At 62.0% G+C, this 55,532-nt stretch carries 55 protein-coding genes and 7 pseudogenes (2 of these 62 running past the window's edge); 48 read left to right on the top strand and 14 right to left on the bottom strand.

Going from position 1 to position 55,532, the window contains the following annotated elements; genetic code table 11:
- Positions 1–520: the 3' portion of a hypothetical protein gene (locus CN933_RS28995; RefSeq protein WP_102763176.1), read on the top strand. It extends 395 nt beyond the left edge of the window; 520 of the gene's 915 nt are visible here — the last part of the coding sequence; the start codon falls outside the window, past its left edge; its stop codon occupies positions 518–520.
- Positions 486–1,004, top strand: a complete 519-nt coding sequence (locus CN933_RS28990; protein WP_102763175.1) for a DUF4334 domain-containing protein — start codon at positions 486–488, stop codon at positions 1,002–1,004. The genes CN933_RS28995 and CN933_RS28990 overlap by 35 nt, the downstream gene beginning before the upstream one ends.
- A 135-nt stretch (positions 1,005–1,139) precedes the next feature.
- Here CN933_RS28990 and CN933_RS28985 read toward each other — a convergent pair whose 3' ends face one another.
- Positions 1,140–1,340 (bottom strand): hypothetical protein, encoded by a 201-nt coding sequence (locus CN933_RS28985; RefSeq protein ID WP_102763154.1) that lies wholly within the window; start codon positions 1,338–1,340, stop codon positions 1,140–1,142.
- Between the two features lie 393 nt (positions 1,341–1,733).
- Here CN933_RS28985 and CN933_RS28980 point away from each other — a divergent pair, with 393 nt between their 5' ends.
- Complete coding sequence (locus CN933_RS28980) at positions 1,734–2,411, top strand: YoaK family protein (RefSeq protein ID WP_102763153.1); 678 nt, start codon at positions 1,734–1,736, stop codon at positions 2,409–2,411.
- 240 nt (positions 2,412–2,651) lie between these two features.
- On the top strand, positions 2,652–3,674 hold the full coding sequence (gene adhP, locus CN933_RS28975; RefSeq protein ID WP_102763152.1) for an alcohol dehydrogenase AdhP: 1,023 nt from the start codon (positions 2,652–2,654) through the stop codon (positions 3,672–3,674).
- A gap of 497 nt (positions 3,675–4,171) precedes the next feature.
- Here adhP and CN933_RS28965 read toward each other — a convergent pair whose 3' ends face one another.
- From CN933_RS28965 to ubiT, 4 genes are read right to left on the bottom strand one after another with little or no spacing between them, the layout of a single operon-like run.
- Positions 4,172–4,618 (bottom strand): hypothetical protein, encoded by a 447-nt coding sequence (locus tag CN933_RS28965; RefSeq protein WP_102763151.1) that lies wholly within the window; start codon positions 4,616–4,618, stop codon positions 4,172–4,174.
- Positions 4,615–5,550, bottom strand: coding sequence for a ubiquinone anaerobic biosynthesis protein UbiV (gene ubiV, locus CN933_RS28960; RefSeq protein ID WP_102763150.1), 936 nt, complete (start codon positions 5,548–5,550; stop codon positions 4,615–4,617). Before ubiV ends, CN933_RS28965 begins: the two co-directional genes overlap by 4 nt.
- A gap of 6 nt (positions 5,551–5,556) precedes the next feature.
- On the bottom strand, positions 5,557–6,534 hold the full coding sequence (ubiU, locus tag CN933_RS28955; RefSeq protein ID WP_102763149.1) for a ubiquinone anaerobic biosynthesis protein UbiU: 978 nt from the start codon (positions 6,532–6,534) through the stop codon (positions 5,557–5,559).
- On the bottom strand, positions 6,525–7,031 hold the full coding sequence (gene ubiT, locus CN933_RS28950; protein WP_102763148.1) for a ubiquinone anaerobic biosynthesis accessory factor UbiT: 507 nt from the start codon (positions 7,029–7,031) through the stop codon (positions 6,525–6,527). Before ubiT ends, ubiU begins: the two co-directional genes overlap by 10 nt.
- A gap of 118 nt (positions 7,032–7,149) precedes the next feature.
- Between ubiT and CN933_RS28945 the strand changes: the two genes are divergently transcribed.
- Both CN933_RS28945 and CN933_RS28940 read left to right on the top strand, forming a co-directional pair.
- Positions 7,150–8,658, top strand: a complete 1,509-nt coding sequence (locus CN933_RS28945) for a UbiD family decarboxylase (protein WP_102763147.1) — start codon at positions 7,150–7,152, stop codon at positions 8,656–8,658.
- Complete coding sequence (locus CN933_RS28940) at positions 8,655–9,257, top strand: UbiX family flavin prenyltransferase (RefSeq protein ID WP_102763146.1); 603 nt, start codon at positions 8,655–8,657, stop codon at positions 9,255–9,257. Before CN933_RS28945 ends, CN933_RS28940 begins: the two co-directional genes overlap by 4 nt.
- 127 nt (positions 9,258–9,384) lie before the next feature.
- On the opposite strand, the gene CN933_RS28935 is transcribed toward CN933_RS28940, so the two are convergent.
- Both CN933_RS28935 and CN933_RS28925 read right to left on the bottom strand, forming a co-directional pair.
- Positions 9,385–10,071: an NnrU family protein gene (locus tag CN933_RS28935; protein WP_102763145.1), complete on the bottom strand. Its 687-nt coding sequence runs from the start codon at positions 10,069–10,071 to the stop codon at positions 9,385–9,387.
- Positions 10,072–10,500: 429 nt separating this feature from the next.
- The gene (locus CN933_RS28925; protein ID WP_011970971.1) at positions 10,501–10,656 is read right to left on the bottom strand and encodes a hypothetical protein; all 156 of its coding nucleotides are present in this window, start codon (positions 10,654–10,656) and stop codon (positions 10,501–10,503) included.
- 117 nt (positions 10,657–10,773) lie between these two features.
- Here CN933_RS28925 and CN933_RS28920 point away from each other — a divergent pair, with 117 nt between their 5' ends.
- The 6 genes from CN933_RS28920 (at position 10,774) to CN933_RS28895 (ending at position 16,388) form a co-directional block, all read left to right on the top strand.
- Complete coding sequence (locus CN933_RS28920) at positions 10,774–11,325, top strand: cytochrome c oxidase subunit 3 (protein WP_102763143.1); 552 nt, start codon at positions 10,774–10,776, stop codon at positions 11,323–11,325.
- Between the two features lie 5 nt (positions 11,326–11,330).
- Positions 11,331–11,621: a cytochrome C oxidase subunit IV family protein gene (locus CN933_RS28915; protein ID WP_102763142.1), complete on the top strand. Its 291-nt coding sequence runs from the start codon at positions 11,331–11,333 to the stop codon at positions 11,619–11,621.
- Between the two features lie 162 nt (positions 11,622–11,783).
- Positions 11,784–12,236: a c-type cytochrome gene (locus CN933_RS28910; protein ID WP_102763141.1), complete on the top strand. Its 453-nt coding sequence runs from the start codon at positions 11,784–11,786 to the stop codon at positions 12,234–12,236.
- A 24-nt stretch (positions 12,237–12,260) separates the two neighbouring features.
- The gene (locus CN933_RS28905) at positions 12,261–13,607 is read left to right on the top strand and encodes a nitric-oxide reductase large subunit (RefSeq protein ID WP_102763140.1); all 1,347 of its coding nucleotides are present in this window, start codon (positions 12,261–12,263) and stop codon (positions 13,605–13,607) included.
- 62 nt (positions 13,608–13,669) lie between these two features.
- Positions 13,670–14,488 (top strand): CbbQ/NirQ/NorQ/GpvN family protein, encoded by an 819-nt coding sequence (locus CN933_RS28900; protein ID WP_102763139.1) that lies wholly within the window; start codon positions 13,670–13,672, stop codon positions 14,486–14,488.
- Positions 14,489–14,492: 4 nt separating this feature from the next.
- Positions 14,493–16,388: a nitric oxide reductase activation protein NorD gene (locus CN933_RS28895; RefSeq protein WP_102763138.1), complete on the top strand. Its 1,896-nt coding sequence runs from the start codon at positions 14,493–14,495 to the stop codon at positions 16,386–16,388.
- 78 nt (positions 16,389–16,466) lie between these two features.
- On the opposite strand, the gene hemN is transcribed toward CN933_RS28895, so the two are convergent.
- Positions 16,467–17,819, bottom strand: coding sequence for an oxygen-independent coproporphyrinogen III oxidase (gene hemN / locus CN933_RS28890; protein ID WP_102763137.1), 1,353 nt, complete (start codon positions 17,817–17,819; stop codon positions 16,467–16,469).
- Positions 17,820–17,885: 66 nt separating this feature from the next.
- On the opposite strand from hemN, the gene CN933_RS28885 reads away from it, so the two are divergent.
- Both CN933_RS28885 and CN933_RS28880 read left to right on the top strand, forming a co-directional pair.
- The gene (locus CN933_RS28885) at positions 17,886–18,116 is read left to right on the top strand and encodes a hypothetical protein (protein ID WP_102763136.1); all 231 of its coding nucleotides are present in this window, start codon (positions 17,886–17,888) and stop codon (positions 18,114–18,116) included.
- 95 nt (positions 18,117–18,211) lie between these two features.
- A pseudogene (locus CN933_RS28880) lies at positions 18,212–18,677 on the top strand (NYN domain-containing protein).
- A gap of 383 nt (positions 18,678–19,060) precedes the next feature.
- Here CN933_RS28880 and CN933_RS28875 read toward each other — a convergent pair.
- A pseudogene (locus CN933_RS28875) lies at positions 19,061–19,824 on the bottom strand (pirin family protein).
- A gap of 322 nt (positions 19,825–20,146) precedes the next feature.
- On the opposite strand from CN933_RS28875, the gene CN933_RS28870 reads away from it, so the two are divergent.
- From CN933_RS28870 to CN933_RS28835, 8 genes and pseudogenes are all read left to right on the top strand, one after another.
- Positions 20,147–20,428, top strand: coding sequence for a DUF2249 domain-containing protein (locus CN933_RS28870; RefSeq protein WP_164867084.1), 282 nt, complete (start codon positions 20,147–20,149; stop codon positions 20,426–20,428).
- A 38-nt stretch (positions 20,429–20,466) separates the two neighbouring features.
- Positions 20,467–21,825: a hypothetical protein gene (locus CN933_RS28865; RefSeq protein ID WP_102763134.1), complete on the top strand. Its 1,359-nt coding sequence runs from the start codon at positions 20,467–20,469 to the stop codon at positions 21,823–21,825.
- Positions 21,826–21,828: 3 nt separating this feature from the next.
- A complete protein-coding gene (locus tag CN933_RS28860; RefSeq protein ID WP_102763133.1) occupies positions 21,829–22,368 on the top strand; it encodes a DUF2249 domain-containing protein in 540 nt (179 codons plus the stop codon).
- Entirely contained in the window at positions 22,365–22,658 is a 294-nt protein-coding gene (locus CN933_RS28855; RefSeq protein WP_102763132.1) for a metal-sulfur cluster assembly factor, read from the top strand. The genes CN933_RS28860 and CN933_RS28855 overlap by 4 nt, the downstream gene beginning before the upstream one ends.
- A gap of 496 nt (positions 22,659–23,154) precedes the next feature.
- Positions 23,155–23,427, top strand: a pseudogene (locus tag CN933_RS28850) (ArdC-like ssDNA-binding domain-containing protein); the annotation flags it as partial.
- Positions 23,418–23,873: pseudogene (locus tag CN933_RS28845) on the top strand (DUF2493 domain-containing protein); the annotation flags it as partial. The pseudogenes CN933_RS28850 and CN933_RS28845, both read left to right, overlap by 10 nt.
- A 165-nt stretch (positions 23,874–24,038) precedes the next feature.
- Complete coding sequence (locus CN933_RS28840; protein ID WP_102763131.1) at positions 24,039–24,938, top strand: alpha/beta fold hydrolase; 900 nt, start codon at positions 24,039–24,041, stop codon at positions 24,936–24,938.
- Between the two features lie 237 nt (positions 24,939–25,175).
- On the top strand, positions 25,176–25,481 hold the full coding sequence (locus tag CN933_RS28835; protein WP_102763130.1) for a hypothetical protein: 306 nt from the start codon (positions 25,176–25,178) through the stop codon (positions 25,479–25,481).
- 35 nt (positions 25,482–25,516) lie between these two features.
- Here CN933_RS28835 and CN933_RS28830 read toward each other — a convergent pair whose 3' ends face one another.
- Positions 25,517–26,728 (bottom strand): NnrS family protein, encoded by a 1,212-nt coding sequence (locus CN933_RS28830; RefSeq protein ID WP_102763129.1) that lies wholly within the window; start codon positions 26,726–26,728, stop codon positions 25,517–25,519.
- A gap of 245 nt (positions 26,729–26,973) precedes the next feature.
- On the opposite strand from CN933_RS28830, the gene nirK reads away from it, so the two are divergent.
- The 10 genes from nirK (at position 26,974) to CN933_RS28780 (ending at position 35,407) form a co-directional block, all read left to right on the top strand.
- The gene (gene nirK / locus CN933_RS28825; RefSeq protein WP_102763128.1) at positions 26,974–28,104 is read left to right on the top strand and encodes a copper-containing nitrite reductase; all 1,131 of its coding nucleotides are present in this window, start codon (positions 26,974–26,976) and stop codon (positions 28,102–28,104) included.
- Between the two features lie 103 nt (positions 28,105–28,207).
- Complete coding sequence (locus CN933_RS28820) at positions 28,208–29,122, top strand: SUMF1/EgtB/PvdO family nonheme iron enzyme (protein ID WP_102763127.1); 915 nt, start codon at positions 28,208–28,210, stop codon at positions 29,120–29,122.
- A 152-nt stretch (positions 29,123–29,274) separates the two neighbouring features.
- Positions 29,275–29,970, top strand: coding sequence for a Crp/Fnr family transcriptional regulator (locus tag CN933_RS28815; protein WP_102763126.1), 696 nt, complete (start codon positions 29,275–29,277; stop codon positions 29,968–29,970).
- Positions 29,971–30,078: 108 nt separating this feature from the next.
- Entirely contained in the window at positions 30,079–30,522 is a 444-nt protein-coding gene (locus CN933_RS28810; RefSeq protein WP_102763125.1) for a pseudoazurin, read from the top strand.
- Positions 30,523–30,776: 254 nt separating this feature from the next.
- A complete protein-coding gene (napE, locus tag CN933_RS28805; RefSeq protein ID WP_029962483.1) occupies positions 30,777–30,962 on the top strand; it encodes a periplasmic nitrate reductase, NapE protein in 186 nt (61 codons plus the stop codon).
- Between the two features lie 7 nt (positions 30,963–30,969).
- Entirely contained in the window at positions 30,970–31,470 is a 501-nt protein-coding gene (locus tag CN933_RS28800; protein WP_102763124.1) for a ferredoxin-type protein NapF, read from the top strand.
- Positions 31,463–31,750 carry a chaperone NapD gene (locus tag CN933_RS28795; RefSeq protein WP_102763123.1) on the top strand — a complete coding sequence of 96 codons (288 nt, stop codon included), beginning with the start codon at positions 31,463–31,465 and terminating at the stop codon, positions 31,748–31,750. The genes CN933_RS28800 and CN933_RS28795 overlap by 8 nt, the downstream gene beginning before the upstream one ends.
- The gene (napA, locus tag CN933_RS28790; protein ID WP_102763122.1) at positions 31,725–34,229 is read left to right on the top strand and encodes a periplasmic nitrate reductase subunit alpha; all 2,505 of its coding nucleotides are present in this window, start codon (positions 31,725–31,727) and stop codon (positions 34,227–34,229) included. Before CN933_RS28795 ends, napA begins: the two co-directional genes overlap by 26 nt.
- Positions 34,199–34,702 (top strand): nitrate reductase cytochrome c-type subunit, encoded by a 504-nt coding sequence (locus CN933_RS28785; protein WP_102763121.1) that lies wholly within the window; start codon positions 34,199–34,201, stop codon positions 34,700–34,702. The genes napA and CN933_RS28785 overlap by 31 nt, the downstream gene beginning before the upstream one ends.
- A gap of 3 nt (positions 34,703–34,705) precedes the next feature.
- A complete protein-coding gene (locus CN933_RS28780; protein ID WP_102763120.1) occupies positions 34,706–35,407 on the top strand; it encodes a cytochrome c3 family protein in 702 nt (233 codons plus the stop codon).
- Positions 35,408–35,471: 64 nt separating this feature from the next.
- On the opposite strand, the pseudogene CN933_RS28775 reads toward CN933_RS28780, so the two are convergent.
- A pseudogene (locus CN933_RS28775) lies at positions 35,472–35,829 on the bottom strand (universal stress protein); the annotation flags it as partial.
- A 127-nt stretch (positions 35,830–35,956) separates the two neighbouring features.
- On the opposite strand from CN933_RS28775, the gene fixL reads away from it, so the two are divergent.
- The 14 genes from fixL (at position 35,957) to CN933_RS28700 (ending at position 50,939) form a co-directional block, all read left to right on the top strand.
- Complete coding sequence (gene fixL, locus CN933_RS28770; protein WP_102763119.1) at positions 35,957–37,474, top strand: oxygen sensor histidine kinase FixL; 1,518 nt, start codon at positions 35,957–35,959, stop codon at positions 37,472–37,474.
- The gene (gene fixJ / locus CN933_RS28765) at positions 37,467–38,081 is read left to right on the top strand and encodes a response regulator FixJ (RefSeq protein ID WP_102763118.1); all 615 of its coding nucleotides are present in this window, start codon (positions 37,467–37,469) and stop codon (positions 38,079–38,081) included. The genes fixL and fixJ overlap by 8 nt, the downstream gene beginning before the upstream one ends.
- Before the next feature lie 22 nt (positions 38,082–38,103).
- Positions 38,104–38,526: a response regulator transcription factor gene (locus CN933_RS28760; protein ID WP_280951632.1), complete on the top strand. Its 423-nt coding sequence runs from the start codon at positions 38,104–38,106 to the stop codon at positions 38,524–38,526.
- A gap of 79 nt (positions 38,527–38,605) precedes the next feature.
- A complete protein-coding gene (locus CN933_RS28755) occupies positions 38,606–39,241 on the top strand; it encodes a helix-turn-helix domain-containing protein (RefSeq protein WP_102763116.1) in 636 nt (211 codons plus the stop codon).
- Between the two features lie 882 nt (positions 39,242–40,123).
- Positions 40,124–41,743, top strand: coding sequence for a cytochrome-c oxidase, cbb3-type subunit I (ccoN, locus tag CN933_RS28745; RefSeq protein ID WP_102763115.1), 1,620 nt, complete (start codon positions 40,124–40,126; stop codon positions 41,741–41,743).
- Positions 41,744–41,757: 14 nt separating this feature from the next.
- On the top strand, positions 41,758–42,489 hold the full coding sequence (gene ccoO / locus CN933_RS28740) for a cytochrome-c oxidase, cbb3-type subunit II (RefSeq protein WP_102763114.1): 732 nt from the start codon (positions 41,758–41,760) through the stop codon (positions 42,487–42,489).
- Positions 42,490–42,501: 12 nt separating this feature from the next.
- On the top strand, positions 42,502–42,654 hold the full coding sequence (locus CN933_RS28735; RefSeq protein ID WP_102763113.1) for a cbb3-type cytochrome c oxidase subunit 3: 153 nt from the start codon (positions 42,502–42,504) through the stop codon (positions 42,652–42,654).
- 3 nt (positions 42,655–42,657) lie between these two features.
- Positions 42,658–43,527, top strand: a complete 870-nt coding sequence (ccoP, locus tag CN933_RS28730; RefSeq protein WP_102763112.1) for a cytochrome-c oxidase, cbb3-type subunit III — start codon at positions 42,658–42,660, stop codon at positions 43,525–43,527.
- A gap of 236 nt (positions 43,528–43,763) precedes the next feature.
- Entirely contained in the window at positions 43,764–45,338 is a 1,575-nt protein-coding gene (ccoG, locus tag CN933_RS28725) for a cytochrome c oxidase accessory protein CcoG (protein WP_102763111.1), read from the top strand.
- Positions 45,335–45,826 carry a FixH family protein gene (locus tag CN933_RS28720; protein WP_102763110.1) on the top strand — a complete coding sequence of 164 codons (492 nt, stop codon included), beginning with the start codon at positions 45,335–45,337 and terminating at the stop codon, positions 45,824–45,826. Before ccoG ends, CN933_RS28720 begins: the two co-directional genes overlap by 4 nt.
- Positions 45,823–48,096 carry a cation-translocating P-type ATPase gene (locus CN933_RS28715; protein ID WP_102763109.1) on the top strand — a complete coding sequence of 758 codons (2,274 nt, stop codon included), beginning with the start codon at positions 45,823–45,825 and terminating at the stop codon, positions 48,094–48,096. Before CN933_RS28720 ends, CN933_RS28715 begins: the two co-directional genes overlap by 4 nt.
- Entirely contained in the window at positions 48,093–48,260 is a 168-nt protein-coding gene (gene ccoS, locus CN933_RS28710; RefSeq protein ID WP_102763108.1) for a cbb3-type cytochrome oxidase assembly protein CcoS, read from the top strand. Before CN933_RS28715 ends, ccoS begins: the two co-directional genes overlap by 4 nt.
- A gap of 73 nt (positions 48,261–48,333) precedes the next feature.
- Complete coding sequence (locus tag CN933_RS28705; RefSeq protein WP_102763107.1) at positions 48,334–49,014, top strand: Crp/Fnr family transcriptional regulator; 681 nt, start codon at positions 48,334–48,336, stop codon at positions 49,012–49,014.
- Positions 49,015–49,295: 281 nt separating this feature from the next.
- Entirely contained in the window at positions 49,296–50,939 is a 1,644-nt protein-coding gene (locus tag CN933_RS28700) for a putative bifunctional diguanylate cyclase/phosphodiesterase (RefSeq protein ID WP_102763106.1), read from the top strand.
- A 399-nt stretch (positions 50,940–51,338) separates the two neighbouring features.
- Here the strand turns inward: CN933_RS28700 and istA are convergent.
- From istA to CN933_RS28680, 3 genes and pseudogenes are all read right to left on the bottom strand, one after another.
- Positions 51,339–52,099: pseudogene (gene istA / locus CN933_RS28690) on the bottom strand (IS21 family transposase); the annotation flags it as partial.
- 154 nt (positions 52,100–52,253) lie between these two features.
- Complete coding sequence (locus tag CN933_RS28685; RefSeq protein WP_245425211.1) at positions 52,254–52,838, bottom strand: DNA cytosine methyltransferase; 585 nt, start codon at positions 52,836–52,838, stop codon at positions 52,254–52,256.
- Positions 52,839–52,960: 122 nt separating this feature from the next.
- Complete coding sequence (locus tag CN933_RS28680) at positions 52,961–53,305, bottom strand: hypothetical protein (RefSeq protein ID WP_102763103.1); 345 nt, start codon at positions 53,303–53,305, stop codon at positions 52,961–52,963.
- 542 nt (positions 53,306–53,847) lie between these two features.
- Between CN933_RS28680 and ric the strand changes: the two genes are divergently transcribed.
- Together ric and CN933_RS28670 are read left to right on the top strand one after the other, a co-directional pair.
- Positions 53,848–54,510, top strand: coding sequence for an iron-sulfur cluster repair di-iron protein (gene ric, locus CN933_RS28675; RefSeq protein ID WP_102763102.1), 663 nt, complete (start codon positions 53,848–53,850; stop codon positions 54,508–54,510).
- Positions 54,511–54,537: 27 nt separating this feature from the next.
- Positions 54,538–55,532, top strand: a pseudogene (locus tag CN933_RS28670) (NnrS family protein); it runs 219 nt beyond the window's last position.

The raw sequence follows: 55,532 nt of genomic DNA, 5'->3' as shown, positions 1-55,532 counted from the left end.
CTCGTTTGACGAACTCCGGCGGCGCTGGCCGGCGATCGAACGGGCCGCTATGCGCAGCGAGCCCGAAGCCCGCCGCAAAAGGCGCGAAGCGCTCAAGGGTACAGAGGCAGACGAGACGTCCAAAGCGAAGGCAAGGGAGCGCCGGCGCAAGCGCTATCCGGTTCCCGCCCATGACGCCCCGCCGCTCGAGCGCGCGATCGGCACGCATGTCGGCGTCGTCTTCTTCACCGGCACGGACGGTGAACTGGCCGGCCCGGCGGCGGTGAGTATGTTCTATTTTCCCGCGGCTGAGCGCGAAGAATATGTCTGGGCCTCCTGGCGAGCGGGCGCACTCGAGGAACTGGTGACGGCCTGGCCCGCACGAACACCGCCCACCCAGAGCCAGCTCGATCGAGGCTGGTGGACGCCGACGCTGGATGAGTTGCGGATCGCCCGACGGGACGCCAGATCGAAGCGTCGGGTCAGGGAGCGGAAGCAGAAGGATAATTCTTCCGGTGAGAGAACAGCAGACGGTCTGTGAGGAGTTTCAACGCCTACCTCAGATCGAGCCGCGGGAACTCGTCGGCCTCTGGAGGGGACGCGGCATACCGGCAGGACATCCGTTCGACGGCGTGCTGGAAAATCTCGGCTGGTTCGGCAAACGGTTCACGCCGGACATGCGCGCCGACGCATTGCTGTTTTGCTCGGGCGAACGCCGGCTGGTCGCCCTCGAACCGAGTTGGATACCGCTTGGCCTGGCGCTGCGCTTCCATCAGCTCGGGAGGACGCGTGTGGCGAGAAATCTGTTTTCCCATCTTCAGCGTCGACTGCGGGCGAGAGGGCCAGTGGCTTCCTTGAAGAGCTTGGTGTTTCGTGGCGTCGAGAGCGCAGCCATGGTCTATGACCACCAGCCCATCATCGATTTTTTCCGGCGCATCGATGAGGTGAGGATCATGGGGGCGATGACGATCAGAGGCGACGAGCGGATCTATTTCTTCGAACTCGAGCGTGTCGATGAGCCTTGAAAACCGGGGAGTGGGACATCATCTATCGCCTAGCACCCGTTTCGATGATCGCTTGGCCCGAGCAGTTTACCTGCCGCGCGCGGTCGTCCGGGTCCGACAGGGCGCTCCCCGCAAGGGTCGAGCGCCCTGTCTGTTTTAGCCGTCCGGCTTCCTGCTCATGTCGAACACCGCGGCGTTGGCCTGTACCTCGCGCAGTCCTTTGTAGGAAGCGTGTAGCGCAGACAGTTCCCAGCGGTGGAAAAGCGGTCTCTTGCGATACGACCGGTTTAAATCCAAAAAGCAGGTTGCTGTTGACCCCGCGCCGGCGCGCTCATTCCCGACATCAAATACCGCCATAGTGTCCACTTAGCACTTGGTGGACACTATTCCCACTCCGCGGCAGTGCCGGTAGGCGGTCATCACGCCACGCTTACGGCTAAGTTGCACCCTTCGCCAACGGAAACCGGCACCAAACCAAATCCCATCGCCCCAAGCATTCCGTAGATTGCCTTTTCACACGTGCCGAAGAGTTCTCAACTCGCTGATCGCAACGATGCTTGCGCGTTCGCCACCGGGTTATGTTAAAGCGGGCGCTGGTGAGGTGCGAGCCGATAGCCGGTTGCGCAATCCACGCCTTGAGAAGCACCCCTCCTCCGTATTCTCTGGGAAGTGGTCTCAGCGGAGTTGGAGTGCTTGCCACAGAGGGCGCAGTTTGCTTTCGTTCCTGCGTTTCAATTTGGGAAGAAACCAATGACGGTGCAGCGGCGGAGGCGGATCATAAAACGGCGGCGGAGTTCTGTTGGTCTGGCGCTTGTCGCTGCAATATCGTTCCTAGCGGGCATGACCGACGCCATAGGACTCATGTCCATCGGAGACTTCGTGTCCTTCATGAGCGGCAACACGACTCGTGCGTCCGTCGCACTCGTCCAAGGCGATGCCGCTCAAGGGTTGCTTCTCATAGGAGGGCTGGTCAGCTTCGTACTCGGCAACGCCGCGGGAGTGATCGTATCGATCCGGCTTAGACCGCAAGCCGCCTTGTTGTTTGTATCTGTTCTCCTCGCATGCGCCGCGTTGCAAGAAGGCCAACCAGAACTCCGTTTCGTTTTGCTCATTTTCGCCATGGGAGCGGTCAACGCCTCTGTCGAGCAGATCGAAGGTCTGCCGGTTGGTTTGACGTACGTCACGGGGGCACTCTCGCGCTTCGGCCGCGGACTCGGGCGGTGGGCGATGGGCGTCCGCAACACGCAGTGGATCATTCAAATCGTGCCGTGGCTTGGCATGTTTGCAGGAGCCATCATGGGCGCGGTCCTGGTGCGAGAAGCAGGGGATCTCGCTCTATGGGTGCCGTCGCTTGCCGCCCTGTTGCTTACTGCCGTAGCGTTCCAGATACCCCGCCGCTGGCAAAGTAGGTTCATCCAAAATCGTTAGGGCGAATGTGCCCGTGCTGTCCCTCTGCCACCGTATCCAAGTCAGGGTTGCCGGCCGCCCTGGTTTGTGCGGGCCACGGCCTCGCTTCTGAGACAACTTTCTCGTGGAAATGCCCTTCTTTGATGCCCGTCAAGGAACGCTGGTCCCCAGCCGCTAAGCTCTTGCTCGTTAGCGCTGCTCGAAGGGGGTGCGCACTGCCGGCTTCGCCGGCGCCGACATTGAGCTTTGGAGGATATCGACATGACGATGACAGCCGCTGTGGTCCGAGAGTTCGGCAAGCCGCTTGTGATTGAGGAAGTTCCGGTTCCGCAGCCAGGACCCGGACAGGTCCTGATCAAATACGAGGCCACGGGCGTGTGCCACACCGACCTGCATGCCGCCAAGGGCGACTGGCCGGTGAGACCCAATCCGCCTTTCATTCCCGGTCACGAGGGCGTTGGCTACGTTGCCAAGCTCGGCGCCGGCGTCACACACCTGAAGGAAGGGGACCGGGTCGGCGTGCCGTGGTTGCACACCGCCTGCGGCTGCTGCACGCCGTGCCGCACCGGCTGGGAGACGCTCTGCGGCAGCCAGCAGAATACCGGCTACTCGGTCGACGGCACTTTTGCCCAATATGGCCTAGCTGATCCCGATTACGTTGGGCGGCTGCCCAGGACGTTGGAATTCGGACCGGCGGCTCCGGTGCTCTGTGCCGGCGTGACAGTCTACAAAGGCTTAAAGGAGACCGAGGTCAGACCCGGAGAATGGGTTCTCGTCTCCGGCATCGGCGGCCTCGGCCACATGGCGGTCCAGTACGCCAAGGCCATGGGCATGCATGTCGCCGCAGCCGACATATTCTCCGACAAGCTCGCCCTTGCCGAGAACCTCGGCGCCGATCTTGTTGTCGACGCGCGGGCGCCCGACGTGGTCAAAGAGGTGCAGAGGCGAACAGGCGGCCTGCACGGCGCGCTGGTCACGGCAGTCTCGCCGAAGGCCATGGAACAGGCCTACAGCATGCTGCGTTCGAAAGGTACGATGGCGCTGGTCGGTCTGCCGCCCGGGCAGATCTGCCTGCCGGTGTTCGACACGGTGTTGAAGCGTATCACGGTACGCGGTTCGATCGTCGGCACCCGCCAGGATCTCGAGGAGGCATTAGAATTTGCCGGCGAGGGCAAGGTCGCGGCCCACTTCTCCTGGGACAAGATTGAGAACATCAACGCCATTTTCGAGCGAATGGAAGCAGGCAAGATAGACGGCCGTATCGTTCTCGATCTGAACGGTTGAGTTTTCGATTACAGACCGCGGTGTCGAAAAGACTACCCCCTGGCGACCTATCCGGTAGACAGGGGGTAGTCTCACTCTTGGTCTAAACGGCAGCGATATGACTCGCGCGGGAGTGCCTGGGAAGGCCTCGATGTCAATCTAATTCACTCTCACGCCATGTATGTAACTGGGGAGAGCGCAAAGCGTACTTATTGGATTCAACGAGTTCCCCAAAGAGCAGACCAATTATCAAAGCTTGCGCTCCCAACAGTCGGCTATCGCGGCTTCATTTTCTTACCGGCCGTCAGGGTCGGATACGGAGAGGACGGCACGTGTCACGAAGAACACGCCCATCTGTACCTCCCGCGTGCTTTTGCTCCTCGTGGAGCGCTTCGAATAGAGAACTCATCTCTCCAAGAGCGATGGTCTGAGACACGACGATGTCCAGTGCCGCTTCTCGCCACGGGGTTCGCTTCAAGGCGTTCATACAGTCCATCCCTTCATTATACTGAGTGGCTTTACTCATCGATGCCGGCAGACGCGCAACTGGCGCTTTCGGAAATCTCCTTCACCATGTCGCTTGCAAACCGAAGCTGGCGCGATTGTCTCAACAGACTTGAACCCAGCTCGGCGGTCGCGGCGATGTCGCCGAAGAGCAAGCCCGCTTCAACAATCATGCCGTCGTCCAACGCCGCGGGTTCGTTCGAGTCGAAATCAGCAAGCAACACGAGCAGCGCCTCGATCCTTCGCCGTTGCTCGTCGGCAGCGGCCAGCAGGCGCTGCGCGATTCGGTTCCGTTCAAGTTTTTCCAGGTCGCGCAGCGCCCCGTCCACTCGGTCGCGGCATTCACAGTCGACGGCGCTGCTCAGGACCGCGCCACGCATGCGCCCGACTGCGCGGCTGATCTCCTCGTTTGCTTGTGCGAAGGTCGATGCGATTTCCAATGCGGAATCGTTCGCTTTCATGCGTTTGCTCCGTGTGCAATGTTTCGTGCGCGGGCGACCCAGGCGGCGCCTTCCTGTCCGTGGTGAAACCCGTTGGAGAACGGGGCGGCGGGATAGATCTGCCGCAGCCGGACGAGACCGTCTTCAGCATCCACGTTGCCCTGCAGGACCTCGTCGTAGAGACGGGCGACCGCCACCATGTCGCAATCCTGTGGCGAAAGGCGAAAGCGCCTCACTCCGGAACCGATGAGGTCCGACAGATCGGCTAGGAGCGCCTGACAGGTGAAGGAAACCGTCTGCACGCCGTTGAGCGCCAGAAAGGACTGCCCGTCGAGCGTGTTCACGGCCAGTCCGTCAGGATCGTCCTTGCAGACGAACTGGCAGTTGTCCTTGATGTGCCCCTTGGCGCGGGCATGAGCGCAGCGGGCCGAAATTGCAAGTGGCATGCGGCCGAAGGCGAGCATTTCGAAGGCGACGCCGGGCGTTTGCGAAACGATCTCGTCGATTGAACTTGCCGGAAGTTCGGGGGGCAGGCATATGCTCCTTGCGCCCCGCCTCGCAAGCACACGGGCCGTCGCAGCGTTGTAGACGTTGACAAGCGGCCCGATCCAGTGCGGCTCGCCTTCAAGCAGGGCCAGAGCGGAGAGATCGTTCGCCTCGACGGGGTAGGGGCTGTCGGCAACCAGACTGCGCACATACTGGCTCTCGCGCTCGAGCGTCACGAGGGCGAGGGTGGAAAAGACGATGCGTTTTCCCGCCGCCAGGAGCCGCTCGATCACCGGCGGGAAATGGGGATCGGTAAAGTGCAGCCGCTTCGAGCAGACGGTCTCTCCGATGACGACGTGGGTCACCGGAGCCTCGTCTGCGATGCGAAAGTAGAAGTCCCGCCATTTTTCCCCCTCCCAGAGATAGAGGACCGGACCGAGCGTCAGCGTGGGTTTGCCGGCATTCATGCCTGTTTACCTCCAGCGTTTTTCGTAGGCGCCGGACGTCGTCCGCTGCCCCTCGCTCAACAGCCTGAGGCGGGCCAGAAGCGTACGGCGCTCTTCCGGGCGAGCATCGAGTGCCTTGCGTAGGGTTGCGACGACTTCGGCGACATAGGCCTTGCCCCGCTGCCGCCCTTCGATCTTCAGTGCACTGACGCCCGCCTCCCGGAGGGCGTCGATCTGTTCCATGACGTCGAGCGAGACCGGATCCTCGAAGGCGTAGCCGCGGGCATTCGCAATGTCGAACCTCCCCTTGCAGAGCGTCGGATAGCCGGCCGCCTCGTCACGGGGAAAGCGGTTGATGGTGTAGGCGCCAAGCTCGGAGACGAGATCACCCCGGTCCTGCCGATAGCGCACGTGACTTGCGGGGGAGCACACGCCGTTCATGTTGGGCGATTTGCCGGTGGCGTAGGATGACAGCGAGCAGCGACCTTCCGCCATAACGCAGAGCCCGCCGAAGACGAAGACCTCGATCTCGCAGCGGATCTGGCGGGCGAGCCGCGCGATGTCGGAGATCGTCAGCGTGCGCGGGAGCACGACCCGCTTTGCGCCGAAGGCCCCCACCAGGAAATTCACCGCATCCGGATTGGACGCGGATGTCTGCACCGACACGTGCAGCCGCTGCTCGGGATAGGTTTCCGCGACATGGGCCATTAGGCCGAAGTCCGCAAGGATGAGCGCGTCTGCGCCGAGCCGGACCGCGTCCGCCGCTGCCTGGTACCACAAGCCTTCATGTCCGGCGCGCATGAAGGTGTTGAGCGCGACGAAGGTCTTAGCGCCTCTCCGATGGGCATAAGCGATGGCTTCGCCGAGTTCCTCGCGCGAGAAGTTGAGGCCGGGGAAATTCCGCGCATTGGTCTCGTCGCGGAAGCCGCAATAGACGGCTTCAGCACCGGCATCGACGGCCTCGCGGAAAGCGGCGGGCGTCCCCGCCGGGCAGATCAGTTCCATGCGGCATTCTCCCCGGAAAGCGTGCGGCGGCGGATTGCTGCCGCGGTGCGGCTGACCAGCGGTCCGAGCGGCCCGGCGGAAGCGCCAAGGTCGCGCGGCAGGTCGATCTCGCAGCCGTCGAGTGCGTTGCGAAGGGCCAGCATCGCCTCCATGTCTCCGCCGACGGTGAGCGCCCGCGAGAAGAACAGGGCGTCTGCGTCGCAGCGGCCTTCCAGAAGCGCCAGTAGCAGGAATAGGGGGCCCTCCACGACAGCGTCTGCAGCGCAATCGGCCGGCTTGCGCGTTACCGACACCGCCGCGCGTGACGGCTCCACCACAAAGACGAGCGGCACGTCGAGCGGACAAAAGGCATAGCGCTTCCCCCTGTGCTCCCCGAGGCGGTCGAAGAGCGCGGGATGCCTTTCGAGCAAGCTTTTGAACATCAACTTCACCGCCCCGTCGATCAAAGCGATAGGCACGACGGCAAGAGGTGCTGTCAGCAGGCGTGGGAATTCCATATCTCTCGCTTTTGCTAATGACGACTCGGTTACTTCTGCGGAGAACCTAGCGGCAACCTCAGTGGGCAATTTGCGCTGGAGCAAAGACAGAAGGGTTTTCGCGGGCGAGACACCTCGCATGTATCGCAGCGATCAAGTCATCCGCCGCTTTTCCGACCTCCAGGACTTCGCCGCCATGCTCGAGCGGCGCGGCCGCTTGCGCCGTATAGCGCGGCCCGTTTCGCTCGTTCATGAGGTCACCGAGATCCACCGGCGCGTCCTCCTCGCGGGCGGGCCAGCCCTGCTGTTCGAGAAGCCGGTCGACGCTTCCGGCCGCATTTGCGACATTCCGCTGCTCGCCAATCTGTTCGGCACGATCGAGCGGATAGAGTGGGGTTTAGGGCTGCCCGCAGGGGGTCTTCCGGGCCTTGCGGAAATGCTGGCGGAACTGCGGGAACCGAGATCGCCGCGATCGCTGTCGGACGCCTGGGGAAAGCTGCCCCTGCTGAAGACCGCGTTTGCGATGCGGCCGCGAAGCGTCGCGCGACCGCCGGCGCAGGCAACGGTGTGGCGCGGCGCGGAGGCCGACCTTTCGCGGCTGCCGATCCAATGGTGCTGGCCGGGAGAGCCAGCGCCACTCGTCACCTGGCCACTGGTGATCACCCGTGCGCCGGACGATCCGAGCGACGTCAATGTCGGCATCTATCGCATGCAGGTGCTCGGACCGAACCGGCTCATCCTGCGCTGGCTCGCGCATCGCGGCGGCGCTCGACACCATCGCATGTGGCAACAGCGCGGCGAAGCCATGCCGGTGGCGGTCGCCATCGGCGCCGACCCGGCAACGATCCTCGCCGCGGTGATGCCGCTGCCGGAAGGCATGAGCGAGCTTGCCTTCGCCGGGCTGCTGAAGGCGGAGCGGCCAGCGGTCGCGGCGGCGGTCACGGTGCCGCTGTCTGTTCCGGCCAATGCCGAGATCGTCCTCGAGGGGGTCGTCGCGGCAGGCGACACCGCCGAGGAGGGTCCCTATGGCGATCACACGGGATACTACAACTCCGTCGAACGTTTTCCGGTGATGTCGTTGTCGGCGATCACAATGCGCCGCAGGCCATTCTATCTCTCGACCTTTACCGGCCGCCCGCCCGACGAGCCGTCGAAGCTCGGCGAGGCTATGATGGAGCTTTTCCTGCCGCTGGTGAAGCGGCAGTTCCCGGAGATCGTCGATCTTTACCTGCCTCCGGAGGCCTGCTCATATCGTGCGATGGTCGTCTCCATCGACAAGCGCTACCCCGGTCAGGCGAAGCGTATCATGATGGGGCTCTGGTCGATGCTGCCGCAGTTCAACTATACGAAGCTCATCGTCGCGGTCGACCCCGATATCCACGTCAGGAACTGGAGCGACGTCATCTGGGCGCTGTCGACCCGGTTCGACGCCAGCCGCGACGTGACCATCCTCCACGACACGCCGATCGACTATCTCGATTTCGCGTCTCCGAAGCCGGGGCTCGGTGGCAAGCTCGGTCTCGACGCGACGCGCAAGCTCGAGCCGGAGACAACCCGCGAATGGGGACGCGTGCTTGAGATGTCGGCGGAAGTTGTCGGGAAGGTCGATCAAGTTTGGACTGAACTGGGCCTGGGAATAACGCGATGAGTAAGAAACGGGTCGTGGTCGGCGTCTCGGGGGCATCCGGTGCCGCGCTGGCGCTCCGGGTCGTCCAGCGCCTTGCGGAAATCCCTTCCGTCGAGACGCATCTGATCGTCTCGGATTCCGCAAGGCGCACGCTGCTCCACGAGGTCGGCCCGCACGCGCTGCATCAATTGCTGACGACCGCCGATCGTAGCTATCAAATACGGGACATCGGAGCGGCAACGGCTAGCGGCTCGTTTAGGACTGCAGGTATGATTGTCGTCCCCTGTTCGATGCGGACTCTGGCGGCGATCGCTGCCGGTCTTGCGGACAATCTCATCGTGCGAGCGGCGGACGTGCACCTCAAGGAGCGGCGAAGGCTCGTGCTGATGACGCGCGAGACGCCGCTGCATCTCGGTCACCTGCGCAACATGACGGCAGTTACCGAAATGGGAGCGGTCGTGATGCCGCCGGTGCCGGCCTTCTATCAACGGCCGCAAAGCGTCGAAGAGATCATCGACCATCTTGCAGCGCGCGCGATCGATCTGGTCGGCCTGCCGTGGGAGCCACTTACAACCGAATGGGATCCGCAGTCCCACCGTCAGCACACTGCGGCGAGATAGGGTTCCGGGTGGACAAGCGCCGCATTACCGCTGGTGGCGAGCGGCATGAAGCCAAGCAAGACGGTTGAATCCGCTACGTCCGAAGTTCGGGTCGGGAGGCCACTGAGATGGACTGAGGCATGGCCAACTATTGTGCCGTCGCGAGGAGGAGAGGGTCGGCATAGAACAGGGCGGCATGGCCTCCGGCAAGCAGCCACAGGGTCAATAGTGCCGTTGCCGCGGTGGCGATGGCGATTGGCGTGTCGCCGGACAAAAGGGTGCGCCCTGAGAAGAGGGCGGCGAACGGAAGAATGGAGGTCTTCGCAGACTGGTGCTGCCATTGATCTCCAAGTCGGCGCCGGGCGCGCTTTTCGATCATAGGTATGGTGCCGAGAGCAAAAAGCGCAAAGCCGCCGAAGAGGATCAGCGAGCGCACGTCGCCGTTGGCGACGAGATGGCCGATCGCCCAGATGGCGAACCCCCAGAGAACCGGATGGCGAGTAACCGAGACGATTGAGCCCACTCTCTGTCCTTGGCGGATCGAGACCGATAGCGGATTGATACTGAAGAGACCGGCAAGCACGAGAAACACGCCGACTGGAGCGGCAATCAAGGTCACCCAGGCCTGCCAGGCGGCAGGCTGCCAGAGCGGGATATAGTCGACGTCAAGCGCTGCGTAGAGCACCCAAGCGAGTGCGAGTATGGAAGCGAGCGAATAGATCGAGAAATAGGCCGCCCTGCCGAGCAGGATCAACAGCCGCTCGCGGATGGCGGGGATCGCCGGAACCGAGTGAAGGATGAGAAAGACAAACAGTGCCAGAAGGAACTCGGCCATAGTCGTCTTCCTCAGTGCGCTGTATTCGACCGCTTTATCGCGGCGATGATTGCCTGTTCAGCTGCAACATGGTGGCGGAGCCCCTCGAGGAAAGCGTGTAGCATCAAAGCGACTGTCTCCCAAGAAACTGCGCATCGATCTGATGCGGCCGATCGGAGCGTGTCTGCGACGTGGCTACCGTCTAGGGCGACTGCTCGACCCGCACGGGTCGTACGTACATCAAGCGCCGAAGGCTGCGGCTCATTGGACGTTTGTCCAAGGCTCAATGATCGGATCTTTGCCGCGGTCGCTATGCAGAGGTCCCGGTCCATGGGGCCCCCAAGCGAATCGATGATGGACTCGACCGCATCGCAAAGCGCGAGCAACTCGCCATACTTCGCCTCAAGACGATGGAGCGGAGATGAGATAGCCACGTTGTTTCTCCCGCATTCAGCGTTCAATGAACAAGACGGCGGCGCAGGCGAGTGACGCCAGCACGGCGGCGGCCGTTCCAGTCCGTTGCAGGACACCCATGCGATAGAGCACGAGCGCGAAGATGATGATGATCGGGGTGGCTACCGAGAGGCCGATCTGCGCATCAGACATGGTGATCTCCTTTTCGTCGGAACATAGCGGGTCGGCTGGACCGGTCTTTGATCGAGAGCAAAGAACCGGACGCTCCTTTCTCCTATTCCGCTTCGGCAACCGATGCGGAGATGGGGCATGGAAAACGCGATGACGGCCGGCGCGGCCGACGAAGAGGAAGCCGATACGTTCATCCTCTGGGTCCTGATCTGGAGCGAGCTCGCCGCCTTCGGGATCCTTATCGCCGCCTTCCTGGTCGCCTCGCTGATTGCTGCCGACGATTTCGCCGTCGCACGGCTGCACCTCAAACCGGCTATAGCCGCCTTCAACACGCTCGTCCTGCTAACGAGCGGCTGGCAGGCGGCGGTTGCGGCAGGAAAGGGCGCGTCAGTCGCCAGGCGGCGCCGGGCACTTGTGCTGGCGGCGCTTCTCGGCTTCGCCTTCGTTGCCATAAAGATCTACGAGTACGGCACGGAGATCCGTTTTGCTGGCGAGGTCGCGTTTCACTCATTCTTTGAACTCTATTTCCTCCTGACCGGCTTTCATCTCGTCCATGTCGGCTTCGTCGCCATCGTGCTGCTCGTCGTCGCCTGGAAGCCGCGCCGCGCCAATGTCGACCTCGTTACCACCCTCTGGCATGTGATCGATCTCGTCTGGATCGTCATGTTCCCCATTCTCTATCTGGTTTGAGCACCATGACCGACCACGACCCCCGACAGTTGCAGAGGACCTGGATGGTCCTTGTCCTGATGGTTCTCGCCGGCATGCTGCTCTCCCTCAAGGCCCAGGATCCCGCAGCTCCGCTGGTGGTCACGCTCGCCTTGCTGACGCTCGCGTTGTTGAAAGCCCGTCTCGTCGTGCTGGACTTTCTAGGCTTGCGTTCGGGACCGCGGGTCTTGCAGGTCGGCCTTATCGCCTGGCCGTTCTTCTTTGCACTCGCGGCTGCGGCAAAAGCGCTCATCGCGACCGTCTCGCCCGGCGGTTGAAGGGCTCTTCGTCCGTTGTTTGCCGAAACGCAAAGAACGCCGGCGCGCAGACCTTAGAAGAGATCGCGTTTACCGGTGGGCGGGGGGATCCGCGGCCGACCGGCGGGAATTGCTCAGGCCGGCCCGCGCAATGCGGCCTGCGGGAATTGAAAGGACCACGGGATGGCAGAACGCCTTACCAAGACAGGGGCACGCAACGTCTTCTACGGCGGCTCCATCTTCTTCTTCGCGATCTTTGTCGGCCTGACGGCCCACAGCCACTACTACATGAGAACCGTATCCACCGACGAGTCGACGCTGACCGACTCCGTGGCGCGCGGCAAGCACGTCTGGGAGAAGAACTCCTGCATCAACTGCCACACTCTCCTCGGCGAAGGCGCCTATTTCGCGCCGGAGCTCGGCAATGTCTGGAAGAGGTGGGGCGGCGAGTCCGACCCGGAAGGCGCGCGCGAGACGCTCAAATCCTGGATGGCGGCGCAGCCCTCCGGCGCCGAGGGGCGGCGGCAGATGCCGCAGTTCGATCTCACCGAGCAGGAACTGAACGACCTTGCCGATTTCCTCGAATGGACGAGCCGCATCAAGACGCAGAAGTGGCCCCCGAACGAGGCCGGCTGAGACGACGGGACAAGGAGAAAAGACATGAAATATCAAACCCAGGAGGTCGCGATGCTGTATTTCTACGGTGCGCTCGGCCTGTTTCTCGCCCAGATCCTCTTCGGCGTGCTCGCCGGCACCATCTACGTGCTTCCCAACACGCTCTCCGAACTGCTGCCATTCAACATCGTCCGCATGGTGCACACCAACGCGCTGATCGTCTGGCTGCTGATGGGATTCATGGGTGCCACCTATTACCTGCTCCCGGAAGAGGCGGAGACGGAGCTCTATAGCCCGAAGATTGCGGTCGCACAGTTCTGGATCTTCCTGGTGGCCGCGGCCATTGCGGTCGTTGGGTATCTCCTCCACATCCACGAAGGCCGCGAATTTCTTGAGCAGCCCTTCGCGATCAAGGTCGGCATCGTCGTAGTAGCCCTGATGTTTCTCTTCAACATCACCCTGACCGTGCTGAAGGGCCGCAAGACCACGGTTACGAACATCCTGATCTTCGGCCTCTGGGGCGTGGCGATCTTCTTCCTCTTCGCCTTCTACAACCCGGTCAATCTCGCGCTCGACAAGATGTACTGGTGGTACGTCGTCCATCTGTGGGTCGAAGGCGTCTGGGAACTGATCATGGCCTCGGTTCTGGCCTTCCTGATGATCAAGCTCAACGGCATCGACCGCGAGGTCGTCGAAAAGTGGCTCTATGTCATCGTCGGCCTGGCGCTCTTCTCCGGCATCCTTGGTACCGGCCACCATTATTACTGGATCGGCGCACCGGGCTACTGGCAGTGGATCGGCTCGCTCTTCTCCACGCTCGAGGTCGCTCCTTTCTTCACCATGGTGGCCTTCACCTTCGTCATGACCTGGAAGGCCGGCCGCAAGCATCCGAACAAGGCCGCGCTCCTGTGGTCGATCGGCTGCTCGGTGATGGCCTTCTTCGGCGCCGGCGTCTGGGGCTTCCTGCACACGCTTTCGTCGGTCAACTATTACACCCATGGCACCCAGGTCACCGCTGCGCACGGGCATCTCGCCTTCTTCGGCGCATATGTGATGCTCAACCTCGCCGTGATGGCCTATGCCATCCCGGAAATCAAGGGACGGGCGCCCTATAACCAGTGGCTGTCGATCGCCAGCTTCTGGGCCATGTGCAGCGCCATGTCCGTCATGACCTTTGCGCTCACCTTCGCCGGTGTCGTCCAGGTCCACCTGCAGCGCGTCCTCGGCGAGAGCTTCATGGCCGTGCAGGAGCAACTGGCCCTCTTCTACTGGATCCGCCTCGGATCCGGCGTCGTCGTACTCATCTCGGCGTTGATGTTCTTCTGGGCAGTCCTTGTACCCGGCAGGAGCGCCAGCGCGGCCCTCAACCAAGCCGTCCAACCCGCCGAATGAAAGGAAATGGCCGGCCCACTTGGCCGGCCGCCTCGTTTGAAGTTCGAACTCGGAGATTGTTCATGAACATCGCCCTCAAGGCTCCGCCCATTCCGGACTCGGCTATCCCGGCCTATTCCCCTTCAGGACGGGAATGCGAGCTCTTCGAAAGCGCCTGGACGCGCCAGCTTCCGCTTCTGCTGAAGGGTCCGACCGGTTGTGGAAAGACGCGCTTCGTAGCCCATATGGCGGCGAAGCTCGGCCTGCCGCTTTCGACCGTGTCGTGTCACGACGATCTCGCCGCCGCAGACCTGACTGGCCGCTATCTCCTCAAAGGAGGCGACACCGTCTGGGTCGACGGCCCCCTGACCAGGGCCGTGCGCGAGGGCGGCATCTGCTACCTCGACGAGATCGTCGAGGCCCGCAAGGATGTCGCGGTGGTGCTGCATCCGCTCACCGACGACCGGCGCATCCTGCCCCTCGAACGCACCGGCGAGCTCCTGGAGGCGCCGCCCGGCTTCATGCTGGTGGTCTCCTACAATCCCGGCTACCAGAACCTGCTCAAGGCCCTCAAGCCGAGCACGCGGCAGCGCTTCGTTGCCATCGAGTTCGACTTCCTGCCGAGGGCGAGCGAGATTGCCGTCGTTTCCGAGGAGAGCGGGCTCGACGAGAGCCGGGTTGCCCAGCTTGTCGATCTCGCACATCGGCTACGGGGTCTTAAGGGGCATGATCTCGAGGAGGGCGTCTCGACGCGCCTGCTCGTCTATTGCTCCAGCCTTATCGACAACGGAGTGTCGGTGCGCGACGCCGTCCTGGCGACGATGATCGAACCGCTCACCGACGAGCCGGACGTCAAGGCCGCGCTCATCGAGATCGCGGACGCGGTCGTCCGCCAGGGATAAGAAAATGCTGGACTTCCTCGAACTTGAAGAAACGGTCGGCCGCGCCTGGCACCGCTTGATCGGCAATACGCGCACCTGGCCGCGCTTCCCGGACGAGGTGGTCCGGCTCGATGAGGTCCAGGCCGTGCTCGCGGTATACTTCCGCGGTCTTGGCGGCGAGCGGGCGGTGCAGATCGCACCCGCCCGCGGCCGGACCTCCGCGCATCGGCTGCGCTTGCGCCAGCGCATGGGCCTTGGCGAGGAGAAGCTCGTGCAGCCGGCGCGCGACCATGCGACGTTGATGATGCCAGCAGAGGTCGATCTCTTTCCCCTGCGGCGTCTCAATCGCGACCTGTATTTCTGGCTGGCGGCGATGATGGCGGTCATGCCGCTCAAGCCCGTCGGCGCCGCCGACCCGCTATCGCGCGATCTGGCACTCCTTTCGCGTGCCGGTGAGACGGTAAGGTCGGTGCTCGCCACCTATCCCGCCATGCGCCAACGCTATCGTCGTCTCTGCAGGGCGGTGCTCAAGGTCCGACAGCGGCGCTCGCTTCCTTCGGTCGAGCAGCATGTCGAAAACCGGATACTCTACATGCTGAGAGACGGCGCCGGCCTGAACGACGACGTGCCGCCGGTCATCTTTCCCCGGAATGCGCCACCCGGCTACCTGCCGATGCTTCCAGTGCCGCTCTGGCCCGACGCGCTCCTGCGTGAAGAGACGGAGCGGCGAAACGGCGAAGACGAGCCCGCTCGCGGTGGCGACAGAGTGGGAGGGCCGGAGACGACGCGCCATGTGGCGACACGCGAGGCACAGCGCCAGTCCGAGCGGAGCCCGTTCATCCTCAACCGCTTCGAAAAGATCCTCGCCATGGCCGAAATGGTCAATGTCGATCGTCCGGCGGACGACAGCGATGACCACGACGCCAGCGCCGCCGACGAGCTCGACGACATGACACTCGGCGAACGCAACGGGCGCCCGGCCGCTCGCTTTCGCTTCGACCTCGACCTTCCCCCGGAAGCGCTGGACCGCACGCCGCTCATGGCGGAAGTCACCTATCCCGAATGGGACTATCGCAGCGGCGGCTACCTTAAGGACCATTGCCGGGTGCTTGCGGCGCCCGCCTCGGCGGAAGGCCTGCCGGGAGAAGCGAATCCGACGACGAAGAGCCTGATCCGGCGTGTGCGTCGTCAGTTCGAGGTGTTGCGGCCGCGACACGAGATGCTGAGGGCGCAGATCGACGGCGCCGATCTCGATCTCGATGCGGTTGTCCGGGCTCGCACAGACCTGAGAGCCGGTGGGCAGGGCAGCGACCGCATCCACATGATGAGCCGCCCCCAGGCGTACGACCTTGCGGTGACGATCCTCGTGGACGTGTCGCTCTCGACCGACGCCTGGTTCGATGATCTTCGCGTCCTCGATGTCGAGAAGCAGGCGCTTCAGGTGCTGGCGCATGGGCTTTCGGCCTGTGGCGACGCCCATGAAATCCTCACCTTCACGTCCCGACGGCGGGATTGGGTGCGGATGGAGACCGTGAAGGCCTTCGACGAGGTGATGAGCGCGACGATCGAGGCGCGTATCGCGGCGCTGAAACCCGGCTACTACACCCGAATGGGCACGGCCATCCGCCACGCCGCAGCGGGGCTTATCGAACGGCCGAACCGCCGCAAGCTCCTAATCGTCCTGACCGACGGCAAGCCCAACGATGTCGACCACTACGAGGGGCGTTTCGCGCTAGAGGACAGCCGCCGCGCAGTCGGCGAAGCGCGCCGCTCGGGCATCAGCGTCTTCGGGGTGACAGTGGATGGCGAGGCGAGATCCTATCTACCGGCCATATTCGGTCAGAACGGCTACGCCGTCGTCAGTAACATCGGCAGGCTGCCTGCAGCCCTGCCGGCGATCTATCGCGGCCTTGTAAGATAGGCGGGGGCAGGCCGCGAGACGGAAGGCCCGGTATGCGCGTACATGCCGGGCCTCTCTGTTCTCAGCTTGAGGCGGCCTTCACGCCGCCTTGCTATGCGTCCGTCCCGACTGATCGATATAGGCGTCGAAGGCCGCAGCGGCGGCACGGACAAGGAAGCGTCTCCCTTCGCGCAGCCGTATGACGCCGTCGGCGATATCAAGGATGCCGTCACTTTGTAGCATTGCGAGCCTGGTATTGCCGCGGAGCAGCATCTCCGGATCGAAGCCGTGCGCGGTGGCGAGAGCGGGAACATCGACGCCGAAGTCGCACATCAGCCGCTCGATGATGCTTGCCCGCAACCTATCCTCTCGCGTCATCCGGTAGCCTTTCACCGTTGCAAGCCGACCTGAGGCAATGTGTTGCGCGTACAGGCCCGGCGGCACCTCGTTCTGCACATAGCCGTCGTCCATCCGCCCGATCGCCGACGCACCGAGGCCGATGAGAGTCTCGCAGGCATCGGTCGTGTAACCCTGGAAATTTCGGTGCAATCGACCGCTCGCCTGCGCGATCGCCAGGCTGTCGTCCGCGAGGGCGAAATGATCGAGTCCGATGCGGCGGTAGCCGGCGGCGGCAAGTGTCGCCGCTATGGCCTCGGCTTGGGCGACGCGGCCCGCCGCGTCAGCAAGCGCCTGCTCGTCGATCAGCTTCTGGTGCTTCTTGAACGAGGGGATGTGGGCGTATCCGAAGACTGCGAAGCGCTCGGGTCCCATCCGGATCGCCGCCTCGGCGGTCGCGATGCAGGATTCGACAGTCTGGTGCGGCAGGCCGTAGATGAGATCGAAATTGATGCTGTCGATACCGGACTGACGCAGGCGCGAAACGGCCTCCATCGTCTGCTCTTCGCTCTGGATCCGGTTGATCGCCTTCTGTACCACCGGATCGAAGCTCTGCACCCCGAGGCTTGCCCTACGGACACCGGCTTCGCCCAGGGCCGTCGCCATTTCCGGCTCGAGGGTTCGCGGGTCTATTTCCACGGCGATCTCAGCAGTGCTCGCGAACTGGAAATGCTTGCGCAGCAGTGCTATCAGCGCCCGGAACTCCTCCGGCTGCATGATTGTCGGCGTGCCCCCGCCGAAATGCACGTGGTCGATGCTGAGCGGCGCACACGTGTTTGCCGAGACTATACGGACCTCCTCACGAAGCATGTCGAGATAATCGAGGATTGGCTGGTCGCGCTGCGTAATTGTGGTATGGCAGCCGCAGTACCAGCACATCGATCGACAGAAAGGAATGTGCAGGTAGAGCGACGTCGGCTTTCCCGGCGCGATGGCTGCGAGCCAGTCGCCATAGGTGCTGGCGTCGACGGCGGGCGAAAAGCGGGGCGCCGTCGGATAGCTTGTGTAGCGGGGCAGGCGTGCCTCGCCGTATTTTGCGACAAGAGCCGGTTGCATGGAGAATCCTTCTGGTGGGTCGAACCTTGATTGGGGCCATTTTAGGGGCGAACCGGAGCCTCCTCTTTGAGCGATGTCAACGATGTCGACTGCATAGTGGGAACGGCCGCATTCAGCGTCGGAGCAGGTGTCGTGATCACCGAGGCGACGCCGATGTTTCCGGCATCCGTCAGCGCATCGCCGAAGCAAGGCGAGCCAGGCCGACACCGGTTCATCCAGCACCAAACCGGTCTCCGGGTGGTCGAGGCACTCGTCGGGTCGATGGGTGAGATATGCCGAAGGGTTTCGCGCAACTGAAGCACTTCCGGCGTATATTACACCATTCGAAGACTTATACCCCGCGCGCAGGCCGAGTGGACCTTGGAGCCCGGTCCGCGAGGGAGAGAGCGGCCATGTTCGATCAGCGGGAGAAGATCGCGCTCCTCATCGGCGGCAACGTTTACACAGCCTCGAAGGCGCTCGGCTTCGCACCACCGCAAGTTAACTGGCCGGACTACAACGGATACCAGGTGGTCACCAAGCCGGTCAGAGAATTCACCGACAGCTCGGGCGACGCAAAATTGAAAAAATATGGATGTCGAGTTGGCGGTTGACGCATCGGAACTGGCCAAGAGTGCGGATCATCTCCGGCGACAATAACTTCACAAGCCTTGTCGCAGCCTTGCAGCGAAAGGGCTGCAAGGTCTCGGTGGTGTCGACCATGGCGACGCGGCCGCCAACATTTTCTGCCAAACTACTGCGGAAAGCCGATCATTTCATCGACTTGGCAAACTCCGGGGCGAGATAATTCGGGAGCACGCAGAAGGCGGCCCAGTGTGGGAGAGAAATGCCATTAGGAACGTAGAAACTGAGGTGTGACTTGCCCTCAGCTCTCGCCGACCAGGAAACGTAAAGTACAAACTATCGATAGACTCTTACTTTATCGCTACAGAATTCGGATAACATCCTTTCGGCGACGGCACACCTTCCCCATATTTCTCTTAGAGCCTTCTGTTTGGCGAGGGGGGAGAAGTATTTCAGTGTCGATTCTTAGTATTTCGAAAAATGCAGTTTGAAGATGATTAAGCTCGGAACGCCAGGATCCGGGCTTCCTTCGATCCTGGATTGCCGGTGCCCTGCAGGAAATCAGTCGGTCGAGGCAAACCTGAGGTAAGGGCAGTGTTCGGCTTACCCCTTCTTTGCGCCTTCTCGTATGTATGCTGCGGGCTGTACCCGTTTCACGGGACTAAGAGGCTGGCCACTTAGGAAGACTGCCTCCAATTCCGCAGTTGTCTCCATTTCTTCAGCACTCGGATGAGGATGGCTGGTGGGATTCTTCGGTGGTCGCCCACCGTCCCCTTCCGCGCGATCGGTGCGTCAGGATCGATCAAGAATGCGATAGCAAGGCTCCGGGTCTTCGATTCTAGCAATAGCGCCCGATCGGAAAGCAGCAGACCTTGCTCGCCCTCGGCAAACGTCTGGTCCTCCGCAAGCAGCAACCCGCTGAAAACATAGAAGTAGAGGTTGCGACCTCGCATATGCGGGAATACTAACCTCGCACCTGGCTCGAGCCGGATGTCAAACAGGTCGATTGTATTACGAACGTGGAAAGGGGCGTCGCCTTCTTCAGAGCCGACCAGGTGTCGCCAGGTGTTTGGGCTCTGCGAGGGGATCGGCCCGTGCTGTATTCGGGGATCAAGATCGACTGCACGCGGCCGGACAAAGAATGCCAGAAACTGCGTCCGGCGTTCATCACCATTAAATGCCTGCTGTCCGTTACCAGGCGGCCGGTAGTCTTGTCGTCGTGGCGCATGACGCCGTCGGGCACCCACGAAATGATTTCGTCATTCCGGTGCTCGTGCATTGCGATGAGTCGTCCGGGATCAAGGCTCGATTCCACGATCATGGCAAGCGGACCGTGACCGTGATCCGTTGGCCTCGGTTTCAGCCATCCGGGCATGTTGACGCGAACGACAAAACCTCCCATGTCGCGCACAATAGACGTTCGATCGCCTTTGAGCAGCACGGAATCCTCCAGCGTGGACAACACCCCGATCATTAGCCGCCCGCCGGAAGGTCCCGTCAATCGAAAGCAGCAGCGTTTCGTCGATTGGGGCGTCCGTCGCGGCTGGTTACGGACTTCATAGCCGAATCGCTGAATGGTGCCGGACTTGCGTGTCGAGCCGAATTCGAGGCCCGGAACACAGTCTGAGACCGTTTCTCCAATTATTTGCTCCCCGTCAAAGTGTGACTGCCCTCGCAGGGATAAGGTCAGCAAGTTCCGATCCGGTTCCAGCCGCCGCCGCATCGGAATGCACGAGGGGCGGTCGACAGAGAACTCCACCACAATGACAGAAACACAGCCGAAACCATCCATCGACGTCCGCACCGTCCCGCCGCGCGAGCGTCATCCGCGCATCTTCGAAATGCTCGGAACGCTTCGGGCTGGCAGCTCTATGCTGATCACCAGCGACCATGATCCGCGCCCGCTCCACTACCAGTTGGAAACGAATTTCCGAGGCGAGTTCGGCTGGGATTATCTGGAAGAGGGGCCCGAAGTCTGGCGAGTCGAGATCGCCCGTCTGGAGAGCGGTTCCGGCTGCGAATGCTGCTGCGGGTCGGATCATTGATCCGGCCGCTGACCCGCTAGCGAACACGGTGATTTTAGATGCCAGGAACCACGCTTTCCCCATGGACGATGTCCTATTTCGCCGCCGCCTGTATTTTTCTGGTGGTCGGCCAGGGCGCGATGGTCGCGGGCTACGGCTACCCATTCGCCGCCGTCGAAGCCCCCGGCACCTTGGCGGTTGTGCACGTCGTCGCCATCGGTTGGCTCGGCCTGCTGATGGCGGGGGCGCTGTTGCAGTTCGTGCCGGTGCTGGTTGCAGCGCCACTTCGGGGCGGGCGGCTCGCACCCCCGGCTTTGGCGCTGCTCATTCCCGGACTTCTTTTGCTCGTCGGCGGCTTTGCCGCACTTGGCGGTGCTGAAGGAGTTTCGCCAGCCATGTTGCCGTCTGGCGCGCTACTTCTGGCGATGGGCTTTGGTCTCGTTATCATCATGCTCGCGACGACGCTCCTTATGGTGCGTCCGCTGCCGCTTCCCGCGCGCTTCGTGGCCGTGGGTCTCGGCGCGCTGATCGCCGCGGTCCTCGCCGGCGCCGCCTTCACGCTTGTCCTTTCGGGCACGGTCACGAATCACGCGGCGATCGCGCTTCTCCTCAATGGAGTGCCGCTGCACGCGGCGCTTGGCCTTGGAGGCTGGCTGACCTTCACCGCGATCGGCGTCAGCTATCGGCTGCTGCCGATGTTCATGCTTGCGCCGGATGACACGCGAGCCACAAGCAGGGCTGTCTGGTGGACGGGCGCCGCGGCACTGGCGATCGTCGTTGCCAGCATCGTCTCGATTGCAGTGGACAGCGACGGCATGGAAGGGGCGAGGAGCGTCGCAACATTTCTGGCCGTCTCCGCCGCCGTCCTCTATTCCGCCGACGTCTTGCGCCTGTTCCGTGAGCGCCGCCGCAAAATCGTGGAACTCAACATCCGCGCGAGCTATGCGGCCTTTGCTGCACTTTTCGCTTCCGTCGTCATGTTCGCCCTGCCAATCACACGGGCCGCGGCCGGCGAAGGCGCCGCGGCTCTCGTCTACCTTTTCGTCTTTGGTTGGTTGACCGGCCTCGGCCTCGCGCAGCTCTACAAGATCATTCCGTTCCTGACCTGGCTCGAATGCTATGGCCCCGTTCTCGGGCGGAGCGCAGTGCCGCGTGTTCAGGACTTGGTCGAGGAGAAACGTGCAAGTATTTGGTTTTTTGTCTACTATTTGGCGGTGATTGCGGCTACGCTTTCGCTCTTTGCCGAAAGTCCGGCGGCGTTCCGCGTCGCCACGCTAGCGCAACTCTGCGCGACGGTCGGCCTGATGGTGGAGCTCGTCCGCGCCCGCATGCTCTCCTACGTCGCAGCGCCCCTGCGCCTTCCCGCGGGCGCGCCAAGGCCGCATCTCTTTCTCCCCATCTCTAGACCACAGGAGTAATCAATGACTATCGAAACCCAGAACCCAGCACCAAGAGAATTCGACGTCCGACCTATACTGAGGAGCGGCGGCGAGCCGTTCCAGGCGATCATGGAGGCGGTGAACGGGTTGAGACCAGCCCAAGCGTTGCGGCTTCTTGCTCCCTTTCGTCCGCAGCCGCTATTCAAAGTCATGGAGGGCCGCGGCTTCAGCTACCAGGCACAGGAGATACAAGACGGCGACTGGGAAATCTTGTTCACGCCAAAGGCAGCAGGAGCCTCCGTCGAGGTCTCTGCAGATGCCGACAATCCGGCCTCCTGGCCCGATCCCGTCGAAAACCTCGACCTGACCGAGCTCGATCCCCCGGAGCCCATGGTCCGCATCCTCGCGGCTGCAGAGCGGCTGCAGCCGGGCGACGTGCTGTTCGCGCTTCTCTCCCGTGAGCCCATCTTCCTCTTCCCGGAGCTTTCGAATCGGGGGCACCAGTGGGCGGGCAATTTCGACGAAACACGAACCACTTTCCGTATCTTCGTCCGCATCGGTGATAAGGGGCCGAAGCTATGAACGAACGTGGGAACGCGACTACCTGCGATGCAATCCGCGATGCACTGCGCATGGTCATCGATCCTGAACTTGGCCGCAACATAGTCGATCTCGGTCTTATCTACGATGTATTCGTCGAGGAAGGCGGCATCGCCCATGTGACGATGACAACGACCACGAAGGGCTGTCCGGCCAGCGAATATCTGAAGGAGGCAGTGCGCAACTGCGTCTGGTATGTGCCGGGTGTTGAGTACGCAGAAGTCCGGCTAACCTACGAGCCGGCTTGGACGCCGGATATGATGGCCGGCTGACACGGTAGGCTTGCTGTTTGGAAAGCAGAGGCAAGTGCTAATGACGACGTCGATAACGGGCATCTACGGAAGGATGCAGAGGACGGTGAGATCGTACATCTCATCGCCCAGCGTCGTTTCGACTTCTACGCTGATCTCCGAAGCCTCGGCGATGGCGGACTTTCCGGTGCCGCATGGTCACGGCGACCAGGTCAGGCGTGGTGGCGCCCCGGATCCTCGGGACAAGGCCAACCTGCAGTGCAGGCGAGGGACATCCACCTCCCCGACCTCCCATCGCCACGCCGAAGGTACGAAGCCGGAACTCGGCCGGAAACCTGAAGTGCAATTCAAGCCTGCTCTGCGTCCAACCGCTGCGCGCAGGGAAAGAGGACATTGCTGTGCATGTCGTCAAAGGGTCACGGCAATGGCCGGACTATAGGCTCTCGGGACCGGCGGCGACTCCAAAGTGTTAGCCAGCATGGCCGCAACTCTCCGGCGCCCGTCGCGGAGAACCGCGATGTCCAGAATGAACCGCAAATCCGGCGCCAGGAGTGACCGGACCAATCTCTATTCCGAGGTCATCGACAAGATCATCACCGAGCTGGAGGCCGGGCGCGTGCCCTGGGTCCAACCATGGGGCACGGCGGCGGCGAAGGCACCGCTCGGCCTTACGAAGAACGCCTCGACCGGCCGGACCTATTCCGGGATCAACGTGCTGCTCTTGTGGGGCGCGGTAATCGAACGCGGCTTCTCCAGCCAGAGCTGGCTCACCTTCCGCCAGTCGCTGTCGTCGAGCTCGAGCGGCTGATCGAGGTCGGCAAGAGCCTCATTGAACGCCGCGACAGCCTGGAGGTCTTCCGCGAAAGTGCCGCCGAGCATTATCTACGCACCACCGGCACGCCCTGGTCACCGCGTACCGGATCACGGGTCAACCATCGCGCGCTGACGTCGGCAATGGTCGACAGCCGCGACTATATTGCTGCCCGGAAACGCGCCGACGCACAAGTGCTTCTGCCCGATGGACCGAAGGTCGCCCTCACCGGCGGGCTCGACTTCATCGACCACAGGCTGATCTGGGACAAGCTCGACCAGGTTCATACCAAACACCCCGACATGGTGCTGATGCACGGCAAGTCACCGAAAGGCGCCGAGAAGATCGCCGCCCGCTGGGCCGATCACCGCAACGTGCCCCAGATCGGCTTTGCGCCCGACTGGACGAAGCACGGCCGCGCAGCGGCGGCACGTGAGCGCCGCTTTCCCGTGCTAGATTGTCAAGACGTTGAGAAACGTCGCCGGACTTGCGAACGCTGCGCCATTCCGGATCGCTGGCGTACGTCGCGGATTGTTTGAGGAGTGTGCTATCATACTTCAGTGATTTCGGCCGAGTGATGAGGGTCCGCGATGGTGTTTACCGGATTTGAAGCAGAGACGGTACGTACTGCGGAATGCACGTACTTCGTTCGATTCGCTGGCTCGGGACCTCCGCTCTTGCTCCTTCGCGGCTTTCCGGAAACCCACCTCATGTGGAGAGACGTTGCGCCGATCCTCGCTGAGACTTGCACAGTCGTATGCGCAGACCTGCGTGGTTATGGACAGAGCGGATGCCCGGCATCTTCACCTGACCATCTCCCCTATTCGAAGCGCGTGATGGCGTCCGACCTCGTGCACGCGATGGAGCAGTTGGGGTATGAGCGATTCGCTGTCGCCGGACACGATCGCGGCGGTCGGGTTGGCTACCGAATGGCGCTCGATCATCCCGGCAGTGTCTCGCGGCTCGCTGTTCTCGATATCCTACCGACGGCCACCGTATGGGATCGTGCCGACGTTCGTCTGACGCTCGGGTTCTGGCCGTGGAGCCTACTGGCGCAACCCGAACCCTTGCCAGAACGTCTCGTCGACGGTGCGGCCGAGGCGATTATTGCGAACGCCATCGATCAGTGGGGGTCGCGAAACGAAGCCTTTCCATCCGAAGTCCGCGAGGCCTATGTCGACGCGCTGCGAGATCCTAGCCACGTCCATGCAATCTGCGAAGAGTATCGCGCCGCCGCGAGCATCGACCGCGATCATGACGCTGCGGACGAGAAGGTGGGAAACAAGATCTCATGCCCTGTACTCGCGCTTTGGAGCGCCGAGGGAGGGCTGCAGAATTGGTACGCTGACGAAGGCGGCCCCTTAAAGCTTTGGCAGACATGGGCCGATAACGTGAGCGGCGGTCCTGTCGCCGGGGGGCACTTCTTTCCGGAGGAGTTTCCCCGGGATACCGCAGTGGCTTTGCAGGAGTTTATGGAGCGCGGCCACTAGGTTGCCGTCGAAAACGCGCCGATGTCTTGCTTGCGACCTCCCACCTGTCGCGAAGTTATGCATCTCGGCATCCTGGTCTGGAAGTTCGGAAGCGGCGGCGCATGAGCGCCGCCGTCGCCTTATCGGTCGCGCCGAGACGGGGCGGATTTCCACTCGCGCTTTCCGGCGCTTCGGCCATATGTTCAATGCGGTGGTGGTAGGCGCGGCCTTTCGATCATTCGTCAGGGAGGCACCACCATGATGATCCTCAGCATTTTTCTCGGCATAGCCGCCATCGGCTTCTGCTGCTGGCTGCTATTTATCCTTGCCATATTCGCGCTACCGGCCTTTGCCGGCGTCACCATCGGCCTATGGGCGCATCATGCCGGCGCTGGCGTTGCCGGGGGCATTGCCGTCGACGCCTTCCTCAGCCATAACTGGCGCGCAAACATGAGGCCGACCTGCAGGACCACGAACGTGGCCCTTGCCCCGGCCTTGGTGGTCTTTGCTCATCGACGTGCTGCTTGGTCTGAGGTCGCTTCCAATAAAGCGCCCGCTGGCTAGCTGGCGCTTTTGTGAGGCGGTTGGAAACCAACGCTCTACTGCACTACCCGGCGCTTGCGCGCCAGGATCGGGCCATACTCAATGCAGAACAGCGCAAAGGCCAGGATCCACGCGCTTCCGGAGACGGCATAGAGGCTCGCTGCAACGGCGGGAACTATTTCCGCCAGCGGGCGCAACAGCGCCGACGTCACGACCGCGGCGTAGGAGGCGGTCGTCAATCGCGATGCGGTAAGCGGATATCCCGTGTGGCCGCGGCTCGCACGGGTCATGACCGCTAGCATCATCGCGGCGATGGCGCCCACCGTGAGCAAATGCATGACCGAACGTTCTTCGACGAAGCCGAGCGCGCCGATGCCGATTGTGGCGAAGCCCAGGGGAACGAAGGCATAGGCGACGTGCAGTATGACGAGCAGCATTTCCGGCCAGGTAGACCAACCGCGCCAGCGGGCGAGTCGGACGGTGTGCAGCAGTGCGGCGGCAAAAGCCGCCACCGCCGTGAACGAATGGTCGGGAACAAGCGTCCATGCGCCAAGCGCCGCGATGCCCGCAAGAATGGCGACTGTGTCGAATTGGTTGTAGGGAACCGGAAATTCGGTCCGGCCGGCACGGTTCAGCCAGTTGCGGGTGAAACTCGGCAAGATCCGACCGCCGATGATGGTGACGAGTACCACATAGGCGGAAATGCCGAGGCGCATCGCGATATGGACATGGTCTCCCGTGATCACCGCGAAATGAAAGCAGGCGTTGGCGAGCGACAGTGCGAGGAGACCGCCCAGCACCTTCAGATCCTTCCATTTGCGACCGGCGATTACCTCGCGGGCGCAGATCAAGAGCAGCGCCGGGAGGAAGAGGCCGTCTATAGCCGCGGCGGGCGGGATGCCGATCATATCCGGGGAAAGCAGCGCAGCGCGTCCCGCCAGCCAAAGCGCGAACAGTCCGGCGAGCGGCCAACCGGAGACGGGGAGGCGGCCCGTCCAGTTCGGTACCGCGGTCAGCAAGAATCCGGCAAGGACAGCCGGGGCGAAGCCAAACAGCATCTCGTGCGCATGCCAGGCATGAGCCCCATAGCTGCCGGCGACTTCGAGATGACCCGCGAGGGCCGCAACCCAGAGGGTCATGGCGACGACCGCCCAAACGGCGGCGCCGAGAAAGAAGGGTCTGAATCCGTATGAAAAGAGCACCGGGCCCGTGCGGGCGAGGCCCCGCGGCACGTAGCCTTCCCGCTTGGCCACCTTTGATCCATTCATGATTCAACTCCTAATGTCTGGGTCGCCTCTGACTACCGGAGTTGAGCAATGTCTTCTTTGACAATTGGCAAAGACATGGCAGTTGGGTACCGGCGGAAACGCCGTACGGAGTTGTCGCGCTGCTGGCCAAAATGTCGCACCAGGGCAATTTGCCTGTTTGCTCCACCTCAAAGAGCCTGCCCGCCACCACCCTAGAATGAGCATGACCGGGCGATATTCGCTCCGTCTTCTCAAGGAGAGGTTCCATGTCTGAGCAATTCCAGATGACACGTCGCAGCATGCTGGCCGGCGCCGCGATCGCAGGCGCACTGACGCCGCTGGTTGGCGCCGTATCGGCCCATGCGGAAGAGGCGGTAGCCAAGGTGGCCTCCCTCGACGTCGCGTCGCTGCCGCGCGTCAAGGTAGATCTCGTCAAACCGCCCTTCGTCCACGCCCATGCGCAAAAGGCCGAAGGCGGCCCGAAGGTCGTCGAGTTCACGCTGACGATAGAGGAAAAGAAGATCGTCATCGACGAGCAGGGTACGGAGCTCCATGCCATGACCTTCAACGGTTCGGTTCCCGGTCCGCTGATGGTCGTGCACCAGGACGACTATGTCGAGCTGACGCTCATCAACGCGGACACGAACACGCTGCAGCACAATATCGACTTCCATTCGGCAACCGGCGCGCTGGGGGGCGGCGCACTGACGGTCGTCAATCCGGGCGAGACCACTGTGCTGCGCTTCAAGGCGACCAAGGCGGGCGTCTTCGTCTACCACTGTGCACCTCCCGGCATGGTTCCGTGGCACGTCACTTCGGGGATGAACGGTGCGATCATGGTGCTGCCGCGCGAAGGACTAACCGACGGCAAGGGCAAGCCGCTTACCTATGACAAGGTCTACTATGTCGGTGAGCAGGACTTCTACGTGCCGCGCGACGCAAGCGGCAAGTTCAAGAAGTACGAAAGCGTCGGCGACGCCTATGCCGATACGCTCGAAGTGATGCGCACGCTTACCCCGTCCCACATTGTCTTCAACGGTGCGGTCGGGGCGCTCACCGGCGACAACGCGCTCAAGGCCGCCGTCGGCGAGAAAGTCTTGATCGTCCATTCGCAGGCGAACCGCGACACGCGCCCGCACCTGATCGGCGGCCATGGCGACTATGTCTGGGCGACCGGCAAGTTCCGCAATCCTCCCGAGGTCGATCAGGAGACCTGGTTCATACCCGGCGGCACGGCGGGCGCTGCCTTCTACACCTTCGAGCAGCCCGGAATCTATGCCTACGTCAACCACAACCTAATCGAGGCGTTCGAGCTCGGCGCTGCCGCTCATTTCGCCGTCACCGGCGATTGGAACGACGACCTGATGACCTCGCTCCTTGCTCCATCGGGTACCTGACTGAAGCCGGTCGCTCCGATGGCCCGCATCGGAGCGACCGGCACCCTCGCCGCCAGATCTCTCGGTGAGACCGGCAAGGAACGACAGTCGAAAGGAGGCCGCCATGGACGCACTTCCAAAAGGCAGAGAAGTCGCTCCCATCTCGCTTGCAATACCCTCCGCGCTCTTTCTGATACTCGCCGGAATCCTCGCAATTGAGACAGGGCTGCTGGGCAGCGCTCCGTCGGGCAGCGCCCTTGATGAACCGCCCGTCGTAACCGTAGCTCCGAGGGATTTCCGGTATCGTGCAGCCGGGGAGTTCTTCAAGAACGGCTATGCCGTCGACGGGCCGGTGGAGACTGTGCGCATGAGCGCGCCGCTCATCATCATGAAATATCAAGTAACCGCCGCAGACTACGCGCGCTGCGTCGCGGAACAGGCGTGCCCGCCCGCCGAACCCGAGCACGTACCCGCAGATCCTGGAAGCACGCCGGCAACGGGGGTCAGCTTCGACGACGCGCAAGCTTATGCCGCCTGGCTCAGCCGGCGAACCGGCACGATCTGGATGCTGCCGACGGACGAGCAGCTCGCCTTTGCGGCCGGCAGCCGTTTTCCCGACGACGCGCTCGACGTCGAGGACGACGGCTCCAATCCAGCCTTGCGGTGGATTGCCGACTACTACCGCGAGACCGCGCGCAAGGCCTCCCGCGAGCCGGAGCCGCAGCGACTCGGACATTTCGGCGAAAGCGAGACGGGCCTCACCGACTTTGGCGGCAATGTCTGGGAATGGACGACGACCTGCGTTAGGCGTGTCACGCTCGACCGCACAGGAAGCATTACCAGCGACACCTCATCCTGCGGCATCTACATAGCCACGGGCAAGCATCGCGCCGCGCTCAGTTCCTTTATCCGCAAGCCCAAGGGGGGCGGCTGCGCCGTCGGCGCGCCCCCGGACAACGTCGGCTTCCGTCTAGTGAAGAATACCCGTTGGTATGCACGCCTGCTGCAGGCGCTTCGCGAGAAGGGCCTCGACGTCTGAGGTGCATCGCATTGAAGGGTGCTTCTCAAGCACTCACGACAACCACGTTCTGTCGCGCCGCGGATACTCTGCTTTGTTCCCTCCTTCCGCCATGATAGTGAGATCATGGTCGCGTTGGTTCCGATCCAAGGAATCTGCAGTAGGAAAATCGAATGAAGATCGACCGGAGTGTCGTACGGTCGCTTGCCCTGTTCGACAGGATGAGCGACGCGGATCTGGACAGGATGCTCGCCCATGCGACGGCAAGGCGCGTGCCCCAAGGTGACGCTGTTTTCGAGCAAGGTCAGAGAGCCACAAGCTTTTTCCTGCTCCTGCACGGGCGGCTGAAGGTGACCCAGGTCACCGAGGACGGTCAGCAGATCATCGTGCGCGTCGTCCATCCGGGTGACCTCTTCGGATTTGCAAAGGCGCTGCAGCGTTCGGATTATCCCGGTACTGCGACGGCCGTTACGGAAAGTCTTGCTCTTTCCTGGCCTACGGATCTCTGGCCGCAATTCGTCGAGCAGAATCCGCATCTAGCCGTCAGCACCATGCAGACGATCGGCCAGCGCCTCGAAGAGGCACACACGCGGATTCGCGAGATGTCGACCCAGGAGGTGGAGAGGCGCGTCGCCCATGCGGTGCTGCGCCTTTCGCGGCAGGCGGGCAAGCAGGAAAAAGGCGGTGTCCGCATAGACTTTCCGATCTCCCGCCAGGACATAGCTGAAATGACCGGAACCACGCTGCATACGGTGTCGCGCATTCTCAGCGCCTGGGAGCAGAAGGGACTGGTCGAGGGCGGTCGTCAGAAGCTCATCGTATGCGACCTGCCGGGCCTGGCGGCCCTCGCGGAAGGCGGGCGCGACTAGACGGATTTCCGATGGCTATTTGACAAGCATCAAAGAGCAGGTGCTTTATCTGTTCTATCTCCTTGTCGCAAGAACCGAACAGGGTTCTGAAACCAAGGAGAATTTCAAGTGCGCATAATCGCAAAGGGCATGGCAGTCGCCGCAGTTCTTGCCGCCTTCACCGGCACAGCATTCGCGGCGGATTTCGAGGTCCACATGCTTAACAAGGGCTCCGAGGGAGCAATGGTCTTCGAGCCGGCATTCGTCAAGGTCAATCCGGGCGACAGCGTCACGTTTGTTGCGACCGACAAGGGACATAATGTCGAGACGATCAAGGACATGATTCCCGACGGGGCTTCGGCATTCAAGAGCAAGATGAACGAGACCTACAAGGTGACTTTCGACGTGCCAGGAGTCTACGGTGTGAAGTGCACCCCGCACGTCGGCATGGGCATGGTTGCGGCAATCGTCGTCGGTGACGCGCCCGCCAATGTCGAAAAGGTAAAGGCAGTGAAGCTGCCCAAGAAGGCGCGGGAGCGCCTCGACGCGGCGCTCGCCGTTGCTCTCCAATAGTATCGGCAGCACGCCAACTAATAACCCGGCGCAGTACAAGCCCGTCTGCGTCGGGCCTGTTTAGTGCTGTCATTGTTGGTTTTAGAGATATTGAATATATTACATCCTCGTCATCTCGGTCAGTAATTGACAGAGATCAATTTGTCGCAGTGTTCGGAGTTCGACCTTACGAATTATCGCGGATCTCCCTTTATTTTTTTGATCGAGGCACTAGACTTTCGTTAAGCCTATCCGTTTAGCGAGGAGACGCTTGAATGCCCGATACCGACCAGTCAGCGGCGAGCCTTCCACCCTCGCGGCGGCGAAACGAAATCGTTACGTTTCTCGTGCTGGCGTTCGGCATCTGGCCGATCGTCGCGGTGGGCGTCGTCGGTGCCTACGGCTTTCTCGTCTGGATGTTCCAGATCATTTTCGGGCCCCCCGGCCCGCCAGCGCATTGAGGGCGGCGTGGGCGAGCGCGTCGAGATATCACGGCGTGATTTTCTCCGCGGTTCCCGCAAGCGGGGGAGTGGGCGTGTCTTTCTGCCAGGAGCAACCCCGGCCGGCCTTGAGGCCTGCACCGGCTGCGGACGATGCGTCGACGCCTGTCCGACGCGCATCATCCGGATGATCGCGGGTCGCCCTGCGCTCGATTTCTCCGTCGCCGAGTGTACCTTCTGCGGCCAGTGCGCGGAACTCTGTCCGGAGCCGGTCTTCATCGGCCGGCCAAGTCACTTTCCCCACGTCGCAATGATCGGCGAGAGTTGTCTTGCCAAGAACCGCACCGATTGCCAGGCCTGTCGCGATGTTTGTCCGACAGAGGCGATCCGCTTCCGTCCGCGTGCCGGCGGACCCTTCTTACCCGAGCTTAGCGATGAGGCGTGCACCGGCTGCGGCGCCTGTCTTTCCGTCTGTCCGGTGGCGGCGATCGACATTCGCGAGGTCGCAAGGGAGGACGCGCATGTCTGATCCAAGCGCGACCTATCACATCTCCAGCGCGGTTGTCGCGACGATGCCGCATATGCGGGAGCGTGTCGTCGCTCGGCTAGCCGAGATGCCGAACGTCGAGGTTTACGCGCACGAAGGGGGAAAGGTGGTCGTCGTGATCGAGGCAACGAGCACGGGGACGCTCGGCGAAATCCTGTCGCGCATCTCTCTGCTCGAGGGCGTGGTGGCAGCCAACATGGTGTTTGAGCATGTCGAAACTCAAGGAGGGATCGACCATGACCGGCGAACTGACGCGGCGTGATATGTTGAAGGCGCATGCGGCCGGCATCGCCGCAGCTACGGCAGGGATCGCGCTTCCGGCGGCGGCGCAGCCCGTGCCGGGCGGCGTCGAAGCCCTTCAGATAAAGTGGTCGAAGGCGCCCTGCCGTTTCTGCGGTACCGGCTGCGGCGTCATGGTCGGGGTCAAGGAGGGACAGGTCGTCGCCACACATGGCGACATGCAGGCCGAGGTGAACCGCGGCCTCAACTGCATCAAGGGCTACTTCTTGTCCAAAATCATGTACGGCGCCGACCGTCTGAAGACGCCGCTTCTGCGCAAGCGCAACGGCGCCTTTGCAAAGGACGGCGAGTTCGAGCCGGTGAGCTGGGACGAGGCCTTCGACGTCATGGCCGAGCAGGCGAAGCGGGTGCTGAAGGAGAAGGGGCCGACCGCCGTCGGCATGTTCGGTTCCGGGCAGTGGACGATCTTCGAGGGTTATGCCGCGACCAAGCTGATGCGCGCCGGTTTCCGCTCCAACAATCTCGATCCGAATGCCCGCCACTGCATGGCCTCGGCGGCCTATGCCTTCATGCGCACTTTCGGCATGGACGAGCCGATGGGGTGTTATGACGACTTCGAGCACGCGGACGCATTCGTGCTCTGGGGTTCGAACATGGCGGAGATGCATCCGATCCTGTGGACGCGGCTCGCCGATCGAAGGCTAGGCCATGAGCATGTGAAGGTGGCGGTTCTTTCGACCTTCACCCATCGCAGCATGGATCTTGCTGATATTCCGATCGTCTTCAAACCTGGGACCGATCTGGCGATCCTTAACTACATTGCCAATCATATTATCCAGACAGGGCGGGTGAACGAGGATTTCGTCAGCAAGCACACGACCTTCATGGTCGGCGCGACCGACATTGGCTATGGCCTGAGGCCTGACAATCCGCTCGAGGTCAAAGCCGTGAACGCCAAGGATGCGGCGAAAATGACGCCGAGCGACTTCGAGAGTTTCAAATCCTTCGTCTCGGAGTACACGCTCGACAAGGTAGTCGAACTCACCGGGGTCGAGGCCGGGTTCCTCGAACAATTGGCAGATCTTTACGCCGATCCCAACCGCAAGGTGATGTCGCTCTGGACCATGGGCTTCAACCAGCATGTGCGCGGCGTCTGGGTCAACCATATGGTCTACAACCTCCATCTGTTGACCGGGAAGATCTCCGAACCCGGCAACAGCCCGTTCTCGCTCACTGGCCAACCCTCGGCCTGCGGGACGGCGCGCGAGGTCGGCACCTTTGCCCATCGGCTGCCGGCCGACATGACCGTCACCAATCCGGAGCACCGCAAGCATGCCGAGGAGATCTGGCGCATTCCTCACGGGATCATTCCCGAAAAGCCCGGCTACCATGCGGTCGAGCAGGACCGGATGCTGAAGGACGGCAAGCTCAATTTCTACTGGGTGCAGGTCAACAATAACGTCCAGGCGGCTCCCAATACGCAGAACGAGACCTATCAGGGCTACCGCAACCCGGAGAACTTCATCGTCGTTTCCGATGTCTACCCGACCATCACGGCGATGAGCGCCGACCTCATCCTGCCGGCCGCCATGTGGGTGGAGAAGGAAGGCGCCTACGGCAATGCGGAGCGCCGCACCCATGTCTGGCACCAACTGGTGAATGCCCCCGGCGAAGCGCGTTCCGATCTCTGGCAGATGGTGGAGTTCTCAAAGCGCTTCACCACCGACGAAGTCTGGCCGGCCGATATCCTCGATGCCAATCCCGGCTATCGTGGCAAGACCCTCTACGACGTGCTCTTCAAGAACGGCAATGTCGACCGTTTCCCGGCAAGCGAGATCAACAAGGAATACGCCAACCGCGAGGCCGAGGCCTTCGGCTTCTACATCCAGAAGGGCCTCTTCGAGGAATATGCCTCCTTCGGGCGTGGACACGGCCATGACCTGGCGCCTTATGACCGCTACCACGAGGAACGGGGGCTCCGCTGGCCGGTTGTCGACGGCAAGGAGACGCTCTGGCGCTACCGGGAAGGCTACGATCCCTACGTGAAGCCGGGGGAGGGCGTGAAGTTCTATGGACGTCCGGACGGCAAGGCGGTGATCCTCGCCGTTCCCTACGAGCCGCCGGCGGAATCTCCCGACGACGAATACAATGTCTGGCTGGTGACGGGCCGCGTCCTCGAGCACTGGCACTCCGGCTCGATGACGATGCGAGTGCCGGAGCTCTACAAAGCCTTCCCCGGTGCCGTCTGCTTCATGAATGCCGGAGACGCCCGCGATCGCGGCATCAACCAGGGCGCCGAGGTGCGGATCATCTCCCGCCGCGGCGAGATGCGCGCCCGCGTCGAGACCCGAGGCCGCAACCGCATGCCGCCGGGCGTCATCTTCGTACCCTGGTTCGACGCCAGCAGACTCATCAACAAGGTGACACTCGACGCAACCGATCCCATCTCTAAACAGACGGATTTCAAAAAATGCGCGGTCAAAATCGTCTCTGTCGCATAATGAAAAGCCCCGGTTCGTGGCTCGGAGGCCTGTTGGCGATCCTGTTCGTCGCAACGGGGGCGATTGCCCAGATGGCGGGCGAAAGGGTGCCGGAGCTTTCCGGACCGCCGCAGGAGATGGGCGAGGTAGAGGCGCACCCGATCCCCAAATGGGTCGTCGACGACGCCCGCAAGGAGCGCGCATATCCCGACCAGCCGCCGGTCATCCCGCATTCGATCGAAGGCTATCAGCTTTCGGTCAACACCAATCGGTGCCTATCCTGCCACAAGCGGGAGCTCACGCAGGAGTCCGGCGCGCCGATGATCAGCGTCACCCATTACATGACGCGGGAGGGGCAGATGCTCGCCGACGTTTCTCCGCGGCGCTATTTCTGCACCGCCTGCCATGTGCCGCAGGCGGATGTGCGCCCGCTCGTCGGTAACACCTTCCGCGACATGAGCGAGATGGGCGTCAAGCAGGCGGGGAGCGAGTAGGCCATGGCTCGGATAAAGCGCCTCCTAGTCTGGGTGTGGAAGATTCTGACCACGCCGGCCGCAACGCTCAGCCTCGCCTTTTTGACGCTCGGCGGCTTCGTGGGTGGTGTGGTCTTCTGGGGCGCGTTCAACACCGCCTTGGAGCTCACCAACACGGAGGAGTTTTGCGTCTCCTGTCATGAGATGCGGGCCAACGTATATGAGGAGCTTACGCGCACGGTTCATTTCTCCAACCGCTCGGGCGTCCGGGCGTCCTGTCCCGACTGCCACGTGCCGCATGAATGGACGGACAAGATCGCCCGCAAGATGCAGGCCTCAAAGGAAGTGTGGGGAAAGATTTTCGGGACCATCAACACGCGCGAGAAGTTCCTCGACCACCGCCTGGAACTCGCCAAGCACGAATGGGCGCGGCTCAAGGCCAACGACAGCCTCGAGTGCCGCAACTGTCACTCTTCAGCAGCGATGGACCTTTCCAAGCAGACGCAGCGTGCTGCAGAAATCCATACGCGCTACCTGCTGCCGGGCAGGGCGACCTGCATCGACTGCCACAAGGGCATCGCCCACGAGCTGCCGAACATGCAGGGCATCGAACCCGGCTGGAAGCTCCCACCCGAACTCGAAGGAGAGACGCTGCCTTCTGCTTCCGCGATCGACGAGCTGAAGCGGGTCATGGACGAGGCTCACAGCGCCGCGCTCGTGAATTAAGGCCGCTGGCCCCGAGGCATGTAGCGGGCGCTTCTGAAGTCTCCCAGCACGGGGAGAAGAAATGCTATCTAACCATCAAGACGGGCCGAACCGGTGCATCGATCATCGACTTGGTTACGCCGCCGAAAACCCTCTCGCGGATGCGCGAGTGCCCATAGGCGCCGATCACGATCAGGTCGGCCGAAGTGTCGCGTGCGTGCTGGGCGAGTACTCTTCGACCGGGCGGTCGGCACGCGCAAGCTGGTCGACTGTCACTTTGACGCGGTGTCGTGCAAGATAAGTGGCGACATCAGTACCGGGCTCTTCGCCGTTCTTGGTCTTTGGATCGACGAGCACCAGGTGTAACTCCTCGGCGTTTCGCATCATGTCCAGCGCTTCGGGGGCGGCCCTTGCGGATCGATGGTCGAGTTCCACTCAAGGAGACGTTCTTCGCAGCAAGCAGCGGGTTGGCTGTTTACGCCAGCATGGTCTATGGAAGAGTCTGGATGGTGCAAATACAGCGAAGACGCTAGACACTGCAGCGGTAAATAGTCCTTCGGTGGTAATGGGATGCCTTCAGTGAGCGTTGTTGAGAGGACTCGGTTGGGACGGTTGTTCGTCAGGTGGAGAGGCGACGGCGTCGCAGCCTATATTGTCGCCGCGATAGTCACGTCGGGCATTCTTGCCCTCAGAGTGACACTGCCGGAACCAATCGGCGAAGGCCTTCTTCTCTTCTCGTTCATCCCTGCGATCCTCGTCGCCGCGCTGGTCGGAGGCCGGAATGCGATTCTTTTCGCGGCCGGGCTGTCGCTTTTTGCGGCGGTTTTTCATCAGCAGATCACGAGTGCCGAGGGGCCGAGTGTTCTGGAACTGGTGGTCTTCGGGTCGGCAGTGCTTCTGATTGTGGCTCTGGGCGAATTGCTTGAGGCGGCAAGACGCGCCATCGACCGGACCGAGAACGTCGTAAGGGCTCGCGACGCTCATCTGAGATCCATACTGGATACAGTTCCGGATGCCACAGTGGTCAGCGCTACCGATGGCACAATCGTGTCCTTCAACGCCGCGGCCGTGCGGCAGTTCGGGTACGCAGAGGAGGAGGTCATCGGCCAAAACCTACGCATATTGATGCCGGAACCCTACCGCCGCGAACACGACGGATATATGCAGCGCTACATGACAACCGGGGAAAAGCGCATCATCGGTATCGATCGCGTTGTCTCCGGGCAGCGGAAAGATGGATCGACGTTTCCGATGAAGCTCGCCGTTGGGGAGATGCGGTCCGGCGGCGAGAGGTTCTTCACGGGCTTCATCAGGGACCTGACGGAGCGGGAGGAGTCTGCCGCAAGGCTCGAGCAGATACAGGCTGAACTGGCGCGCCTTGCCCGGCTCAACGAGTTGGGCGAAATGGCGTCGACGCTTGCCCACGAACTGAACCAGCCCCTTTCGGCGATCGCCAACTACTCGCATGGCTGTACCAGGCTGTTGCGAGACATGGACGACGCCATAGCTACGCGAATGCGCGAGGCGCTCGAAGAGGTGGCGCGCCAGTCGTTGCGGGCCGGCCAGATCATCAAACATCTCAGGGAGTTCGTCACAAAGGGGGAGACGGAGAAGGCGCCGGAAGACATCCGCAAACTGGTGGAGGAGGCCGCCGCGCTGGCCCTGGTTGGCTCCCGCGAGCAGGGGGTCAGAACGGTGTTCGAATATCTGCCCGGTGCCGAAATGGCAATGGTCGACCGTATCCAGGTCCAGCAGGTCCTCATCAATCTAATGCGCAACGCGATCGAGGCGATGCGCCTCGTCGACCGCCGAGAGCTGACGATCCGCACCATGCCGGCCGGTGCGGGGGAGGTTGCCGTCGTTGTCGAAGACACGGGTGGGGGCATCCCGGAGGAAATCTCCGGCCATCTCTTCAAGCCGTTCGTCACGACCAAGGCAAGCGGAATGGGCATCGGGCTGTCCATTTCTAAGCGGATCGTCGAGGCGCACGGCGGTGAGATGACTGTCTCGAAAAATGCGGCGGGCGGAGCCACTTTCCGGTTCACGCTTCCCGCCTATGTAGATGAACGGATCGTTGCAAATGATTGATTATACGGTGCACATTGTTGATGACGAAGAGCCGGTCAGGAAGTCCCTGGCCTTCATGCTGACAATGAACGGATTCGCCGTGAAAATGCATCAATCGGCCGAGGCCTTTCTGGCGTTTGCGCCGGACATCAGAAACGGGGTTCTTGTCACGGATTTGAGAATGCCGGACATGTCCGGCGTAGAGCTTCTGCGCAACCTCGGCGATCGCAAGATCAATGTACCGTCGATCGTGATTACCGGGCACGGCGACGTTCCCATGGCGGTGGAGGCCATGAAAGCGGGAGCGGTCGATTTCATAGAGAAGCCTTTCGAGGATACCGTGATCATCGAGGCAATCGAGAGGGCATCTGAACATCTGGTCGCTCCGCAAGCCGACGCGGACGAAGTCAACGATATCCGAGCTAGGCTCCAGACGCTGAGCGAGAGAGAACGCCAGGTGCTCTCCGCAGTCGTCGCCGGCCTTCCCAACAAGTCGATCGCCTATGATCTGGACATCAGCCCGCGCACTGTCGAGGTGCACCGCGCCAATGTAATGACCAAGATGAAGGCGAGGAGCCTCCCTCATCTCGTTCGAATGGCTCTCGCCGGTGGCTTCGGTCCTTCCTGATCCGCCGAGTTGATCTCGCGCAATGCGGTGCGTTGCCGCAAGCGGCTTAATGGCGGCTCATTGCGGCAGATGCACGTCACATTGCGCGGGACTCAAATTGTTGGATGCGAAAACCATCATCGTCGTTGCAGCGGACCAGGGCCTCCGACGGTCCGTGGCGTTCGCACTTGAGGTCGAAGGATATGCGACTCAGTCTTACGACACTTTGCGGGCAGCCGAGGATGCTTCCCGGGTGGCGCTCTGCACGATTCTCGACGACGACATACTGAGATCCGAGCCTCAAGCCGCCGCGCAATTCCTTAGCAATTACGGGGGCCGGGCCATCCTGCTGGTTGACGGCCTGTCGGTCCTTCAGCAAGGTGTGGACTACGCGACATTGACGAAACCATTCACCGGTCCCGACCTGCTCAGCGTGATCAACAGCCTGATCGAGGCGGCTAAGTAGTTTCCCTTAGTGATCTAACCGAATTTCTCCAAGTCACGCGAATTGGCAATCTGTCCCCACATCGAAAAGGGGATAATCCATGTACGCCGCTGCAACCGCCAAACCACAGTCCATCGAGGTCGAACACCTTGGGCCGGCCCCAATTTCTAGGCCCCACCTTGTCGCCACTTACAAGCCCGGTCGCGAGATCTATGCCGAGGGCGATCTGAACGACAAGTGCTATCAGGTTTCGACCGGAGCCGTACGTGTCTACCGCCTCCTTTCAGATGGACGCCGACAAGTCGTATCCTTCCATCTCCCAGGCGAAATGTTCGGTTTCGAAGCCGGATCCAACCATTCTTTCTTTGCCGAAGCCATCACGGAAACAACACTGGCCATTTTCGGGCGCCGGCATATGCAGGAGCGTTCGCGGGAGCTTCTCGCGCTCGCCTTGACCGGCATGGCACGGGCTCAGCAGCATCTTCTGGTAATCGGCAGGCAATGTGCCGTGGAACGGATTGCCGCATTCCTCGTTGATCTTTGCGACCGTCAGGGAGGAGGCAGGCAGCTTCGCTTGCCCATGTCGCGACAGGATATTGCGGACTACCTCGGCCTGACGATCGAAACCGTGTCGCGCGTGGTGACAAAACTGAAGGCGCGTAGTGTCATCGCGCTCAGGGACGCGAGGACGATCGACATCGTAAGGATGGAAGCTCTGCGTTCGCTCTGCGACTGAGACTGGCCCGGGCCGCGCAGCATGCTCCTCTGATACTCCGCCGCCGCCAACCAGCGTGGTCTAGCGGGAGGAGGGAGGAGCCATGTTCGTGAGCGAAATGTCTCGTGAGGAATGCCATGGCGTAGTGGCCGCCGGAGATCTCGCGGCTGGCATGCTCCAGGGACGGCCAGCCCCACATCGTGCCGATTACCTACGCGCGCCGGGTAATAAACTCTATTCCTTTTCCATGCTTGGCCAGACCGGATGCGCAGCAGCCCAAAGTTTCGCTGCAGATTGCGGAGTTTGCCAGCAATGGCCGGTGGAAGAGCGTGGGCGTAACCTACCGGCGGCGCAAGGCTGCCATCAGCAGCGTATTCACGCCTGGTGCCTGCTCGAAAGGAGACCCGAATGGCGGGAACCAAGAGGCCTCAAACCTGTACCGTAATAAATCTCACCTGCCCAGAAGAGATCTCAGGCCGTCTGCGCATATCTTCTTCTGCGCCGAGATGCACGAGATAACGGTCCGGGCAGCCTGCCCGGGTGAGCGGTAGTTTCCCGCATGCGCAGGAGATCCCCTCCGACGGTTCTCCGCCCGAGCTTCCGCCGCTTTCCTGTGCAGCTCCGTTAGGGCCGATCCCACGAGCCAAACCGGCAAACTTCCGCGCATTGTCACGTCGCTGACCGCATCGCTGTGCGAGCGGAGGAGGTCGCATCGTTGCATTGCCATGTCTTTTCGCTCGCTGTCTGGCTCCTTTTGAACTACCGGCCGCCATGTCTCGCGAGCTCCAAAGCAACTTGATCTGGATCAAGGTGCCAAGGGCCGGGCTCTGACAATTCTCGCAATAGTGTTGCTGCCCGCGCCGCATGCGCCAGTCAGCGGTTAAAGAGAGTTGGGGTCCAACCATGAAACACACAGTCGAGATGGTCGTGCTTGCCGTCGGCGCCTTCCTTGCGCTGGTCGGAGCCGGCCTTGCGCAGGACCGCCAGTTCGGCGCGCACATGTGGGTGCTGTTCTTCGTGCTGCTCGCCGGCACCCTGGTGCTCATGCGCCGCGTTGACTTCCGTCCGGCTCGCGCGGGTCATCCGGGCCGTCGGAGCGAATACTTCGACGAGGTCGTGAAGTACGGCGTCATCGCGACGGTATTCTGGGGCGTGGTCGGCTTTCTCGTCGGCGTCGTCGTCGCCCTTCAGCTTGCCTTTCCCGACCTCAACGTAGAGCCCTGGTTCAATTTCGGCCGGGTACGGCCGCTTCACACGTCCGCGGTCATTTTCGCCTTTGGGGGCAACGCGCTTATCGCAACTTCGTTCTATGTGGTTCAGCGTACGAGTCGCGCGCGCCTATTCGGTGGCGATCTCGGCTGGTTCGTTTTCTGGGGCTATCAGCTCTTCATCGTCCTCGCGGCGACCGGCTACCTGCTCGGCATCACGCAGTCACGCGAATACGCGGAACCTGAATGGTACGTCGATCTCTGGCTCACCATCGTCTGGGTTGCCTACCTCGTCGCCTTCCTCGGCACGATCCTGAAGCGCACCGAGCCGCACATCTACGTGGCGAACTGGTTCTACCTCGCCTTCATCGTCACCATCGCGATGCTGCACGTCGTCAACAATCTGGCGGTGCCCGTCTCCTTTCTGGGTTCGAAGAGCTACTCCGCATTTTCCGGGGTGCAGGACGCGCTGACGCAGTGGTGGTACGGACACAACGCAGTGGGCTTCTTTCTCACGGCGGGCTTCCTGGCGATTATGTACTACTTCATCCCGAAACAGGTGAACCGCCCCGTTTACTCCTATCGGCTGTCGATCATCCACTTCTGGGCGATCATCTTCATGTACATCTGGGCCGGTCCCCACCACCTGCACTACACGGCGCTGCCCGACTGGGCGCAGACGCTCGGCATGGTCTTCTCGATCATGCTCTGGATGCCCTCGTGGGGAGGGATGATCAACGGCCTCATGACGCTCTCTGGCGCCTGGGACAAGATCCGCACCGACCCGGTGGTCCGCATGATGGTCATGGCCGTCGCCTTCTATGGCATGGCGACCTTCGAGGGCCCGATGATGTCGATCAAGACGGTCAACTCGCTCAGTCACTACACCGACTGGACCATCGGCCACGTCCATTCCGGCGCGCTCGGGTGGAACGGACTGATCACCTTCGGCGCGATCTACTATCTCGTACCGAAGCTGTGGAACCGGGAACGGCTCTACAGCGTGCGAATGGTCAATTGGCACTTCTGGCTCGCCACCCTCGGCATCGTCGTCTACGCCGCTGTTATGTGGGTCGCCGGTATCCAGCAAGGCTTGATGTGGCGCGAATACGACGACCAGGGCTTCCTCGTCTACTCCTTCGCGGAAACGGTCGCGGCCATGTTCCCCTACTATGTCATGCGCGCCGTCGGCGGCGCCCTGTTCCTCGCCGGCGCGCTCCTCATGGCCTTCAACGTAACAATGACGATCCTCGGTCGCGTCCGTGACGAGGAACCGATCTTCGGTGCTGCGCCGCTGCCGGCGCCTGCAGAATAGGAGGGCATCAGACCATGTCCATTCTCGACAAACACGCGATACTCGAGCGCAATGCCACGCTGCTGCTGATTGGCTCGCTCCTGGTCGTCTCCATCGGCGGAATCGTCGAAATCGCGCCGCTCTTCTATCTCGAAAACACCATCGAGAAGGTCGAGGGCATGCGGCCATACTCCCCGCTGGAGCTTGCCGGCCGGGACATCTACGTCCGCGAGGGATGCTACGTCTGTCACAGCCAAATGATCCGTCCGTTCCGTGACGAGGTGGAGCGCTACGGCCACTATTCGCTGGCGGCGGAGTCGATGTACGACCATCCCTTTCAATGGGGTTCCAAGCGAACTGGACCGGATCTCGCTCGCGTCGGCGACCGCTATTCCAACGAATGGCATGTCCAGCACCTGATCGAGCCCCGCTCGGTCGTGCCGGAATCTGTGATGCCGAGCTACGCCTTCCTCAAGGACACGCCGCTCGAGGTGAAGAATGTTGCCATGAGCCTCGAGGCGAACAGGGCGGTCGGCGTCCCCTACACCGACGAGATGATCGATAACGCGGGTGCGGACCTCAAGGCCCAGGCTGATCCGAATGCCGACGGTTCGGGCGTAGAGGCACGCTATCCCAAGGCCAAGCTCGGCGACTTCGACGGTGATCCGCAAAGGCTGTCGGAGATGGATGCGCTCGTCGCCTATCTCCAGATGCTGGGCACGCTCGTCGACTTCTCCACCTACGACGACACCACCGGCTATCGCTGAGAGGGAGGCAACATGGAAACGTACACGGCCATGCGCCATTTTGCCGACAGCTGGGGATTGCTCGCCATGACGTTGTTCTTCCTCGGCGTCGTTTTCTTCATCTTCCGCCCCGGCGCCAAGAAGGCTGCAGCTCAGGCGTCTGTCATCCCGTTGAAGGAGGACTGATCCATGACCGACAAGCACAAGCACGTCGACGAGGTCAGCGGCGTAGAAACCACCGGACACGAATGGGACGGCATCCGCGAACTCAATAATCCGATGCCGCGCTGGTGGGTCTACAGCTTCTATGCCACGATCATCTGGGCGATCGGCTATGCAATCGCCTATCCCTCGTGGCCTATGCTGACGGAGGCGACCAAGGGCATGCTCGGCTATTCGAGCCGCGCCGAGGTCAGCGTCGAACTGGCCGCAGCCAGGGCTGCCCAGGCCGGCAATCTCGAGCAGATCGCATCGAGTTCGGTCGAAGAGATCATAGCAAATCCGCAACTGCAGCAATTTGCCGTTTCAGCCGGGGCTTCCGCCTTCAAGGTGAACTGCGCCCAGTGCCACGGCTCGGGGGCTGCGGGCGGGCAGGGTTTTCCGAATCTCAACGACGACGACTGGCTCTGGGGCGGCAAGCCCGAAGAGATCTATCAGACTATTGCTCATGGGGTTCGACACGCCGGCGACGCGGAGTCGCGCGTTTCGGAGATGCCGCCCTTCGGCGACATGCTGACGCCGGCGCAAATGCAGCAGACGGCAGCCTACGTCGTGAGCCTCACCCAGGCACCGTCGCAACCGCACCTCGTCGAGCAGGGCAAGCAGGTCTTTGCCGACAACTGCGCGTCCTGCCATGGCGCGGACGCGAAAGGCAACCGTGAGATGGGAGCACCCAACCTCGCCGATGCGATCTGGCTCAAGGGAGAGGGCGAGCAGGCGGTGATCGCGCAGATGAAGACGCCGAAGCACGGCGTGATGCCCGCATGGCTGCCGCGCCTCGGCGACGACGCCGTCAAGCAGCTCGCGGTGTTCGTCCACTCGTTGGGCGGCGGCGAGTAGAGGTCCAAGATCATTCGGCCGTGAACCCGTGCGGCCGATTTTCCTGGTCACGGGCGGGGTTGGCCAGATTTCGTTCGTCTACGAGCAGGCGGGACAACCGCTCAGTTCAAAGCCCTTGGGGATGTCCCACCGCAATGTGCGGCATCCGGGCGCGGACTTGACGCAGATCAAGGTGACCTGAGTGCACATCGGCAAAGGTCGCCTCACAAGCGAAACTATCGCCGGGACCTGCCTGCATGCTCCACCAGCCAATAACTAATGGTTCAGTCGAACGGCTCGATGCGGAAGCGGTCAATGCCGCGCGTGTGCGAGGGCCGCTCTACGAGAAGCGTCGGAAGATCTTCCCGAAGCGGGCCGAGGGCCGCTTCCGCCGGTTCAAGTGGCTGGTGATGCTAGTGACGCTTGGCATCTACTACCTGACGCCGTGGATCCGCTGGGATCGCGGGGCGCATGCGCCGGATCAGGCGGTCCTTATCGACCTCGCTTCCCGGCGCTTCTATTTCTTCTTCATAGAGATTTGGCCGCAGGAGTTCTTCTTCGTGGCGGGGCTCCTCGTCATGGCGGGCTTCGGGCTTTTTCTTGTGACCTCTGCAGTCGGGCGAGCCTGGTGCGGCTACGCCTGCCCGCAGACCGTCTGGGTCGATCTCTTCCTCGTCGTCGAGCGCTTCATCGAGGGGGACCGCAACGCGCGCATGCGCCTCGACGCCGGACCGTGGAGCCTCAACAAGATACGCAAGCGCGTGGCCAAGCATGCTATCTGGCTGGCGATCGGGGTTGCGACCGGCGGCGCGTGGATATTCTATTTCGCCGATGCGCCCTCGCTCTTGTCGAGCCTGGTCGCGCTCGATGCGCCGCCGGTCGCCTATACCACGATCGGAATTCTGACCGCGACGACCTACGTCTTCGGCGGGCTGATGCGCGAGCAGGTCTGCACCTATATGTGCCCATGGCCGCGCATCCAAGCGGCCATGCTGGACGAGAACTCGCTCGTCGTCACCTACAACGACTGGCGGGGGGAGCCGCGCTCGCGGCATGCGAAGAAGGCTGCTGCGGCCGGCGAGGTCGTCGGGGATTGCGTCGACTGCAACGCCTGCGTCGCCGTCTGTCCCATGGGCATCGACATCCGCGACGGCCAGCAGCTCGAATGCATCACCTGCGCGCTCTGCATCGACGCCTGCGACGGTGTGATGGACAAGCTCGGCCGTGAGCGCGGGCTGATCTCATACGCGACGCTCAGCGACTATGCCGCCAATATGGCGCTCGCGACGAGCGGCGGGACCGCGGCGATCGATCCAAGTCGCGTGCGCGACGCCAATGGCGCCTCCCGCGACAAGGTGCGGCACCTCAACTGGCGCATCGTCTTCCGGCCCCGCGTTCTCGTATATTTCGCCGTCTGGTCGATTGTCGGACTCGGTCTTCTTTTCGGCCTGCTGACGCGCGACCGGCTGGAACTGAACGTCCTCCACGACCGCAACCCTCAGTTTGTCGTCGAATCCGACGGCTCGGTGCGCAACGGCTACATGGTCAAGCTGCTCAACATGATCCCCGAACAGCGCACCATCAGCCTGACGATCGAGGGTATGCCCGCCGCCACCATGCGGGTGGCCGGGCAGGCGAGGGGCGACGGACGCAGCATCACCATCGGCGTCGAGCCGGACAAGGTCACCCCGCTTAAAGTCTTCGTCACGTTGCCGAAAGGCAGATTTGCCGAGGCGGAAGAGGGTTTTTCCCTCATAGCGGAGGATCCGTCCAGCCACGAACGCGATGTGTATCAGGCCAATTTCAATCTGCCGGGAGCAGCAAGACAATGAGCACGGCAACGAAACAGCGCGGATTCACCGGTTGGCACATGGCGGCGGTGATGGGCCTCTTCTTCGGCACCATCATCTCCGTCAATCTCGTCATGGCCTGGAACGCCAGCCGAAGCTGGAGCGGCCTTGTCGTCGAGAATACCTACGTCGCTAGCCAGCAGTTCAACGGCAAGGTGGCCGCGGGCCGCGCCTTTCAGGCCAGCGGCGTCAAGGGGCGGCTAACGGCCGGACCCGGCGCTATCCGCTACGTCCTCACCCGGAACGGCGAACCGGAGCGACAAATCGACAAGGTCATTGCCGTTCTCAAACGACCGGTTGAAGAGCATGAGGACCTTCGCGTCGAGCTCCATCCTCGGGGCGAGGGCGCTTTTGTTTTGAGTGAAGAGCTGAAGCCCGGTCAATGGATCGCCGCCATGACGGCCATGGCGGGGGATGCGGTGGTCCACCGCCAGACTATCCGCTTCATTGCAGAGGGAGGAGACAAATGAGCTGCTGCGCCGTTGGTGCGGCAACCATGGTTCCCGCAGGAGGGCAGGCGTCGCCCGCCTCCGAGGAACTTTGGCTTGCGAGCCGGGACCTCGGAGGCGGCCTGCGCCAGATCGAGTTGAGCGTCCCCGGCGCTTATTGCGGCGCCTGCATCGCCACGATCGAAGGAGCGCTGCGCGTGAAGGCCGAAGTCGAACGCGCCCGCGTCAATCTCTCCTCCCGTCGCGTTTCAATCGTCTGGAAGGAGGAGGTTGGGGGTCGTCGCACCGATCCCTGTGATTTCCTCCATGCCATCGCTGAGCGTGGCTATCAGGCACACCTCTTTTCGCCCGGCGGGGAGGAAGGCGATGACCTGCTGAAGCAGTTGATCCTCGCGGTCGCCGTTTCGGGCTTCGCCACGACCAATATCATGCTGCTCTCCGTGTCAGTCTGGTCGGGGGCGGATGCGGCCACCCGCGATCTCTTCCACTGGATCTCGGCGCTGATCGCCGGACCGGCGCTGATCTATGCTGGCCGCTTTTTCTACAAGTCGGCATGGAACGCCATTCGCCGCGGGCGAACCAACATGGATGTGCCGATCGCGCTCGCGGTCAGCCTTTCCTATGGCATGTCTCTCTACGAGACGATCGGTCATGGCGAACATGCCTGGTTTGATGCATCCGTGAGCTTGCTGTTCTTCCTGCTGATCGGCCGAACGCTCGATCGCATGATGCGGGGCCGCGCACGAGCGGCGATCAGCGGTCTCGCACGCCTGTCGCCGCGCGGGGCCACCGTCGTCCATCCGGATGGCTCGCGCGAGTACCGCACCATCGACGAGATCAAGCCAGGCGAACGCCTGTTCGTCGCTGCCGGCGAGCGTATCCCCGTCGATGGACGGGTGGTGTCTGGGACGAGCGATCTTGATCGTTCCGTGGTCAACGGCGAGAGCTCGCCGGCGGTGGTCGCCACAGGAGATACGGTTCAGGCCGGCACGCTCAACCTCACGGGTCCGCTCACCCTGGAGGCAACCGCCGCGTCGCGCGACTCGTTCATCGCCGAAATCATCGGATTGATGGAAGCTGCCGAAGGGGGCAGGGCGCGCTACCGACGCATTGCCGACCGCGCCGCCCACTATTATTCGCCGGCCGTCCATCTGCTGGCGCTCCTGACCTTCGTCGGCTGGATGTTGGTGGAGGGAGATGTCCACCATGCCCTGCTGATCGCCGTGGCGGTGCTCATTATCACGTGCCCCTGCGCACTCGGCCTTGCCGTTCCCGTCGTCCAGGTCGTAGCGGCCGGGCGGCTTTTCCAAGGCGGTGTCATGGTCAAGGATGGCTCGGCGATGGAGCGCCTAACTGAGATCGACACAGTGCTCCTGGATAAGACCGGCACGCTGACCATCGGCAGACCACGGCTCGTCAACGCGCACGAAATCGCACCGGGTCGGCTCGCGTTGGCGGCGGCTATCGCGGTGCATTCGCGCCATCCGATCGCAATAGCGATTCAGAATTCGGCAGGGGCAGTCTCTGCGCTTGACGGCGATATCCGGGAAATTCCCGGCGCCGGCATCGAAGTGAAGACCAACGACGGAGTTTATCGGCTCGGGAGCCGCGGCTTTGCGGTCGGCGATCCGGGGTCTGCCGCCGTGCAGTCGGAGGCAATCCTGTCGTTGGATTTTCGTGAGCTTGCCTGCTTCCGGTTCGAGGACCGGCCGCGTCCCGCTTCGCGGGAATCGATCGAAGCCCTTGGCCGCCTGGGCATTGCGACCGGAATACTGTCCGGCGACAGGGAGCCTGTGGTGGCGGCCCTCGCCAGCAGTTTGGGGATCTCGAACTGGCATGCCGAACTCTCGCCACGCGAAAAGGTCGAGGCATGCGCCGCTGCCGCCGAGGCAGGTCACAAGGCCCTGGTCGTGGGGGACGGCATAAACGACGCGCCCGTTCTGCGTGCGGCGCACGTTTCCATGGCTCCGGCGACTGCCGCCGATGTCGGACGCCAGGCTGCCGACTTCGTGTTCATGCATGAGCCCCTTTCGGCAGTTCCCTTCGCCATAGAGACTTCGCGGCATGCCGGCCGACTCATCCGGCAGAACTTCGCGCTGGCGATCGGCTACAACATCATCGCCGTGCCGATCGCAATTCTTGGCTACGCGACGCCGATCGTCGCGGCTGTCGCGATGTCCACCTCGTCGCTCGTGGTAGTCTTCAATGCTCTGAGACTGAAGCGCACCCTCGCCGCCGGCAACGCCGCGGGACCAGCCACATTGATCCATTCAGGCGCGGTGACCTCATGAACACCCTCATCTATCTCATACCGATCGCACTCAGTCTCGGTGGTCTGGCGCTCCTCGCGTTTCTGTGGGCACTCAAGAGCGGGCAGTACGAGGACCTCGACGGAGCCTCCTGGCGCGTACTCGAAGACGGCGATAACAAGGGTGAATCAAGCCAGACTTTCTAGCTATTTGACCAAGATCAACTTACCGCAACCGACATAGCGCTAGGCTGGTGGCATGTTTATTGGGACATGCGCAATGGAGACACTACAATTGACTTCGAGCGACAGGACGACCTTCTTGCGTTCGCGCTTCTTCGTGCGGCTGCCGCGCTCCACTGTCGACGCCATTCTCGAGGACACGAGGCTGTCCACTTACGAGGAGCACGATGTCCTCTTCCACCAGGGCGACAGCATCGACGACGTGTTCTTTGTACTTTCAGGTCTGATCCGCCTCTACCGTGTTGGAAAAGATGGGCGCGAGGCCGATGTCGCGGTGTTTTCCAAAGGCGAGATGTTTGCCGAGAACGCCATGTATCTAGGGCGTGCCACCGCCAGCGCGGAGGCTGCCGAAGCATCCATAATTGCGCGAATTGACAGTGCCAAGCTTCGGCAACTCGCCGTCGCAGACCCCGATGTAGCGCAGGCTTTCATCGAGCATCTCTGCCATCGAGGCAAAATAACGGAAGACCTGCTCGCACAAGATCGCCTGCTCACCGCTGCCCAGCGCGTCGCAAGCTACATACTCGATCAATGTCCAAACGGCACTACCACAAGCTTCTCGTTCCGCTTGCCGTTCCAGAAGAACGTGCTTGCGGGGAAACTTGGCCTCGCCCCGGAGGCCCTTTCACGCGCCTTTTCGACGCTGCGCCAGTCGGGAGTGACCGTAAAGGGTCGGATGATCGAGATACATGACCGGCACGCGCTGGAGCGGTTCTGAGCCGGCGCTGCAACACGCTCATCCGAAAACAATCAGCCCCCCGACGTTCAGAGCCACGAGTTCGCCACTCAATACATCGACGGACGCTTTTCCCTCCCTCGCGCATGCCGGCAACAACCGTGTCGGTGGGGCCGTTCAATTTGATGTTACGCGTGCTGAATGCTGAATAGCCGCCTTGGTACGATTATGATATTTACCGACAACCGTTAGTTTTGCCGCACGGGAAGTTTATAAGTTCTGGCTGCTGAGACGTAGTCGGCCTTGCACGCAGAGACCTCAGGATGGCAGATATCGGCATGGCGTCGTCGAATTCATCGAATGGTGGAGCCGGTGAGCTCATCTCAACATTCGGTGAGGAGTTTAGGCTCGTCAGTTGTTCGTCGATGCTGGGGAGAACCTATCCGGCGGCCACGTCGGGCGAAGCAACGCTCTGGAACATTTATCCGGAACTCTTGTCTCCCGACCTAAAGTTGGCGGTACAATCGGTACTCGCTACCGGTTTGCCGAAAAGCATGACAGTTCCCGGTTCGTCTGCATCGGGTCGGAAGCTCTTCGTCTTTCGAGGGGAGCGGGGCGTGGGAGTCATGGAGGTCGGCGAGGCCGCCGTACAAGCGCCTGGATGCGAGACCGACGAGCGCGTTCGTCTTCTCCACCAGGCCATGCACGACGCTTTGACCGGATTGCCGAACCGGCGTCAATTCAGTCACGACTTGCACGAGAATCTGCCGGTGCAAGCCCCGCAAAATCTTGCGTTCATGCAAATCGATCTTGATGACTTCAAACCCGTCAATGACACGCTCGGGCATGCTGCGGGTGATCTAGTGCTCAAGGAGACCGCTGAGCGACTCCAAGCCGTGCTTGGCGAGGGGGAGACTGCCTATCGACTGGCAGGGGATGAGTTCGCCGTCATCCAGCGAGGTGGACGGCCGGGCCAAGCCGAGCGTTTAGCCGAGTCGATCGTAGATGCCTTCAGGGCGCCCTTCAGCATCGAAGGTATCGAGGTGTTCGTCGGCGCGAGCGTCGGCATCGCCGTCGCGCCCGAGGACGGGGACGATGGCGAGCAGTTGATGCGAGCCGCGGACATCGCACTCTACGCTGCGAAGAACGACGGGCGGGGCCGTGCCAGAGCGTTCAATCGTTCCATGCTCATCATGTTGGAGCAGCGGGAGATGCTGCGGCGCAGTCTGCGCGTAGCGCTTCGGGAATGTCAATCCTTTATCGAGTACCAACCGATTGCAGAGGCCGCCGCTATCGTCGGTTTCGAGGCTCTACTCAGATGGGAGCACCCTTTCGCTGGGACTGTGCCGCCAGGGGTATTCATCCCAATAGCGGAAGCAGACGGGCTGATGGGTGAGATAGGGGAGTGGGTGCTCGAGCAGGCTTGTAGACAGGCAGTTACGTGGCCGGAGCACTTCACGGTCGCGGTGAACCTCTCACCGGCCGAATTCCTTCGAAAGGGTCTGACGGACCGGGTGGCGAACATCCTCGATGCGGTGGGTCTCCCGCCCGACCGCCTGGAATTGGAAGTAACTGAATCGGTTTTGCTGGAGCGCAGCACCAACAATCTCGACACCCTACACACTCTGGAGGTGCTGGGCGTTCGTATTTCGCTCGACGATTTCGGCACGCGCTATTCTTCCTTGGCGTATCTGAAGAACTTCCCCTTCGACACCATCAAGATCGACCGGTATTTCATCAAAGACGTCGAAACAGACGACAAGAGCCAGACCATTGTCGGCTCCATCATCTCGCTTGCTCACGGGCTGGGGATGCGAGTCGTGGCAGAGGGAGTCGAGAATGCCGCTCAGGCTGACTGGCTTAGAAGGAGAGGGTGCGACCGGCTGCAGGGAAACCTGTTGAGCGTCCCGATGCCCGCCGAACCGATCGAGACATTCCTTCGCCATACATCCATGGCGGCTTCGTAGCGCGCTCAATATTTTCGGCTTTTCGGATCTTGATGTGGACACGCGTGCTGTCGGCACACGTCCACGTTGATCAGTCAAATCCCGAACGGCTTCGTCCGGCCTCGTCGGCGCCGGGCGGAACAGCAGTCCCGGCTGGCGGCGTCGACGAAGGCGGACTACCGCAAGCCCGCAGGACGTCGCCGCGCCGTGGACATCGGATTCCCGAGCACCTTTCGGCACGTCAGGATGCGGGCGGCGGAAGCCAATCTTCGCCGCTTTGATTGTCCGATGAACATCCGCCCAGCTTCCAGCTTCGGCGGCAGTGCAAGATCCTTTCCGTAGGCCTTGCTTCCACCTTCGGCTGACGTTGGCCGTTGTTCAAGATGCGGGTGATCGCCCGGTATTCATACCTCAGCGGACACGCCGCGGATTGGCGACGCTGTCCAACCAGTGCCGCAGTTGAGCGTTGAGGTCGTCGAGGTTGCGGAACGAGCGCGCCAGGAAGAAGTCTTCCCGAATATAGCGAAACGGTCTCTCGACCTTGCCCATCGTCTTGGCCCGATAGGGACGGCATGCCCTGGGATGAAAGCCGTAGTGACGCGCGAGATCAACAAGCGCACGGTTATAGACAATACCCTCTGTCTCGCCTTCGCCGATGACTGCCGTCTTCATCCGATCGTACAGGATCTCGCGCGGAACGCCCCCAATCGCCTCGAAGGCGGCGACATGGCAACGCAGCACGGTCGGCAGGTTCTGATGCATGACGAAGCGCGCCCAGATGAGGCGGCTGTAGCCGAGCACCATGGAAAACAACCAGACGATCCTCGGCGTCGTCGGTTCATCGGTGAACACGACATGAAACTGGGCAAAATCGACCTGCGCCTGCTCGCCCGGCGGCGTCTCGAAGCGAACCTCGAACCCTTGCTCGCTCGGTGGTCGAACGTCACGCAAGAAGTCGGTCAGCGCCGTGTAGCCGCCGGAATAGCCGAGATCCTTGATCTCGCGGAAAAGCCGCCGCGCTGTCAGGCCGGGATAGGCCTGCACGCGTTCGCGAACGGGTCGATCACCGTCGCTCTCGGCTTGCGCGGGCCATAGACCGGAGCCTCCAGCCCGCGCTCGATGTACTTGCGCACCGTCTTGCGATCGATACCAGCCTGCCTGGCGATCGCTGACACCGACAGACCTTACCGATGTAGATCCAGGATCATCATCACCTCCCTCAGCTTGATCACCGAAATCCCCTTCCGACCATCGGAAGCAGTATCGGTGATGACATGTGACCGATCTTCCGGGGCGCGCGCCGGAAGACCGCTCACGGCGCAAACTGGGGAAGATTCAAACGGCACATTTGGGGAGTATTGTTCCGGTATCCACATCGCATGGAGGAGGCCCGAGACAGTTCTCGAACATGAAGGCCCATGGCTTCATCTCCGCGACGGCTCTCGCACCTTCCATGAGAAGATCGCGGGGATCGTCCTTGCCGAGGCCCTTGCCGTCCTCCGAATAAGGCTGGCAGGGCAGACCGCCGACGAGCAGGTCTATGCGCTGCTGGCGGTACGGCTTGAAGTCGACGCTCCGAAGGTCCTCCTCGATGACGTTCCACTCAGGCCGGTTAACGCGCAGCGTCGCTGCGGTGTTCCTGTCGATCTCCACCAGGGCCACCGGCTGGAAGCCGGCGGCTTCCTGGCCGAGTGCCATTCCGCCTGCACCGGCGCAAAGTTCGACAAACCTGAGTCGGCGCTCCGGCAGTTCGAAGAGCGGGCCTCGAGGCTCGGTCCAGGAAGCAATGAGCCTCAACTTGGGGGCGCTTGTCGCCGCGTGCAGGCAGTGGATCACGTCCGTCTGTCTGATTCCCTCGCGCGTACCGTCGAGCACGTATCCGCCTCGGCGGCCGAACCTGCCTTCGGCGAACTTCCGCAATGAATGGTATCCGCGAGGGGCGGGAAGGGCGGAGGATGCTGGCAGGCACTCGTTCTTCGAGTCCGAGGCTACCGAAATCGGCCTTGCCGGCATCTTGGCAAACACTTCCGATGCTGGGAATCCTATTCGGAGAGATCAGGTAACACTCGGTGCCCGAGCGGCATCGGTTCTTGAAGTCGCATGTCGAGCGTGTTGTGAGCTGCCTGCATCATGTCCATGTCATGGACGTGACTGATGGCGGCCAACTCGTTCATCAGATCACCAATGATCAGGTCAACACGGCGAGGAGCGCCCGTGGCATCCTCAATTATGACTGCCTCAAGTTGTTCGAACGATCCCCCAAGGGCACGGTAGAGCTCCAAGGCTGCCGCCAGGAAATTCCTCTGGCGCTCCACGAGATCCCTCGCGGAAGCTTCTCCAGCTCGGGCCGCCAAAAGCTGGACAGCTTTGTTTTGAAACGCGCTCATCCTTACAGATTTTCTTCACAATAAGCCTTCTTGAGGTTGCGTTTCTACTACACGCATAACGTCTAATTTTTTACTAATTCAGGAATTGACAAAATACATCTTCCGGTAAACGGGGGTCTGGATGCCGAAGCAAGTTTGACGGGTCACAGCCACAATCACGCGGTCGCTATCAATTTACCGCGGCGACAGCGGATATCTCTCCGACACCCACGGTTGTTGATCTGGAACAATGACCGGCTCCGGAGGGTCGTCTATTTGCGGCTTGATCTCCTGGTCTCCGACTTCGAGCTGGTGAAGGTTGAAGGCGAGATTGACATCCGGCGCTGAGCACACGCTCGCGGCGCGCGGCGCGGCCAAGTTTCGGGCTTAACGGAGGGCATTATTTGCTCCAGCGCAAGGAACCCTCAGCCCGACACATTTAAAAATGTGCGGACCATCTTCTGCACAAGGCATGTTGAGTTCAGGCGCCTTCGGCGCGACACCGGCTTCAGCCAGCGGGAGCCAAGCACATACTGGCAAGCATCACGGCAAGGGAACAGATCATGACGGAAACAAGCCTCGACAACACTGTCTCAGCGATCGCAGCAGAGTTGCCCGGAGCCGCGGAACTCTTCCGGAGCCATAACATCAGCTTCTGTTGCGGCGGCAACGTCCCGCTCGCGGAAGCCGCCGTCAAGGCGGGTCTCGCGCCGTCGGCGCTGCTTGCTGAGCTGGAGGCCCTCGTGGTTGCTGCAAGACGAGATGCACCCGAAGAAACATCGGACCTTATCGGACACATCCTCGACAGATATCACCAGACGCACCGTGCGGAGCTCGCCTGGCTCATCCCGCTCGCCCAGAAGGTGGAGCGGGTGCACGGAGACCACCCCTCGGCGCCGATCGGCCTTTCCCAGGTACTGGAGCGCCTGCGGGACGACCTCGAGAACCACATGATGAAGGAAGAGCAGGTTCTATTCCCAATGATGCGACGCGGCGGCAGTGCGGTGATCACCAATCCGGTCACGCAGATGCGAGACGAGCGCGAGGAAGAAGCAGGGCATCTCCGGACAGTCGAACATGTGACTCATGGGCTTTCGCTGCCGCCAGGCGCCTGCGGCTCGTGGACCGCACTCTATACGGGACTGCGCAAGTTCACCGACGATCTGGTAGCGCACATGCATCTCGAGAACGCAGTGCTATTTCCACGCTTCGAAACCACGTCCTAGGCGGCTGTTTGACGCACGAGTCAGCAGATGGGATCAATCTGGCGGATACCATACCGGCCACTCTTCTTTCTCGCGGGACTATGGGCGCTGATCGTGCCCATGGTCTGGCTCCTCCCGGAACAACTCGTGCCGGACAGGGTCGAGTGGCACAGCCGCGAGCTTCTGTTCGGCATGGGCGGAGCTGCGGCAGGGGGCTATCTCCTGACTGCCCTGCCGGCCTGGACGAAGAGCGGGGCCGTACCGCCGGCCGTCACTGTGATGGCTACCTGCCTCTGGTGCGCCGCCCGCCTAACCGGCGCGCTCTCGGAGCACCTGCCCCTTGTCGCTGCCGCGGCCGGGGTATCGGCCTATTTCGCGTTCCTGACTGCGATACTGATGCGTGGCGTCGTGGTCTCCGGGGCGTGGGATCGGTGCTGGGCGCCGATCGGAATAGGCGCGCTTGGCGTAAATGCCGTGGGTAGCATCGGCGATGGTCCGAGTCCCACGCCGCTGCTTTATGCCGCGCTGATCATCCTGATTGGCGGACGCGCCGTGCCCGCCTTCACCCGCTCCTGGCTAGACAGGACAGGGGGAGGGAAGTCCCTCCGCAATCGGCGGGCGCTCTCGCACCTGGCGGTCGCGGGCATTCTCATCGCGACCTGTCTTCGTGGCGCTTGGTCGCCGACGCTGTCAGGTCTCCTGCTGTTGTTTTCGGGCGCTCTGCTGCTGTGGCAGATGAGCGACTGGCAGAGCATCGGGACCCGCCGCTATCCTGCCTTGTTCATCCTGCATGTCGCATTCGCGTGGACGCCGACGGCGCTCATCCTGGGCGGTCTTTCAGCTATTCTAACCGACCAGATTCCAGCAGATGACGCCTTACACGCGCTCACAATGGGGGCGATGGGTACAATGATCGCCGCCTTCATGATGCGCCCTGCCATGTTCCGCAACGGCGAGTCCCTGATCCTCGGCCGGGCGATGGCTGGCGCGTTCTCGCTGGTGTCGCTCTCTGCTCTGCTGCGGATTTCCGGCGGCTGGCTGGA

The organism is Sinorhizobium sp. M4_45 (genome assembly GCF_002885915.1).
GTDB lineage: Bacteria > Pseudomonadota > Alphaproteobacteria > Rhizobiales > Rhizobiaceae > Sinorhizobium > Sinorhizobium meliloti_A.
Note: the sequence above shows the minus strand (reverse complement) of the source record. Positions and strands in the feature narration are given on the sequence as shown.

What these genes read in the sequence shown, in the direction of transcription:
- CN933_RS28985 (WP_102763154.1), bottom strand. Translation starts at nt 1,340, where the DNA reads ATGGCGGTATTTGATGTCGGGAATGAGCGCGCCGGCGCGGGGTCAACA.
- CN933_RS28980 (WP_102763153.1), top strand. Translation starts at nt 1,734, where the DNA reads ATGACGGTGCAGCGGCGGAGGCGGATCATAAAACGGCGGCGGAGTTCT.
- adhP (WP_102763152.1), top strand. Translation starts at nt 2,652, where the DNA reads ATGACGATGACAGCCGCTGTGGTCCGAGAGTTCGGCAAGCCGCTTGTG.
- CN933_RS28965 (WP_102763151.1), bottom strand. Translation starts at nt 4,618, where the DNA reads ATGAAAGCGAACGATTCCGCATTGGAAATCGCATCGACCTTCGCACAA.
- ubiV (WP_102763150.1), bottom strand. Translation starts at nt 5,550, where the DNA reads ATGAATGCCGGCAAACCCACGCTGACGCTCGGTCCGGTCCTCTATCTC.
- ubiU (WP_102763149.1), bottom strand. Translation starts at nt 6,534, where the DNA reads ATGGAACTGATCTGCCCGGCGGGGACGCCCGCCGCTTTCCGCGAGGCC.
- ubiT (WP_102763148.1), bottom strand. Translation starts at nt 7,031, where the DNA reads ATGGAATTCCCACGCCTGCTGACAGCACCTCTTGCCGTCGTGCCTATC.
- CN933_RS28945 (WP_102763147.1), top strand. Translation starts at nt 7,150, where the DNA reads ATGTATCGCAGCGATCAAGTCATCCGCCGCTTTTCCGACCTCCAGGAC.
- CN933_RS28940 (WP_102763146.1), top strand. Translation starts at nt 8,655, where the DNA reads ATGAGTAAGAAACGGGTCGTGGTCGGCGTCTCGGGGGCATCCGGTGCC.
- CN933_RS28935 (WP_102763145.1), bottom strand. Translation starts at nt 10,071, where the DNA reads ATGGCCGAGTTCCTTCTGGCACTGTTTGTCTTTCTCATCCTTCACTCG.
- CN933_RS28925 (WP_011970971.1), bottom strand. Translation starts at nt 10,656, where the DNA reads ATGTCTGATGCGCAGATCGGCCTCTCGGTAGCCACCCCGATCATCATC.
- CN933_RS28920 (WP_102763143.1), top strand. Translation starts at nt 10,774, where the DNA reads ATGGAAAACGCGATGACGGCCGGCGCGGCCGACGAAGAGGAAGCCGAT.
- CN933_RS28915 (WP_102763142.1), top strand. Translation starts at nt 11,331, where the DNA reads ATGACCGACCACGACCCCCGACAGTTGCAGAGGACCTGGATGGTCCTT.
- CN933_RS28910 (WP_102763141.1), top strand. Translation starts at nt 11,784, where the DNA reads ATGGCAGAACGCCTTACCAAGACAGGGGCACGCAACGTCTTCTACGGC.
- CN933_RS28905 (WP_102763140.1), top strand. Translation starts at nt 12,261, where the DNA reads ATGAAATATCAAACCCAGGAGGTCGCGATGCTGTATTTCTACGGTGCG.
- CN933_RS28900 (WP_102763139.1), top strand. Translation starts at nt 13,670, where the DNA reads ATGAACATCGCCCTCAAGGCTCCGCCCATTCCGGACTCGGCTATCCCG.
- CN933_RS28895 (WP_102763138.1), top strand. Translation starts at nt 14,493, where the DNA reads ATGCTGGACTTCCTCGAACTTGAAGAAACGGTCGGCCGCGCCTGGCAC.
- hemN (WP_102763137.1), bottom strand. Translation starts at nt 17,819, where the DNA reads ATGCAACCGGCTCTTGTCGCAAAATACGGCGAGGCACGCCTGCCCCGC.
- CN933_RS28870 (WP_164867084.1), top strand. Translation starts at nt 20,147, where the DNA reads ATGACAGAAACACAGCCGAAACCATCCATCGACGTCCGCACCGTCCCG.
- CN933_RS28865 (WP_102763134.1), top strand. Translation starts at nt 20,467, where the DNA reads ATGCCAGGAACCACGCTTTCCCCATGGACGATGTCCTATTTCGCCGCC.
- CN933_RS28860 (WP_102763133.1), top strand. Translation starts at nt 21,829, where the DNA reads ATGACTATCGAAACCCAGAACCCAGCACCAAGAGAATTCGACGTCCGA.
- CN933_RS28855 (WP_102763132.1), top strand. Translation starts at nt 22,365, where the DNA reads ATGAACGAACGTGGGAACGCGACTACCTGCGATGCAATCCGCGATGCA.
- CN933_RS28840 (WP_102763131.1), top strand. Translation starts at nt 24,039, where the DNA reads ATGGTGTTTACCGGATTTGAAGCAGAGACGGTACGTACTGCGGAATGC.
- CN933_RS28835 (WP_102763130.1), top strand. Translation starts at nt 25,176, where the DNA reads ATGATGATCCTCAGCATTTTTCTCGGCATAGCCGCCATCGGCTTCTGC.
- CN933_RS28830 (WP_102763129.1), bottom strand. Translation starts at nt 26,728, where the DNA reads ATGAATGGATCAAAGGTGGCCAAGCGGGAAGGCTACGTGCCGCGGGGC.
- nirK (WP_102763128.1), top strand. Translation starts at nt 26,974, where the DNA reads ATGTCTGAGCAATTCCAGATGACACGTCGCAGCATGCTGGCCGGCGCC.
- CN933_RS28820 (WP_102763127.1), top strand. Translation starts at nt 28,208, where the DNA reads ATGGACGCACTTCCAAAAGGCAGAGAAGTCGCTCCCATCTCGCTTGCA.
- CN933_RS28815 (WP_102763126.1), top strand. Translation starts at nt 29,275, where the DNA reads ATGAAGATCGACCGGAGTGTCGTACGGTCGCTTGCCCTGTTCGACAGG.
- napE (WP_029962483.1), top strand. Translation starts at nt 30,777, where the DNA reads ATGCCCGATACCGACCAGTCAGCGGCGAGCCTTCCACCCTCGCGGCGG.
- CN933_RS28795 (WP_102763123.1), top strand. Translation starts at nt 31,463, where the DNA reads ATGTCTGATCCAAGCGCGACCTATCACATCTCCAGCGCGGTTGTCGCG.
- napA (WP_102763122.1), top strand. Translation starts at nt 31,725, where the DNA reads ATGACCGGCGAACTGACGCGGCGTGATATGTTGAAGGCGCATGCGGCC.
- CN933_RS28785 (WP_102763121.1), top strand. Translation starts at nt 34,199, where the DNA reads ATGCGCGGTCAAAATCGTCTCTGTCGCATAATGAAAAGCCCCGGTTCG.
- CN933_RS28780 (WP_102763120.1), top strand. Translation starts at nt 34,706, where the DNA reads ATGGCTCGGATAAAGCGCCTCCTAGTCTGGGTGTGGAAGATTCTGACC.
- fixL (WP_102763119.1), top strand. Translation starts at nt 35,957, where the DNA reads ATGCCTTCAGTGAGCGTTGTTGAGAGGACTCGGTTGGGACGGTTGTTC.
- fixJ (WP_102763118.1), top strand. Translation starts at nt 37,467, where the DNA reads ATGATTGATTATACGGTGCACATTGTTGATGACGAAGAGCCGGTCAGG.
- CN933_RS28760 (WP_280951632.1), top strand. Translation starts at nt 38,104, where the DNA reads ATGCGGTGCGTTGCCGCAAGCGGCTTAATGGCGGCTCATTGCGGCAGA.
- CN933_RS28755 (WP_102763116.1), top strand. Translation starts at nt 38,606, where the DNA reads ATGTACGCCGCTGCAACCGCCAAACCACAGTCCATCGAGGTCGAACAC.
- ccoN (WP_102763115.1), top strand. Translation starts at nt 40,124, where the DNA reads ATGAAACACACAGTCGAGATGGTCGTGCTTGCCGTCGGCGCCTTCCTT.
- ccoO (WP_102763114.1), top strand. Translation starts at nt 41,758, where the DNA reads ATGTCCATTCTCGACAAACACGCGATACTCGAGCGCAATGCCACGCTG.
- CN933_RS28735 (WP_102763113.1), top strand. Translation starts at nt 42,502, where the DNA reads ATGGAAACGTACACGGCCATGCGCCATTTTGCCGACAGCTGGGGATTG.
- ccoP (WP_102763112.1), top strand. Translation starts at nt 42,658, where the DNA reads ATGACCGACAAGCACAAGCACGTCGACGAGGTCAGCGGCGTAGAAACC.
- ccoG (WP_102763111.1), top strand. Translation starts at nt 43,764, where the DNA reads ATGCTCCACCAGCCAATAACTAATGGTTCAGTCGAACGGCTCGATGCG.
- CN933_RS28720 (WP_102763110.1), top strand. Translation starts at nt 45,335, where the DNA reads ATGAGCACGGCAACGAAACAGCGCGGATTCACCGGTTGGCACATGGCG.
- CN933_RS28715 (WP_102763109.1), top strand. Translation starts at nt 45,823, where the DNA reads ATGAGCTGCTGCGCCGTTGGTGCGGCAACCATGGTTCCCGCAGGAGGG.
- ccoS (WP_102763108.1), top strand. Translation starts at nt 48,093, where the DNA reads ATGAACACCCTCATCTATCTCATACCGATCGCACTCAGTCTCGGTGGT.
- CN933_RS28705 (WP_102763107.1), top strand. Translation starts at nt 48,334, where the DNA reads ATGGAGACACTACAATTGACTTCGAGCGACAGGACGACCTTCTTGCGT.
- CN933_RS28700 (WP_102763106.1), top strand. Translation starts at nt 49,296, where the DNA reads ATGGCAGATATCGGCATGGCGTCGTCGAATTCATCGAATGGTGGAGCC.
- CN933_RS28680 (WP_102763103.1), bottom strand. Translation starts at nt 53,305, where the DNA reads ATGAGCGCGTTTCAAAACAAAGCTGTCCAGCTTTTGGCGGCCCGAGCT.
- ric (WP_102763102.1), top strand. Translation starts at nt 53,848, where the DNA reads ATGACGGAAACAAGCCTCGACAACACTGTCTCAGCGATCGCAGCAGAG.